The organism is Pseudomonas petrae, assembly GCF_021728295.1.
In the GTDB taxonomy this organism is placed as follows: domain Bacteria; phylum Pseudomonadota; class Gammaproteobacteria; order Pseudomonadales; family Pseudomonadaceae; genus Aquipseudomonas; species Aquipseudomonas petrae.
Genome location: NZ_JAKJXE010000004.1, coordinates 344,974 through 402,644, shown reverse-complemented (window position 1 = coordinate 402,644; position 57,671 = coordinate 344,974). Strand labels below are relative to the sequence as shown.

Below are 57,671 nucleotides of genomic sequence, written 5' to 3'. Positions count from 1 at the left end.
AATACCCAGCTGACCACGGCAGCAGGGCAGGTGAACGCCCTGGCGTCGTCCATTGCCGTCCTCAACAAGCAAATCACCGAGGCCCAGTCCTCCGGCGGTCAGCCCAACACGCTGCTCGATTCGCGGACCGAGGCGGTACGTCAGTTGAATGAACTGGTGGGCGCCAAGGTCGTTGAAACCAACGGCAGCTATGACGTCTATATCGGTACCGGCCAGCCGCTGGTCACCGGCACCACCGCCAACACCCTGAGCGCAGCGCCGAGCGACAGCGACCCCAGCGTTTACGCGCTGAAACTGAAATATCAGAACAACGAAGTCGATGTGTCCAGTGTGGTCACCGGCGGTTCCCTGGGCGGGCTGCTGCGTTATCGCAGCGACGTGCTGCAGCCCGCTGCCAGCGAGCTGGGCCGTCTGGCGCTGGTCGCTTCCGATCAGATCAACAGCCAGCTCAACCAGGGCGTCGACGCCAACGGCAAATTCGGCAGCAACCTGTTCACCAGCATCAACGACCCGAGCCTGACCAGCCAGCGCAGCCTTGCCAACACGACCAACGATCAGTCGTCGGGCAACTTCGCGGTGTCCATTGCCAACAGCGGCGCGCTGCAGACCAACGACTATCAGGTGACCTTCACCGATGCCAGCGGCCAGTACAGCGTCAAGCGGCTGCCGGACGGCAAGGACATGGGTTCGTATAACACCAGCGCCACCACCGCGCCGGTCATCGACGGGTTCTCGCTGAAATTCAACGGCACCTCTACCGAGGGTGACAGCTTCAAGATCAGCCCGACCAAGACCGGCGCTGACGGCATCAAGGTCGTGATGACCGACCCGAAAGCCATCGCCTCGGCCAGTCCGCTGACCGGCAGCGCTATCGTGAGTAAAGGCTCGGGGACGTTCACCCAGCCCGTGTTGTCGACCCAGGCCGACATCTACAATCCGACCGCCACCGCCGACCTGCGTAACGCACTCACGGCCTCGACGCCGATGCGCCTGCTCATGGGCGATGTGACCAATGGTGCTCAAAGCTATTCCCTGGTCAATGCGAAGGGCGATCCGGTGCTGGACAAATCCGGCAATGCGATCACCGGCTCGGTGGTGCAGAACCAGTCAAACGACATCAGTCTGGAGGTGGGTTACACCGACTCGTCGGGCGCGGCGCAGTCGTTCAAGTTCGGCATGACCCTCGCCGGCTCGGCCACAAGCGGCGACACCTACAGCATCGCCATGACCGGCGCCGGGTCTCTGGACAACCGCAACGCGGTGTCGGTGGGTACCCTGCAGACCAAACAGACCCTCGACACCGCCGCCGGCAATGGCACGGGCATGAGCCTGAGCGGTGCCAACGCCAACATGATCACCACGGTGGGCAGCAAGGCGGCCCAGGCCAAGGGCGACACGACGGCGACCACCGCGGTGCTGACCCAGGCCAAGACCGCGCGCGACAGCGTTTCTGGCGTATCGCTGGACGAAGAAGCCGCCAACCTGGTCAAGTATCAGCAGTACTACACCGCGTCTTCGCAGATCATCAAAGCCGCTCAAGCCATCTTCAGCACGCTGATCAACAGTCTTTAAGGAATCGTAATCCATGCGTATCTCAACGACCCAGTTTTACGAAACCAGCGCCTCGAACTACTCGCGCACTTACGCCAACGTCACCAAGACCGGCGATGAAGTGGCCAGTCAGGTCAAGCTCAACACCGCCGGCGACGACCCTGTCGGCGCGGGCCGCGTGCTGCAGTTGCAGCAGATGGGCACGATGCTCAATCAGTACAAGTCCAACATCGACACGGTCAACACCAGCGTCGTGCAGACCGAGACCGCCCTGACGGGCATCACCTCGGCGATTCAGCGCGCGCAGGAACTGGTACTGGGCGCCGCCAACACCTCGTTCACCGACAAGGACCGGCAGGCCAACGCCGCCGAGCTCAAAGAGTTGCAGGGGCAGATTCTCGGCCTGATGAACAGCCAGGACGCCGACGGCACCTATCTGTTCTCCGGGTCCAAGGGCACCACGGCGCCATACGCCGTCAGTTCCGACGGTACCTACAGCTATCAGGGCGACCAGACGCGTAACCTGCTGGCCGTCGGCAGCGGCATTTCCATGGCCAGCAACACCACCGGCTGGGATGCATTCGAACAGGCTATCAACACCACGCGCACCTCGACGACCCTGGTCGCGGGCGCTGATGACGGCGTGATTTCGTTGTCCGGCGGCAGCGTCAGCAATGCTGCCACCTACGACACCAGTTTCACCGCCGGCCAGCCGTACAAGATTTCCTTCACCAGCAGCACGGCGTACACGATCCTCGACAAGAACAACCAGGATGTGACGGGCGAGGCGACGGCTGCCGGCAAGTTTGCGTCCAGCAGTTCGGCGAACCAGGCCATCACCTTCCGTGGCCTGGAACTGAACCTGAACATCAACTTGACCAAGGATCAGTACACAAACACCACTGCCGCAGACGCGGCGGTGAAAAACCATACCTTCCAGCTGGGTGTTTCCCCCAGCGCGGTGAGCACCTCGCGGCTGCCGGCCAACACCTCGACCGACGTGATCACCAGCTCGGTGGTGACCGACCAGGCCGCGTTCGACAAAACCTTCCCGTCGGGCGGCGCTGTCGTGCGCTTTACCGACGCCACCACCTTCAACCTGTACGCGGCGCCTTATGACGCGGCGACCAGCAAACCGGTGTCCACCGGCACGCTGAGCGGCAACACGGCGACGGCCTCCGGTGTGACCTTCACCTTCAGCGGCACGCCGCCGACGCTGGCTGCAGGTGACCAGTTCACTGCGCAGTCGTCGACTCAGCAAAGCCAGAACGTGCTGAACACCTTGACCAAGGTCATCACCGCGCTCAACGGCAAGGTCGATGGCGACCCGGTTGCCCAGCAGAAACTGCAGGCCACCATGACGTCCACCATCGGTAACCTGAAAAGTGCGGCCGAGCAGATCATCAGTGCAACCAGCGAAGGCGGTGCCCGGGCCAAGACGGCGACCGAACAGGGCGTGACCAACCAGACGATGATCGACAACGGCACTACCGAATCGGGCACGATTACCGCGTCCGACCCGGTCGATGCCATCGCCCGTCTGACCCTGCAGAAAACCATGCTGCAGGCCTCGCAGCTGGTGTTCACCCAACTGTCTGCGCTGAACCTGTTCAGCAAGTTGTAATCGGCCCAGCGGAGGGCGGCCCCTGACCAGCAGGCGTCGCCACCGTTGAGCGTCAACCGTATTGTCAGCGGTTATGCCGATCCTTTCCCCGGGGAACGGCACCGCTCGTGAGTCCCGCCCGTGAATTCAGCTCCCCTCGTCAGCCTCGTCATTCCCGCCTACAACCCGCGCTTTCTCCAGCGAGCCCTGCTGGACGCCCTGGCCCAAACCTATCGGCCCCTGGAAGTGGTGGTCTGCGACGACAGCCAGACCGACGAAATCCAGCGCATTGTTGAAAAACACCTCGACTCAAGCCCGGTCACCCTGCGTTACGTGCGCAACCCCAAGCGTCAGGGTTTCGTCGGCAACCTGCTGGTGTGCCTGCACGAAGCGCAGGGCGAGTTCATCAAGTTTTTCTGTGATGACGATCGGCTGTTTCCGGCGGCCGTCGCACGTCAGGCGAGCGTTCTGGCGGAGCATGACGACGTCAGCCTGGTGCTGGCCCAGCGTTATTTCTGCGATCCCCAGGACATTCAGTTGCCGGTGCGCATCGAGAATGCCCCGCTGGCCGAATCCAGCTCGGTGTTCTACGGCGCGGACCTGCTCTCGGTGTTCGATATTTCGCCGACCAATTTTCTTGGCGGGCTCAGCAGCTCGTTGATGCGTCGCAGCGACGTTCAGGTGATTCTGCCGGCGCTCCGCGAAGTGGGCGACGGCTTCACCGCGCTGGTGGATTTCGTGCTCTACGTTTGCCTGCTCAAGCGCGGCAACATGGTCATGCTCAACGACGTGCTCAGCGCCGAACGTTTGCACCCGGACCGCTTGAGCCGCAAGCAGTGGGTCAGGGACCTCATCCCGGACGAGCGTCAGTGGCTGGGCAAGATGCTGAAGGCGCGGACCGGCGAAGACGCTCCCGAATACGGCTGGGTGCGCTTCGTGCCGCTGACTCAGGCGCTGGAGCAAACCCGCGTCTGGCAAGAGCTGCCGCTCAGCCGCATGCTCGGTGATCGTCAAGCCTCCTTGCCGTGGCGGGTCGGCACCGACAGCGAGAGTTTTGCGGAGCTGTACCAGCAGTGGTTGAGCTTCCGCACCCTGTTTGGCGCCGACCGCCTGCGCGTGGCGGATAACGTCGCCACGTGGCCGTCGCAGCCGAAGATGATCGCGGTGGTGCTCGACGAACATGCCAGCGCTGCCGGCGTGGCCTTGACCCTGGCCAGCCTTGACGCGCAGTTGTACGCCACCGAATTGACCCTGGTGCTGTCCAGCGCCTGTGAAGCGCCAGTGCTTGATGGCCGTGTGTTCACCTTGCCGCTGCAGTCCGACTGGCTGGCGCAACTCAATGACCTGCTGCCCCAGCTCGAGCGCGGCGACTGGTGTTACCTGCTGCGGGCGGGGGATCGGCTGACCGATTGTGCGCTGCTGATCCTCGCCGAACGCGTTGCCCACTCGCCGGACGTGCTGTGCCTGTACGGCGACGAAGGCGCATTGCATGAAGGCGAGTCGGCCGAGCCGGTCTTTCGGCCTGACTTCAACCTCGACCTGCTGCGCAGTTATCCCTACGTCGGCCGGGTTCTGGCGTTTCAGATGGACGCGCTGGTCAGGGTCGGTGGTTTCGACTCCGCTTACGGCGAACTCGCGCCCCACGACGCGATCTGGCGCCTGACCGAAACCCACGGCGTGGTGGTTCAGCACGTTTCGGAAATCCTCGTCGAGTCGCAGTTCCCGTTTCAGTCGTGGCTGGCGCTGCCAGAGGTCATGGCGCAAAACGCCCCGGTGCTCGGCGCGCATCTGCAGCGCATGGGCATCGCTCATCAGCTGCACGAGGTGGAAGGGCAATGGCTCAATCACATTGATTACCTGAGTGACGCGCGTCCGCTCGTGTCGATCATCGTCGTCCATCAGGACCAGTTGGCGGCGTTGCAGCGCTGTGTTGAGTCGCTGCTGTCGAAGACCACTTACGATCACTTCGAAGTGCTGATCGTCGACTGCGCCAGTCAAAGTGCGGAGGCGCGGTCCTGGCTGGCGGACATGCAGCAGATCGGTGGCGACACGCTGCGCGTGCTGCATTACGAAGGGCAGGGCAACGGCGCCGACGTGCGCAATTTCGCCGCCGGCCATGCCCGCGGCGAGCACCTGCTGATGCTCAGTGTCTATGCGGTGGTCGCCGATTCCGCGTGGCTGGGCGAACTGGTCAATCACGGTCGGCGGGAAGAAGTGGGCGTGGTCGGCGCCAAGCTGTTCACCCCCGAAGGCTACATTCTCCAGGCCGGGCTGATTCTGGGTTACCACGGCCCGGCCGGCCCTGCATTTTTTGGCGAGCCACTGCACGCGCCCGGTCATCTGCTGCGGTTGCAAGCGGCTCAGGATCTGAGCGCGGTGGGCGGCCACTGCCTGCTGGTGCGCCGCGCTTTGTTTGAGCAGCTCGGCGGTCTGAACAGCCACGAGTTCAGCGGTAGCCTGAGCGAAGTGGATTTCTGCCTGCGCGTGCGGGAGTCCGGCCATTTGGTGGTCTGGGCACCGCGTGCCGTGCTGGCGATCGGCGCTTCGACGCCGGCTGAACAGACGTGCGAGAAGCAGTCCCAGGTTGACGATCAGCACGCTTTCTACAAACGCTGGCTGCCGATCCTCGCCCGTGACCCGGCCTACAACACCAACCTGCGCCTGACCGGTTCGTTCTACAGCCTGGAGCCGGGCCTTAAAAAAGGCTGGAATCCTTATTCATCGCGGCGTTTGCCGAATGTGCTGGCGATCCCGGTCAACAGCACGGCGGTGGGTCACTACCGCGTGTCCCAGCCGTTTCTGGAGCTGGAGGCCGACGGCCGAATTGCCGGGCGGATGAGCTACGACCTGCCGTCGATCATCGAGCTGGAGCGTCAGTCACCGGATGTGATCATCGTGCAGTGCCGTTACAGTCAGAATTCGATCGATCAGGTTGCCAGCCTCAAGGCGTACTCCAACGCCCGGCGCATCTACGAGCTGGACGACTACGTGATCAGCGTGCCAAAAAAGAACGGCCATCTGCGCAGCATGCCGTCGAACATGGAAGCCATGGTGCGTCTGGGCACCAGCCTGTGTGATCGGGTGGTGGTGTCGACCGTGACGCTGGCCGATGCACTGTCGGGGATGCACCACGACATCCGGGTGGTCCCGAACATGCTGGCGTCACAGCTCTGGACCGGCCTGCGCAGCCAGCGCCGCACCTCGAAAAAACCTCGGGTCGGCTGGGGTGGCGGGACCAGCCATGCCGGTGATCTGGAGATCATCGCCGAGGTCGTGCGCGAGCTGGCCGATCAGGTCGAGTGGGTGTTCTTCGGCATGTGCCCCGAGTCGCTGCGCCCGTACGTGCACGAGTTTCATCCGTCAGTGGGCTTGCTGGCCTATCCGGCCAAACTCGCGGCTCTGAACCTCGACCTCGCGCTGGCGCCGCTGGAGCACCACATCTTCAACGACTGCAAAAGCAACCTGCGCCTGCTGGAATACGGGGCGTGCGGTTACCCGGTGATCTGCACCGACACCCGGGCTTACGACGGTTACCTGCCGTGCACCCGCGTGATGACCAACAGCACCGCCGAATGGCTGGAAGCGATCCGCATGCACCTGACCGACCCGGACGCCAGCTACCGCATGGGCGATGAGCTGAAAGAAGTGGTCATGCGTGACTACGTACTGCGCGGCGACAACCTTCAGCACTGGGTCAACGGCTGGCTGGCGGATTAAGCGCGGAGTGAGAGTACGACCGCGTGCGGTCCTACATCCGCGTCCACCCAATCTCACTGACTGCACACGCTGCTTATGTGGGACCGGCTTCAGCCGGGAAGGGGCGAGTGCGTGCGACGCAAGAATTCATGATGCGCCGCTGATCGGTGTAGGAGCGCGCTTGCCCGCGAAGAGGCCAGTACATCCGACGCATATTGATCGTCTGTGCTTACGCCTTCGCGGGCAAGCGCGCTCCTACACTGGGTTTGCAGCGTCTCACTACTCACGATTGTATGCACGACCCGTAGGAGCCGGCTTGCTGGCGAACGGGGTTGATCAGTCACTGCTGCGGTGTCTGGCCCAGCGCATTCGCCAGCAAGCCGGCTCCTGCAGACCTCATGCCGCCGTTAATTCCTGGTGGCTGCTTCCCGGCTGAAGCCGGTCCTACAGACCTCATGCCCGCCGTTAATTTCCGGTGGCTGCTTCCGGCTAAAGCCGGTCCTACCCGTTGTGCGCGGTCCGGCAATCGAGAGTTGGCGTGCTTCCTGCTTCGTCTCCCCGATATCGCCATTGATCATCTTTTTGACGCTTGGCCGCATCACAGGGAAAACGTAATGCACCGTCATCCATCTCCGGGAAACACCATGCCGCTCGATGCCCAACTGACTCTTGTGGTCCTCACCCATGACCGGCCCGCACTCCTTCGCCGGACATTGCAGTACTACAGTTCGTTGTCGGCCCATGTGCTGGTGCTGGATGCTTCGCTGCAGTCAGCCGCAGACATCGCCGCGCTGTTCCCGCAGGTGGATTACCGTCACGTGCCGCAGTTCGCCGAGACCGGGGTCCAGAGCAGGATTGCCCATGGCGTGACCCAAGTGGCCACGCCGTTCATGGCGTTCGTGGGCGACGAAGATTTTCTGATGCATGACGCGCTGGCCCGGTCGGTGGAATTCCTCGCCGTCAACTTGGACTACGGCCTGTGCCACGGCTATTGCCTGATGTACCAGGCCCATGGCGACAAGGTCGAATACTTCCGCCGCGACAAAAAGGGCCAGGAAGACTTCGCCGACGACAACAGCGGCGAGCGCGTCCTGAGCTTCATGGACCACTACATTCCGCCGTTCTACGCAGTTACCCGCACGGCGCTGCTGCAACAGTGGTTTACCGCATTGCCCCAGGGCATCAGCGGCGAACTGCAAGAGTTCGGTCACGCGTATTTCCTGCTCTCGGCCGCCAAGGCACGGACCCTGCCGATCCCCTACGTGGTCCGCGAGCTGAACCACCGGCTCTCCGACCGCCCGACCCACATGCTGAAAAAGCTGAGTGACAGCGATCCGTCAGCAGTCCTCGAACGCCACGAATTCGCCGGTTTTCTGGCAGCCCTGACCAGGGCCGACGGCGACCTGAATGCAGCCGACGGCACCGAGCAGGTCAAAAAGGCCTATGCCACCCTACAGGCCTGTCTCGAAGATCAGCGTTCGCTGGGCCTGACCAGCATCGTGCTGTCGCGCTGGAACGACGTGTTCAAACCTGCGGACCGCCAGTTCGGTCCCCGGCAGTTCGTTGAAATGCCGTTTTACAACCAGGCCTTCTTCGATGTGCTGACCGAGATCGAGTTTCTGATCCACGCGCTACCGGCCGGCAAGCTGCAAATGGAACAGCTCGAAGGCACCTGGGTTCAACACGAAGTGCTGCTGCGCGCCCACGGCAACGACAACTCCGAAACCATCGCCAACCGGATGTGGGAAGCGATGGCGCTGAACATCTTCAACCCGCACATCGTCGAGCCGCTCGCCGGTCTGCTGGCGCGCCAGGGTGACCCCGAAGAAGCCGTGGAAATGTCGCGCTGGTTGCAGCGCCTTAACTCGGTCCATCGGGAAGACCATCGCGTGACCCTGGCCGACATGCCATCGGGCCAGCTGTTGCAGTGGCTCGACGCACGCCAGCCGAGCCCGGTCGACGCACAGGCCATCCTCAGCCGCATCGACAGCCTGGGCGGCGGGCCGCAGTTCGGCATTCTGTTGCTGGACCTCAACGATGACATGCCCAAACTGCAGGTCACCCTGGACAGCCTGGTCGAAGGCCACTGCAAGACTTTCAAGGTCGTGGTGTTCACCAGCGGCGAGCCACCGGCGGCGACCAGCGCGCAAAACACCCTGCATTTCGTCAAGGTCAGCAAGAGCAACTGGGTCGACAAGGTCAATCAGATCGCTCGCCAATCGACCTGCAACTGGCTGATGCTGGCTGAAGTCGGTGATGCGTTCACCGCCGGCGGCCTGTTGCGCGCCTCGCTGGAACTGCAGGCCGCGCCGGACTGCCGCGCGGTGTTCGCCGATGAAGTTCAACGTGAGGCCAGTGGTGCGCTGACTCACATCATGCGCCCGGGCTTCAACCTCGACCTGCTGCTGAGCAACCCGACGCTGATGTCCCGTCACTGGCTGGTCCGCCGCGACGTGCTGGTCGAGGCCGGCGGTTACTCCGCCGACTTCGCCCAGGCCGCTGAATTCGAACTGCTGCTGCGCATCATCGAGCAGGGCGGCATGGGCTGGCTGGCCCATCTGGACGAGCCGCTGCTGGTCACCGACGCGCAACCGCTCGAAGAAAACCCCCAGCAACGTCTGGCCCTGACCCGGCACCTCAACAATCGGGGCTTTAAGGCCCAGATCAGTCCGGCGGCACCCGGCGCCTGGCGCATCGACTACCGTCACATCCAGCGCCCGCTGGTGTCGATCCTCGTGCATGGCGTTGACGACCTGCCGGTGCTGCAGCGTTGCCTGGCGAGTGTCCTGCTTCGCACGCGCTACGCGAATTACGAAGTGCTGATCGCGGACGATCACAGCGTGTCGGCGGAGCTCAGCGAATGGCTGGGCCGCCAGCAGAAAGGTCGCGTGCGCGTCATTTCCATGGATCAACCGTTGCGTCAGTCCGCGCTGATCAACGCGCTGCGCGAGCAGGCCACCGGCGAATACCTGGCGCTGCTCTCGGCCCATGGTGAAGTCATCAGCCCGAACTGGATCGACGCCTTGCTCAATCAGGCGATGCGCCCGGAAGTCGGCGTGGTCGGCGCCAAGTTGATCGAACGCAACGGCACGGTCAGCCAGGCGGGTTTGATTCTCGGCATGAACGGCGGCGTGGGTTCAGCGTTCGTCGGCGAAGCAAAAGACGCCGCCGGTTACATGAGCCGTTTGCTGCTGGACCAGAATTATTCGGCGGTGTCCAACGCCTGCCTGATGGTCCGCTCGGCGCTGTTCGACGACGTCGGCGGTCTGGATCAAGGTCATTTTGCCGACGCCTTTGCCGACGTGGACCTGTGCCTGAAAGTGGCCCAGGCCGGGTACCTGACGGTGTGGACGCCTCACGTGCAGTTCGTGCATTCGGGTGCATTGCCCGACGCGCCACAGACGCTGGCCGCGCTGCAGGACAAGTGGTCCGGAGCGTTTGCCCACGACCTGGCGTACAACAAAAATCTGCAACTGACCGGCAAGGGCTTCACCCTCGCTCAGGCCGACGGTTCCAGTTGGGCCGAGCTGCTCGCTTAAGGCCTCTGGGTCAAAGGACTTCGTCATGTTCAACGGCAAATCAGTGTTCATCTCAGGCGCGACCGGCTCGTTCGGTCGCATGTTCATCCGCTCGCTGCTGGCGCGTTATCAGCCCCGGCGCGTGGTGGTGTTCTCCCGCGATGAACTCAAGCAATACGAAATGCAGCAGGAATTCAACGCCCCGTGCATGCGCTATTTCCTCGGTGACGTGCGCGATGCCGATCGCTTGCAGCAGGGCATGCGCGGCATCGATTACGTGGTCCACGCGGCGGCGCTCAAGCATGTGCCGGCGGCGGAATACAACCCGACCGAGTTCATCCGCACCAACGTCAATGGTGCGGAAAACATCATCTCCGCGGCCATCGCCAACGGGGTGAAGAAGGTCGTTGCGCTGTCGACCGACAAGGCCGCCAGCCCGATCAACCTGTACGGCGCCACCAAGCTGCTGTCGGACAAACTGTTCGTCGCCGCCAACAACATCGGTGGCGAAGAGCAGACGCGGTTTTCCGTGGTGCGCTACGGCAACGTCGCCGGCTCACGCGGCTCTATCGTGCCGTTCTTCAACAAGCTGCTGGCCGGCGGCGCTGCCGAATTGCCGATCACCGATCCGCGCATGACGCGGTTCTGGATCACCCTCGACCACGGCGTGGATTTCGTCATGCAGAGCTTCGAGCGCATGCACGGCGGCGAAGTGTTCGTGCCGAAGATTCCGTCGGTGCGCATCGTCGATCTGGCCCAGGCCATGGCCCCCGACCTGCCGCACAAGATCGTCGGCATTCGTCCCGGCGAGAAACTGCACGAACTGATGGTGCCCCAGGACGACGCGCGCATGACCCTGGAATTCGACGACCACTACACCATCGTGCCGTCGATCCGCTTCAACAACGTCGACACCGATTTTGCCGTCGACGCCACCGGCGCACAGGGCAGGGCGGTTCACGATGAGTTCGAATACCGCTCCGACACCAACCCGGACTTTCTGTCGATCCGCCAGATCGGCGAACTGCACGCTGACGTCCAGCCATGATTCCGTACGGCAGGCAGAGCGTTGATCAGGCTGATATCGATGCCGTCGTCGAGGTGCTCACGTCGGACTGGCTGACCCAGGGCCCGACCCTCGAACGCTTCGAAGCCGCCCTGGCCGAGCGCTGTGAAGCGGGTTTCGCGGTGGCGGTGTGCAACGCCACGGCGGCGCTGCACATTGCCTGTCTCGCGGCCGGACTGGGGCAGAACGATTGGCTGTGGACCAGCCCGAATACCTTTCTGGCCTCGGCCAACTGCGGGCGCTATTGCGGCGCCGATGTGGATTTTGTCGACATCGATCCGCTGACCTGGAACCTCGACACCGATGCCTTGGCGCGAAAACTTGAAGCTGCCGAATCAACCGGCACGCTGCCCAAGGTGCTGGTGGCGGTGGCGTTTTCTGGCCAGAGCTGCGATATGCGCGCCATCGGCGAGCTGGCCCGGCGTTACGGTTTTGTGGTGATCGAAGACGCCTCCCATGCGGTCGGTGCGCACTACGCCGGGCGCCCGGTGGGGTGTGGCGAATTCGCCGACATGACGGTGTTCAGCTTTCACCCGGTGAAGATCGTGACCACCGGCGAAGGCGGCATGGTGCTGACCAATCGGCCCGAGCTGGCCGAACATCTGCGCCGCCTGCGCAGCCATGGCATGACCCGTGACCCGGCGCAGATGGACGAGCCGAGCCACGGTCCCTGGTATTACCAGCAAGTTGAACTGGGCTTCAATTACCGCATGACCGACATGCAGGCCGCGCTCGGGCTTTCGCAGTTGAACAAGCTCGACGGTTTTCTGGCCCGGCGGCGAGAGTTGGTGGCGCGCTATCAGACGCTGCTGGCGGACTTGCCGCTCGTGTTGCCGACGGCTCAGGCCGAGGCCGAGTCGGCGTGGCACCTGTATGTCGTTCGCTTACACACTGACGTGCTGCCGGTGAGCCATCGTCAGGTCTTCGAAGGTTTGCGCGCGGCGGGCATCGGCGTGAACGTGCATTACATTCCGGTTCATCTGCAGCCCTATTACCGCGACCTGGGCTTCAAACCGGGTGATTTTCCCGAGTCCGAAGCCTACTACGCCCAGGCCATCAGCCTGCCGCTGTACCCGGCGATGACCGACGCGCAACAGGATTACGTCGTTGATCAGCTTGGCCGTCTGCTCTGCAAAACGAGCCCGGCGGTCTCTTGATGCGAACGAACCCATGACAGGCCCACGAGCATGAACGCCGTCGCCATCATTCCCGCGCGGGGTGGCAGCCAGCGCATCCCGCGCAAGAACATCAAACTGTTCAACGGCGAGCCGATGATCGCCCATTCCATTCGTGCTGCGTTGGCGAGCGGGGTGTTCGATCAGGTCGTTGTCAGCACCGACGACGAAGAGATCGCCGACGTCGCTCGCAGCTATGGCGCTGACGTGCCGTTCATGCGCCCGGCGGAACTGGCCGATGCCTTCACCGGCACGGCGGCGGTGATCCAGCATGCGCTTGGAGCTTTAGACGCGCTCAATCGGCCTTTTGATTACGCCTGCTGCATTTACGCCACCGCGCCGCTTTTGCAGGCGCGTTATCTGCGTCAGGGGCTGGAAGCGCTCGACGCGGCGCCTGAAAAATCCTATGGGTTTTCAGTGTGCAGCTTCGGCTTCCCGGTACAACGTGCGCTGTTGATCGACAGCGACGGTAGCCTGAGCGCGATGCACCCGGAATTTCGCAGCGTGCGTTCCCAGGATCTGCCCGTCGCGTATCAGGACGCCGGCCAGTTCTACTGGGGCCGCAGCGATGCGTGGAGGCGCGGCGACACAGTGTTTTCCGAACTGAGCCTGCCGGTGATCCTGCCCCGGCATCTGGTGCAGGACATCGACAGCCCGGAAGACTGGCTGCGCGCGGAATACTTGTACGCCGCGCTCAAGGCCGGTGGGGAACTGGAGTGATGCGCGTGCTGATCCGCGCCGACGCCTCGGTCACCATTGGCAGCGGCCACATTGCCCGATGCCTGACGCTGGCCAACACGCTGCGTGCAGATGGCGCGGATGTGCGCTTTGCCTGCCGCGAATTGCCGGGGCATTTGCTGCAGCGGCTGGCGGATCAGGGCTATGTCACCTATGCGCTGCCCGCACGCTATGACGCTGAAGAAGACCAGGACATCGAAGCCGCGTTGCCGTGGCAGGCGGACCTGTCTGCCTTGGCCGAACAGATTGAGGATGAGCCGCCCTTTGACTGGCTGATCGTCGACCATTACGGCCTGGATGCGCGCTGGGAAAAGGCTGCGCGCGGTCTCGCCGTTCGGGTGATGGCGATCGACGATCTGGCCAACCGGCCCCATTCGGTCGAAGTGTTGCTCGACCAGAATTACAGCGCGCAGGCGCTGGATCAGCCCTATGCCGCTTGGGTCGGGCCTGAGTGTCGGACGTTTCTGGGCCCGAGATTTGCCCTTCTGCGCGACGAGTTTCAGTGCGAGCCCATCGTGATCAAACCTCGGGTGGAGCGGGTGCTGGTCAATTTTGGCGGCTTCGATGCGGCCGGGCAGGTCTACGCCACGATGCAGGCGCTTCAGGGCTTCGCTGATCTGCAGGTGGATTTCGTCGCCGGTTTGCATAACCCGAACGGGCAGGCGATGAATGACCTCGTCGCTTCTAGACCTGAGTGGCGTTTGCACGCGCTGACCGGAGATTTCTTCGCGCTCATGCAGGCGGCCGATCTGTTTATCGGCGCCGGCGGCGGCACCACCTGGGAGCGCGCAGCGCTGGGCTTGCCGACGATCTGTATTACGGTGGCGAACAATCAGCAGCTCAATGCGCAGTTGCTGGCCGAGGCCGGTGTGCATCTGTATCTCGGGGCGCATGTGCAGCTTGAACCGGGACGTTTGCGCGAGGCTATCGAGCGGGTTTGCCATGACGCGGTGTTACGCCAGTCTTATGCCGATCAATCCAGGGTGTTGGTGGATGGCCGAGGTGCACGGCGCATCGCTGATGCATTGGCAGCGCGTGCCGATAACGCGGCAACAGGGCAGGGCGCATGAGCCGCTGCCCGTTCATATTTCTTCCGTCCGGCCCGGTGCCGGCCGATGTCAGTGCAGCGAGTGAGCAACGATGAATGCTTTCAAGATCGGTTCGCGAACCATCGGCCCCGACGCGCCGCCGTTCATCATTGCCGAGATGAGCGGCAACCATAATCAGTCGCTGGAGCAGGCGTTGCGCATCGTCGAGGCTGCCGCCAAGGCGGGCGCCCATGCGCTCAAGTTGCAGACCTACACCGCTGACACCATGACCCTGGACATCGCCGAGGGCGAGTTCTTCATCAAAGACCCCAACAGCTTGTGGGCCGGGACCTCGCTGTATGCGCTGTATGAACAGGCGCATACGCCGTGGGAGTGGCACGCGCCGATCTTCGCCCGGGCCAAGGAACTGGGACTGCTGGCGTTTTCCACGCCCTTTGATGAGACCGCCGTGGACTTTCTCGAAAGCCTCGACGTGCCGGCCTACAAGATCGCCAGCTTTGAGAACACCGACATCCCGCTGATCCGCAAAGTGGCGGCCACCGGCAAACCGATGATCATTTCCACCGGCATGGCCAGCATCGCCGAGCTGGACGAAAGCGTCCGTGCGGCGCGGGCCGCAGGATGTAAGGATCTGGTGCTGCTCAAATGCACCAGCACCTATCCGGCGACACCGGCCAACAGCCACGTCCGCACGATTCCGCACCTCGCCGGGTTGTTCGGCTGCCAGGTGGGCTTGTCGGATCACACCATGGGCGTTGGCGTGTCGGTGGCGGCGGTGGCCATGGGCGCGACGGTCATCGAAAAGCACTTCACCCTGGACCGCGCCGATGGCGGGGTCGACGCCAGTTTTTCCCTGGAACCGGGGGAAATGGCCAGCCTGGTCATCGAAACCGAACGCGCCTGGCAAGGCATGGGCCGCGTGCAATACGGCGCTACCGAAGCCGAACAGAAATCGCTGCAATACCGCCGCTCGTTGTACGTGGTGCGGGACATCGCCGAGGGCGAGGCCTTCAGCACAGACAACGTCCGCGCCATTCGCCCCGGTCTCGGCCTTGCCCCCAAACATATCGATGCCGTGCTGGGGCGCAAAGCCCGGCACGCGCTGAAACGCGGCACCGCGTTGAATTGGGATGTGGTGGGTTAGGCAAATACAGGACCGGCCTTAGCCGCGAATTGGCTGTGAACGCGAATGTAGGACTGGCTTCAGCCGGGAAGACGGCATTCGTCACACCGCAAAATTGTCGGCGCACACAAGGGCCTCTTCCCGGCTGAAGCCGGTCCTACTAAAGCACGCGTGCAGCCAGTGAGATTGGCTGTGAACGCGAATGTAGGACCGGCTTTAGCCGGGAATACGGCATACGCTACACCGCGAAATTGACGGCGCATATTAGGGCCTCTTCCCGGCTGAAGCCGGTCCTACTAAAGCACGCGTGCAGTCAGTGAGATTGGCTGTGAACGCAAATGTGGGGCCGGCTTCAGCCGGGAAGACGGCATTCGTCACACCGCGAAATTGTCGGCGCACACAAGGGCCTCTTCCCGGCTGAAGCCGGTCCCACCAAAACAATGCGTGCAGTCAGTGAGATTGGGTGTGAACGCAGATGTGGGACCGGCTTTAGCCGGGAAGGCGGCATTCGTCACACCGCGAAATTGAGAGTGCATATCAGGGCCTCTTCCCGGCTGAAGCCGGTCCTACTAAAGCACGCGTGCAGTCAGTGAGATTGGCTGTGAACGCAGATGTGGGACCGGCTTCAGCCGGGAAGACGGCATTCGTCACACCGCAAAATTGTCGGCGCACACAAGGGCCTCTTCCCGGCTGAAGCCGGTCCTACTAAAGCACGCGTGCAGTCAGTGAGATTGGCTGTGAACGCCAATGTAGGACCGGCTTTAGCCGGGAAGGCGGCATTCGTCACACCGCGAAATTGACGGCGCATATCAGGGCCTCTTCCCGGCTGAAGCCGGTCCCACTAAAGCACGCGTGCAGTCAGTGAGATTGGCTGTGAACGCCAATGTAGGACCGGCTTTAGCCGGGAAGACGGCATTCGTCACACCGCGAAATTGACGGCGCATATCAGGGCCTCTTCCCGGCTGAAGCCGGTCCTACTAAAGCACGCGTGCAGTCAGTGAGATTGGCTGTGAACGCCAATGTAGGACCGGCTTTAGCCGGGAAGGCGGCATTCGTCAAACCGCGAAATTGACGGCGCATATCAGGGCCTCTTCCCGGCTGAAGCCCGTCCCACCAAAGCCGCGCGGGCGCTCAACTACCCGCCACAATCCCGTGACATCTTCATGTCAATTACCTGTCTGAGCAGCGATCTCCTGTTGCGCAGCACCCGTCGGTCAGCTAAAAGCTTGTAAAACTTTTGGTGACCTGTGGGTCATAACGGGCATCTTCACTGTATCGTGTTGGCGGGCCGTGACGTCGTCGGGCTGATTCCAGAGCGATTCTGGTGTCGCCCTGATGTGTACGTCGCCTTTTTTTCAGGCCGCAAGCCCCGGATTTATAACGCCCCGCCTAACCGCGCCGGGTGATGTTCAGCAGTTTTTTATTGGGAAGCCATGATGATTGGCATCAAGAGCATAGCGAGTTATGTGCCCACAGCCGGCGTCGACAATTACGCCCAGGGTGCCAAATTCGGAAAGGATGAAGACTTCATCCTTGGCAAGATCGGTTCTGCTTTTCTGCCGCGCAAAGACGACACCCAGGAAACCTCGGACCTGTGCGTCGAAGCGGTCAACCAGCTGTTCGCCAACAACCCCGGGCTGTCGCGGGACGCCATCGACGCACTGATCGTTGTCACCCAGAACGGCGACGAAGAAGGCCTGCCGCACACGGCCGCCATCGTTCAACACAAACTCGGCCTGCCGACCCACGTCGCCGCGTTCGACATCTCCCTCGGCTGCTCGGGCTACGTCTACGGCATCTATGCGCTGAAAGGCTTCATGGAAGCGACCGGGTTGAAAAACGGCCTGCTGGTCACCGCCGATCCGTATTCCAAGATCGTCAACCCGGAAGACCGCAACACCACCATGCTCTTCGGCGATGCCGCGACGGCGACCTGGATGAGCGACGACGCACCATGGCAGCTGGGTAAATCCAAGTTCGGCACGGATGGCTCGGGCGCAGAGTTCCTCAAGACCACCGACGGCGCGTTCTACATGAACGGGCGTCAGGTGTTCAACTTCGCGCTGGTCAAAGTGCCTGCGCACCTCAACGAATTGCTCGAAGACTCCGGCCTGCAATCCTCCGACGTCGATGCGTTCTGCATCCACCAGGGCAGCGCGGCCATCGTCGATGCGGTCGCCCGTCGGTTCGAAGACGGCAAGTCGCCGGAGAAATTCGTCAAGGACATGCTCGAGACCGGTAACACGGTGTCTTCCAGCATTCCGCTGCTGCTGGAAAAACACGTCATGAACGCCACGTGGAAACGCATCGCGGTCAGCGGTTTCGGCGTGGGCTTGTCGTGGGGCTCGGCGATCCTTTATCGTCCCTGACATCGCGTCACCGGGCTGCCTCCAGCCTGCACAACGGCGACGCTGATTTTTCAGGTCGCCGTTGTGCGTTCTGCACCTCTCACGGAACGCCGTGCCAAACCGACAGGACTGCCGTCATGAGCGAGTTTCTCCAGGGCAACCTCGCCGTGATCGAACAGCGCTGGCCCGACGTGGCGCAGCGGTTGCGCGCCGAAGATGCCGACGCCATTCCCGCGCAGTTGATCGAAGGCCGACAATCGACCCTTATCATTGGCGGCGTTCAGCTCACCAGCCGCCATGATCGCCTCGCCGAAGCGCAAACCCAGGCGCAAAGCCTTTCAGCTAGCAGCCCCGTCGTGCATCTTTACGGTACCGCCCTCGGCGATCTGCAGCGCGTGGTGCTGGCCGGACATTCTCTGCAAACGCTGCACGTCCACATCCTCAATGGCGCGTTGTTCGCCCTGGTGCTGCAACTGCTGGAGCAGGATGACTGGCTGTCCGACCCGAGGGTGAACCTCGCGTATGCCGACGCCCGCAGCGAGATTCAGCTGCCATTCTTCGCGCTGCCCGCCGAACTGGTGCTGGCCGACGACAGCAGCGCGCGGATCCGCGATCGGCTGGTCAGCGAAGTGCACGTCGGCTTCAACAATCAGGCGTTCGCCGCTGACACCCCCGACAACGCGCGCCTGCTGGAACAGGGCAGGGCCCTGCTGCAACAGGACACCGACGTCGCCGCGTTGTTTGCCACGCAGTCTGGGTGCGACGTGTTCGTCATCGCCACGGGGCCGAGTCTGCAACAGCATTTGCCGCGCCTCTTGAGCACGTCAAACAGCGCGAACCGGCCGCTGATCATGTGCGTCGACACGGCCTACGTGCCGCTGCGCAACCAGGGCATCAGGCCGGATGTAGTCGTGAGCATCGACCACCGCATCACCCCGCGGCATCTCCCCGCCGAGGATTCGGCGCACATCGCGCTGGTCTATGTGCCGGGCCAGGACGCCGGAATGCTGCAGGCATGGCAAGGCCCGCGCTACGTCGGCTATTCCACCAGCCCGCTGTATGCCCGGCTGCGTGAGCAGATTCCCAAGGCCACCCTGCACGTGGGCGGCAGCGTCATTCATCCCGCCGTCGACCTCGCCGTCAAAATGGGCGCCGCGCGGATCACCCTGTTCGGCGCCGACTTCGCCTTCCCCGGCGGCAAGACCCACACCGGCTGGCAGGACGGCGATCTGGGGCCTGCGCTGGGCATCGCCAAACACTGGGTCCGCGACGGCCGTGGCAACAAGGTCAAGACGCAGCTCAATTTCCGCAGCTACCTCATCGAACTCGAACGCTTCATAGCCCGCCACCCAGAGGTCACGTTCCTCAACACCAGCCGCGACGGTGCACTCATCACCGGCGCCGACTTCGACCCGGACTGGACCGCGCCATGACTCTGCCTGAACACGTTGTAGAAGAAGCCCGCGAATGCGCGAAGCTGTTTCGCCTGGGCCGCGATATCGAAGGGGCGCTGAAGATGGTCGAACTGATTGATCGGTCGCTGCCTTTGATGGACGGGGTTCCTGCGGAGAGACAGGCCGAATGGGAGAGGGTGTTGAGTGCGATTCTGGCGTGTCAGGAGCGGCAGGACTGGTTGGGGGTGGCGGATTGGCTTGAAGTTGAGTTTCTCGACATCTGACACTTTCCTGTTGTGGGGAAGTTAGAGAAAATTCCTACGTTAGTTTCAGTTTGATCTGAATTGAGCGGCCCCGATGGGTCTTTTTTTTTAGTTTTTTTATATCCAGCCCATTTAAAGGCTTAGCTGTTTTATTACCCTTCATGTGTCGTGATGGCGCAGCTTGCGCGACGTGTGTGTTGTTAAAGTCAATGTGCAGATCGTCGATACCGGGACTGTAGGTTCTCCGGGAGAAATGGACTTCCCCGATGTTAGAGAACCCTCCGTTTCTATCAACGAGGAATTCAAAATGGCTTTAACCGTAAATACCAATATTGCGTCGCTGTCTGTTCAGCGAAACTTGAACAGGTCTTCCGATTCGCTGAGCACCGCCATGACCCGGCTGTCTTCTGGGCTGCGGATCAATACTGCCAAGGACGATGCTGCTGGATTACAGCTTGCCACTCGGTTGACGACCCAAATACGTGGCATGACTGTCGCGACGCGGAATGCGGGGGCGGCTATATCCATTATTCAAACTGCTGAAGGAGCGTTGGATCAGTCTTTGAATAACTTGCAGCGGATGCGCGACCTCGCGGTGCAGGCTGCCAACGGTGATAAAGGGCCGAAAGAAAGGGATGCACTGAACGCCGAGTTCCTGAAACTGACAGCCGAAGTGTCCAGGACTGCCAAAGGCACAACGTTCGGCGCTGAGTTAAATTTGCTGGATGGAAGTGCGGGGGAACTGAGTTTTCAGATTGGTGCGAATGTTGGCGCTACTGAGAAGATCAGCCTTACATTGAGTGACGACTTCTCATCCGAATCAATATTTGTGGCGACCGAAGGTCGGGCGGCTGTGCTTGGAACCACCACTCATTCGGGCTCGCGAGAGATCGTCAAAGGTGATTACACGCCGCTATCAATTGACGGCAGCGGGTCGAGAAACATAGTCAATACCGTTACGCCGCAGATGGCGGCCGACATTGAGACAGCGAAGACTGGGCTCATTGCAGCCGAGGCGACATTTGCAGGCATCCAGACGCCTGCGCAAACCGATGTCGACACCCTTAATCTCGCAAAAAAGGCGGTGACTGACGCTGAGAAAATCCTTGGCGATGCGAAGTCAGCGGATGAGGCTCTCAACAAACCTGCTCGTACCGAGAACATCGAATACACCATCAAGGCCATTGACGCAGCGATCGGCAAGATCAACTCCGCCCGAGCTGATCTGGGCGCCAATCAGAACCGCATGATGAGCGCCATGGAAAACCTTCAGAACATGACGAAGAACGCCACTGCATCCCGAGGCCAGATCGAAGACGTCGACTTCGCTGCAGAAACCGCGGAGATGACTAAACAACAAACCCTCCAGCAAGCCTCCACAGCAGTCCTGGCCCAAGCCAACCAATTACCGGCAGCCGTCCTCAAGCTCCTCCAATAACCCACACGCCTCTATAGATAGGGGCAACCGCAACCGGGCGCGCCGTAGGGGGCGCCCGTCTTTTTGAGAACTGGTTAACAAATCGCTGTGTCAGGTTAAAGCTTGCAGGGGTTGCGCCGAAACGCTGTGTATCCCCGGACAACAAAATGCGGGGGTGGCGCTCTGGTGGCAAATAAATTTGAAAAAGCCCTCAAGCTCCTGACAACCGCGACGATAAACATTACGTAGGTTCTCTAGGCCACACCCGGCGCTTGCCAGGGCCGGATAGCCGCAGCACCCAACCAACGAGGAATTCATCATGGCTTTAGGCGTAAACACCAACGTAGCTTCCCTGGCAGTTCAGAAGAACCTGGCCAAAGCTTCCGATGCACTGTCGACTTCGATGACTCGTTTGTCTTCCGGTCTGAAAATCAACAGCGCTAAAGACGACGCAGCCGGCCTGCAGATCGCAACTCGCGAAACTTCGCAAATCCGCGGCCAGACTGTTGCCATCAAGAACGCCAACGACGGCATCTCGATCGCTCAGACCGCTGAAGGCGCGCTGCAAGAATCGACCAACATCCTGCAACGTATGCGTGAACTGGCTGTTCAGTCCCGAAACGACACGAACGGTACTGCTGATCGTGGTGCTCTGGACTCCGAATACGCTCAAATGTCGGACGAACTGACCCGTATCGCCGGTTCGACCAACCTGAACGGCAAGAACCTGCTGGACGGTTCGGCTAGCACCGTAACCCTGCAAGTCGGTTCCAACACCGGTACTTCGAACCACATCGACCTGGTTCTGACTGGCAGCTTCACTGCTTCGGCACTGGGCGTTGCAAGCGGCGCCACTTCGATCAGCGGCTCGGACAACACCACTGCTCACACCAACGTCGACGCCGCTATCTCGGCAATCGACGCGGCTCTGGCAACGATCAACAGCACTCGTTCGAGCCTGGGTGCTGCACAAAACCGTCTGACCAGCACCATCTCCAACCTGCAAAACGTTAACGAAAACGCCACCGCAGCACTGGGCCGCGTTCAAGACACCGACTTCGCCGCTGAAACCGCTAACCTGACCAAACAACAGACTCTGCAACAAGCTTCCACCTCTGTTCTGGCCCAGGCTAACCAGCTGCCATCCGCTGTTCTGAAACTGCTTCAGTAATAACGGCTAGAGTTTTGGCGGGGGAGTATGCTTGCGTGCTCTCCCGCTTTTTACTTTCAAGAGGTGAGTGGACATGGACATAAGTAACAGGCTGAATGTGTCTTATCCAATGATCCAGTCGTTGCCCGCGGTGCCTGTGGTTGCTGACAAGCCAGCCGTGGCGCCTCAAGTCGTTTCTGCTCCGGCCGCTTCATCGCCGTCAGGCACATCGACACGTAAAGACTCAGATCCGGAAAAGAAAACCGAAGAACTGGAAGCGGCCGTCAAGCAAATGGAAAAGTTCTTTCAGTCGGTTCATCGCAATCTGGAATTCTCCATCGACGACAAGTCGGGCAAAGTGGTAGTGAAAGTGATCGCCACGGAAACCGGTGAAGTGGTGCGGCAATTGCCGTCTGCTGAGGCGTTGAAACTCGCCGACAGTCTGAAGAACGCAAACAGCCTGTTGTTCGAAGCGAAAGTTTAAATGGCATGAAACGTGAACGCAGCACTTTGGTGTGGCGTGCTCGTCAAATTGCCGACTACAACTGAAAGGAGACTCACATGGCTAGTCCAATTACCCCCTCCACCGGCCTCGGCTCGGGCCTGGCAATCGGTGACATCGTCACTGCGCTGGTCAACTCCGACAAGCTGGCCAAGCAAACCCAGATCACCACCCAGACCAAGCTGGTCACCACCAAGATCTCCGGTATCGGTACGCTGCAGAGTGCGATGACCGCATTCCAGACCGCCCTGACCAACCTCGGTAAAACCGACACTCCTGCATTCGCCGGTTATGCGGCCAAAGCGTCCGACGCCACCAAGCTGACCGTAACGTCCGATAACTCGGCCGTGCCCGGCACCTACAGCATCAACGTCAAAAACCTTGCAACTGCCTCGAGTGTCGCCAGTGCTTCCTTTGCCGGCGGGACCACCAGTGCTATTCCGAGTGGCGATTTGACCCTCACTCAAAATGGCATTGACACCAAAATCACCATCCCGACCGGTGCCACGCTGGCGTCGGTCGCCAAGCAGATTAACGCGCAAAGTGCGACGTCGAACATCAGCGCCAACATCATCACCGATGACAATGGCTCACGGCTGGTGTTCAGCTCCACGGTGACGGGCAAGGGCACGGACATCACGGCCTCCAGCACGACGTCCAGCGAATTCAATATCGTCGCTGGCGCCAAGCTTGATCCGGCCAGCAAAACCAGCGCGGGCTATATCAATGCGCAAGCGGTCGACGCCAGTCTGACGGTCAACGGCCTGACCATTACCAGCGCCAGCAACACCATCGACAAGAGCCTCGGCGGTGTGTCCATGACACTGTTGGGGACGGATACGTCCACTGTGACGGTGTCGGGGAACAACGATGGCCTGAAAACCTCGCTGCAAACCTTCGTCGATGCGTACAACGCCGTCGTCAAAGCCGTGGCCAGTGTCACCAAGGCGACCGTAAGCGACACCCCGGACAAAACTACCGGCGCAACCGTGACGGCTGCGGCGTTGACGGGCGATGCGATGCCGCGGTCGATCCTTTCAGCGATCCGCGATCAGTTGGTAACGGCAGGAGCGCCCGGCGGTATTTCCGTGCTCTCTCAGCTGGGCATCACCACCGGTCAGTCCGACGGTACGCTCAGCCTCGATGCCAAAAAGTTTGCCACCGCGATGGATCAGGGGCTCGCGGGCGACGTGCAGCAGCTCTTCAGCGGCACCGACAGCACCAACGGCTTGCTGTCACGCATGAAGGCCGCCATCACGCCTTACACCCAGACCGGCGGTATCTTCGACACGCGCAAAACCAGCCTCAACAAGCAGCAGACCGATTTAACGACCCAACAGGCCGCCCTCGACCTGCGGGTGACGACGATGACCGCCACCCTGACCGCCAAATACAACGCGATGGACTTGTTGGTGGGGCAGTTGAAAGCCTCGGCAACCAGCATCACCTCGTTCTTCGATTCGCTCAACGCCCAGCAAAGTGGCTGACCGTTGGCGCGTTAACCAGGACCCGGCCCCAGTGCCGGGTTTTTGGCATCTGGCCTTAAAGTTTTTTCAGGCCGTGTCGATACCCTCACTATAGAAACTTCGTTGCGCGAGGTAAGACAATGAACCGTATGGCAGCCCTTCGGCAGTATCAGAAGGTCAATTCACATGCCCAGACTGCAGTGGCCACGCCACACCGTCTGGTGCAGATGCTGATGGAAGCCGGCCTGGACCGTATTGCCCAGGCCAAGGGCGCCATCGAGCGTAAAGACATCCCCGCCAAAGGGCTGTTGATCGGCAAGGCGATTGAAATCATCGGCGGCCTGCGTGAAGGTCTGGACATGGAAAAACAGGCTGCAGCCCTGGCCCATGTCGACAACCTGTACGTCTACCTGATGAAGCGTCTGGCGGAAGCGAACATCAAATCCGATCCGAAGATCCTCGACGAAGTCAGCGGCCTGCTGACCACGGTCAAGGAAGGCTGGGACGGGATCAGCGACCAGCAACCCGTGCTCTGAAGGAGAAACCCCATGAGCGTTGCACTCAAGCGAATCGAAGAAACCCGTGAAGCCTTGGTCGATGCCCTCGAGCAGCGTGACTGGGAGGCAATCGGGCAGCTCGATATGGCCTGCCGGGCCTGCGTCGATGAAGTCATCAGCCAGGCGAGCAACGATGAGCCTGAGCTGCGAACCAATCTGGAAGAGCTGCTAGGCGTCTATCGCAAGCTTATTGACGTAGCTGTGGGCGAACGTCAAGCGATCGTCGACGAAATGTCTCAGATCCAGCGAGCGAAAAGCGCGGCAAAGGTTTACCATCTGTTCGGTTGACACTTGGTCCATAGCCAAAATATGTACGCCATAAATTTGACTGTGTACGGTTTTTTGACTTAACTAGTGAAGTTCACTAATTTCGGTGATTGACACGTCTCAACGGACGAAACGAAAGCCAAGCTTGCCCGTGATCGGGCATCGAGTTGACTAGGGAAGTTGCTATTGCATGTGGCGTGAAATCAAAATCCTGCTGATCGATGACGATAGCCAGCGCCGCCGTGACATGGCGGTGATCCTGAATTTTCTGGGTGATGAGAACCTGTCTTGCTCCAGCACAGACTGGCAGCAAGTCGTGGGTTCGTTGACATCCACTCGAGAAGTGCTTTGCGTGCTGGTCGGCAGCGTGAACGCCCCGGGCAGCCTTCAAGGCCTGCTCAAAACCGTGGCCGCGTGGGACGAGTTTCTCCCGGTCCTGCTGATGGGCGAGAACTCCTCGGCCGAACTGGCGGACGATCTGCGCCGCCGGGTCCTCTCCACCGTCGAGATGCCGCCCAGCTACAGCAAACTGCTGGACTCCCTGCACCGTGCCCAGGTCTACCGCGAGATGTACGACCAGGCCCGTGAACGTGGGCGTCAGCGTGAACCCAATCTTTTCCGCAGCCTCGTCGGCACCAGCCGTGCGATTCAGCACGTGCGCCAGATGATGCAGCAGGTCGCCGACACCGACGCCAGCGTGCTGATCCTCGGTGAATCCGGGACCGGCAAGGAAGTCGTCGCACGTAACCTGCATTACCATTCCAAGCGCCGCGATGCGCCGTTCGTGCCGGTCAACTGCGGCGCGATTCCGGCCGAGCTGCTCGAAAGCGAATTGTTTGGCCACGAGAAGGGCGCTTTCACCGGCGCCATCACCAGCCGAGCAGGGCGCTTCGAACTGGCCAACGGCGGCACGCTGTTTCTTGATGAAATCGGCGACATGCCGCTGCCGATGCAGGTCAAGCTGCTGCGCGTCCTGCAGGAACGCACCTTCGAGCGCGTGGGCAGCAACAAGACCCAGAGCGTCGACGTGCGCATCATTGCCGCAACGCATAAAAATCTCGAAGACATGATTGTGATCGGCAGTTTCCGCGAGGATCTCTACTACCGTCTCAATGTGTTCCCGATCGAAATGGCGCCGCTGCGTGAGCGTGTGGAAGACATTCCGCTGCTGATGAACGAGCTGATTTCGCGCATGGAACACGAGAAGCGCGGTTCGATCCGCTTCAACTCCGCCGCCATCATGTCCCTGTGCCGTCACGGCTGGCCGGGCAACGTTCGTGAACTCGCCAACCTCGTCGAGCGCATGGCGATCATGCACCCGTACGGTGTCATCGGCGTCTCCGAGCTGCCGAAGAAATTCCGCTACGTCGACGACGAAGACGAGCAACTGGTCGACAGCCTGCGCAGCGATCTCGAAGAGCGCGTTGCCATCAACGGCCATGCGCCGAACTTCGCCAACAGCGCTTTGCTGCCGCCTGAAGGTCTGGACTTGAAGGACTACCTTGGCGGGCTGGAGCAAGGGTTGATTCAGCAGGCGCTGGACGATGCGAACGGGATCGTGGCACGCGCCGCAGAACGTCTGCGCATCCGCCGCACCACGCTGGTAGAGAAAATGCGCAAGTACGGCATGAGCCGTCGCGAAGGCGACGAACAGGTCGAAGACTGACTGTCGATTGACGCGTCAAAAATAAACCGCTGATTCTTCAGCGGTTTTTTTTCGGCACGAGGATTGCTATGTCTCTTGGAACATACCGTTTACTGACGGTTCGCTACCCGAGAGATCAACTATGCCCCAGGCCGCTCAGATGTCTTCCGAACCCGGTTTAGCCATTGGTTCGTTAGTGCAGCAGTCCCCGGAAGTGGCGAGCAGGCAAGGGCTTGAACAGGCCTTCGCGCTGTTCAGCCAGATGTCGACTCAGCTGACCGATTCCTACGGCCTGCTGGAAGCACGGGTCACCGAGCTCAAAGGCGAGCTGGCCGTGGTCAGCGCCCAGCGCATGCAGGAGCTGGCGGAAAAAGAACGTCTGGCGAACCGTTTGCAGCATCTGCTCGATCTGCTGCCCGGCGGCGTCATCGTTATCGACGGCACCGGCATGGTCCGCGAGGCCAATCCTGCCGCGCTCGATCTGCTGGGCGAGCCGTTGATCGGCATGCTCTGGCGCAACGTCATCGCCCGCTGCTTTGCGCCCCGTGAGGACGACGGCCACGAAATCTCCCTGAAGGACGGGCGCCGGTTGTCCATTGCCACCCGTTCTCTGGACGCCGAGCCAGGTCAACTGGTGCTGCTCAACGACCTGACCGAAACCCGTCATCTGCAAAGTCAGCTGGCGCGTCATGAGCGCTTGTCGTCGCTGGGCCGCATGGTCGCCTCGCTTGCCCATCAGATACGTACACCGCTGTCCGCCGCCATGATTTACGCCAGCCATCTGGCCGAACAGGCGTTGAACGTCGAGACGCAGCAGCGCTTCGCCGGACGGCTCAAGGAGCGCCTGCACGAGCTCGAGCATCAGGTGCGCGACATGCTGGTGTTTGCCCGTGGCGAGCTGCCGCTGACTGATCGGGTGACGCCGGCCGCGCTGGTCGCCGCCCTCGAATCCGCCGCCCAGACCCATGTGCGTGACGTGGCCGTGCGCTGGCAGTGCGACAGCGCGACGGGTGAATTGCTGTGCAACCGCGACACGCTGGTCGGCGCGCTGCTCAACCTCATTGAAAACGCCGTCCAGGCCAGTGCCGGCCATACTGACGGGCGGCGCCGCATCAAGATTCATGCGTACAACCGCGAAAACACGTTGCGCCTGTGTGTCAGCGACAGTGGCAGCGGCATTGAACCTGCTGCCCTGGCCCGCATCGGCGAGCCATTCTTCACCACCAAAACCACCGGCACCGGCCTCGGGCTGGCCGTTGTCACAGCCGTGGCGCGGGCGCATCAGGGCCGTGTCGAATTCCGCTCGCGTCCGGGCCGTGGCACCTGCGCCATCGTGTCGTTGCCCTTGGTTCCCGGGAATGGGCCTGGGGTTGGCGCATTGGCGATCCTGTCAGGTGAGCGTTCATGACAATTAAGGTGCTGCTGGTCGAGGACGACCCTTCTCTGCGTGAAGCACTCGGCGAAACCCTGGCGCTGGCCGGCCATGCCTATCAGGCGGTCGGATCGGCGGAAGAGGCGTTGATTGCCGCTGCCGATTCGTCGTTCAGCCTGGTGGTCAGCGACGTCAATATGCCCGGCATGGACGGTCACCAATTGCTCGGCCAGTTGCGCAGCCGCTACCCGCAGTTGCCGGTGCTGTTGATGACCGCCCACGGCACGGTCGACCGCGCCGTGGATGCGATGCGTCAGGGCGCGGCCGATTATCTGGTCAAACCTTTCGAGCCCAGGGCGTTGGTGGCTTTGGTGGCTCGCCATGCATTGGGCCGCCTCGGGCCGGCCGATGGCGAGGGTCCGATTGCGGTCGAGCCTGCCAGCGTGCAGCTGCTCAGCCTGGCCAGCCGCGTGGCCAAGAGCGATTCGACGGTATTGATTTCAGGCGAGTCCGGCACGGGTAAGGAAGTGTTGGCGCGTTTCATCCATGAGCAATCACCCCGGGCCGGCAAGCCGTTCATCGCGATCAACTGCGCGGCCATTCCGGACAACATGCTCGAAGCCACGCTGTTCGGCCACGAGAAGGGTTCGTTTACCGGTGCCATCGCTTCCCAGGCTGGCAAATTCGAGCAGGCCGAAGGCGGCACGATTCTGCTCGACGAGATTTCCGAAATGCCCATGGGCCTGCAAGCCAAGCTGTTGCGTGTGCTGCAGGAGCGGGAAGTGGAGCGGGTCGGTGCGCGCAAGCCTATCGAACTGGACATCCGCGTGCTGGCGACCACTAACCGCGATCTGGCCGGCGAAGTGGCGGCCGGGCGCTTCCGCGAAGACCTGTTTTATCGACTGTCGGTGTTCCCGCTCGCGTGGCAATCCTTGCGCCAGCGTCCCGCCGACATTTTGCCGCTGGCCGAGCGTCTGCTGGCCAAGCACGTCAATAAAATGAAGCATGCCCCGGTGCGGCTGTCGGCCGAGGCGCAGAAGTGTCTGGTCAGCTACGCCTGGCCGGGCAATGTCCGCGAGCTGGACAACGCAGTGCAGCGGGCGCTGATTCTGCAGCAGGGCGGCGTGATCCAGGCCGAGGACTTCTGTCTCGCCGGGCCGGTCACGTTCGCCGCCGCGCCGATGCCTCAGGTGTTGGCACCCGCTGTCGGCGCCATGGAAGCGTCGCCCGATAACAGCAGTGGGGAAGGGGCCGGCGCCCTGGGTGAGGACCTGCGTCGCCGGGAGTTCCAGATGATCATCGACACCCTTCGTGCCGAGCGCGGCCGTCGCAAAGAGGCCGCCGAACGCCTCGGTATCAGCCCGCGTACGTTGCGCTACAAGCTGGCGCAGATGCGGGATGCAGGGATGGATGTCGAAGGGTTTTTGTTTGCCTCCTGAACGTTCGTAAAAGGATCCGTAGGAGCTGGCTTGCTGGCGAACCTGGGGCGTCAGACGACGTATCTGTCTGACCTGCCACGGTTCGCCAGCAAGCCGGCTCCTACGTTTATGTGTCTGTCTAAATACCCATCCGAACACTTTCATCAAACGTGGCACATGGCCGCTATTGGTCTGGCACCCTTGTTGCTAATGCTTAGGTAACCGCTGAATCCGTGTCAAAAATTTGCGGCCCTTTTGAGAGAAACGTCATGACCCAAGGTGTTGAATTTAATCGCTTGATGTTGGACATGCGCTCCATGCAAATGGACGCCATGGCGCAGCCCAAGGCAATCGCAGCGCCAGAACAGGCCGGTGCGAGCAGTTTCGCCGACATGCTCGGCATGGCGGTGAACAAGGTCAACGACACCCAGCAGGCGTCGAATCAGCTGTCGACCGCGTTCGAGATGGGCAAGAGCGGCGTGGACCTCACCGACGTGATGATCTCTTCGCAGAAAGCCAGCGTGTCGTTTCAAGCGCTGACCCAGGTACGCAACAAGCTGGTTCAGGCGTACCAAGACATCATGCAAATGCCGGTTTGAGGACGATTTAAGTCATGGCCGAAGCCGTCGTCGATAACGTACCCGCCAAAACGGGTGCGCCAGGAAGCAAGCCGCCGATGTTCGGGCTGGCCTTCCTGCAAAATCTCTCCGAGATGACCATGCTGCGTCAGGTCGGCCTCATGGTCGGTCTGGCTGCCAGCGTGGCGATTGGTTTCGCCGTCGTGCTTTGGTCGCAGCAGCCTGATTACAAGCCGCTTTATGGCAGCCTGTCGGGCGTCGACACCAAGCAGGTGATGGACACGTTGGCGCAGGCCGACATTCCCTACACCGTCGAGCCCAATTCGGGCGCGCTGCTGGTGAAGTCCGATGACCTGTCTCGCGCCCGCATCAAGCTGGCCGGTGCCGGTATCGCCCAGAGCGACGGCAATGTCGGCTTCGAAATCCTCGACAAGGATCAAGGCCTGGGCACCAGCCAGTTCATGGAGGCCACTCGTTACCGTCGTGGCCTGGAAGGCGAACTGGCGCGGACCATTTCCAGCCTCAATAACGTCAAGGGCGCTCGCGTTCACCTTGCGATTCCGAAGAGTTCGGTGTTCGTGCGTGACGATCGCAAGCCCAGCGCTTCCATTCTGGTTGAGCTGTATGCCGGTCGTTCGCTGGAGCCGGGTCAGGTGCTGGCGATCATGAACCTGGTCGCCACCAGCGTTCCGGAACTGAACAAGTCGCAGATCTCCGTCGTCGATCAGAAGGGCAATCTGCTGTCCGATCAGGCCGAGAACTCCGAGCTGTCCATGGCTGGCAAGCAATTCGATTACACCCGCCGCATGGAAAGCATGCTGACCCAGCGTGTGCAGAACATTCTGCAGCCGGTGCTGGGCAATGACCGCTACAAGGCAGAAGTGTCGGCGGACGTTGATTTCAGCGCCGTAGAGTCCACCGCCGAAAGCTTCAACCCGGACCAGCCTGCTCTGCGCAGCGAGCAGACGGTCAACGAACAACGCTCCAGCAGCAGCGGTCCGCAAGGCGTACCGGGTGCACTGAGCAACCAGCCGCCAGGTCCGGCGACTGCGCCACAGAACGCCGCTGCCGGTGCTGCCGGTGCCGCAGGCGCCATCGCCCCGGGCCAACCGCTGCTGGACGCCAACGGTCAACAGATCATGGACCCGGCCACCGGTCAGCCGATGCTGGCGCCGTACCCGGCCGACAAGCGTAACCAGTCGACCAAGAACTTCGAGCTTGACCGCTCCATCAGCCACACCAAGCAGCAGCAGGGCAAGGTCAATCGCCTGTCGGTTGCGGTGGTGGTGGATGATCAGGTCAAGGTCAACCCGGCCAACGGCGAGACCACAATGATCCCGTGGACCGCCGATCAACTGGCGCGCTTCACCCGCCTGGTGCAGGACGCCGTCGGCTTCGATGCCAGCCGTGGCGACAGCGTCAGCGTGATCAATGTGCCGTTCTCCACCGATCGCGGCGAAGTGATCCCGGACATTGCGTTCTACTCGCAGCCGTGGTTCTGGGACATCATTAAACAGGCCATGGGCGTGCTTTTCATCCTGGTGCTGGTGTTCGGTGTACTGCGTCCGGTGCTGAAGGGCATCACCAATCCGCAAGGCAAGCGCCTGGACGGCGACTCCGAGCTGGGCGGCATGATCGGGATGGACAGTGAATTGGCAAACGACCGCGTCAGTCTGGGCGGTCCGCAAAGTATTCTGTTGCCGAGCCCCACCGAGGGCTATGACGCACAGCTCAACGCAATCAAGAGCCTTGTGGCCGAGGACCCGGCGCGTGTAGCGCAGGTCGTCAAAGAGTGGATCAACGCTGATGAGTGATAGAGCTGCCGCGCTTAAATTGACCCGGGTGGATAAGGCCGCGATTTTGCTCCTTACCCTGGGTGAGACCGATGCCGCGCAGGTCTTGCGCCACATGGGCCCGAAAGAGGTTCAACGTGTAGGCGTGGCCATGGCGCAGATGCGCAATGTGCACCGCGAGCAGGTCGAGCAGGTGATGACCGAGTTCGTCGACGTGGTCGGCGATCAGACTGGCGTCGGCATTGGTTCGGACGGCTATATCCGTAAAATGCTCACCCAGGCGCTGGGCGAGGACAAGGCCAACGGCCTGATCGACCGGATTCTGCTGGGCGGCAACACCAGCGGTCTCGACAGCCTGAAGTGGATGGAACCGCGCGCCGTGGCCGACGTCATCCGTTTCGAGCACCCGCAGATTCAAGCGATCGTCGTCGCCTACCTGGACGCCGATCAGGCCGGTGAAGTGCTGAGCCATTTCGACCACAAGGTGCGCCTGGACATCATTCTGCGCGTGTCGTCGTTGAACACCGTGCAGCCGGCGGCGCTGAAAGAACTGAACCAGATCCTCGAGAAGCAGTTCTCGGGCAACGCCAACACGTCGCGTACTACCCTGGGTGGTATCAAGCGTGCGGCGGATATCATGAACTTCCTCGACAGCTCGATCGAAGGCCAGCTCATGGATTCGATCCGCGAAGTGGACGAAGATCTGTCGACACAGATCGAAGACCTCATGTTTGTCTTCAACAACCTGTCCGACGTCGACGACCGTGGTATTCAGGCCTTGTTGCGCGAAGTCTCCTCCGATGTGCTGGTACTGGCACTGAAGGGCTCGGACGACGCCATCAAAGAAAAGATTTTCAAGAACATGTCCAAACGTGCCGCCGAACTGCTGCGCGACGACCTGGAAGCCAAAGGCCCGGTTCGCGTCAGCGATGTGGAAGGCGCCCAGAAAGAAATTCTCACCATTGCCCGTCGTATGGCGGAGGCCGGGGAGATCGTTCTTGGCGGCAAAGGTGGCGAGGAAATGATTTAAGCGTAGGTGTCGTTGATGTCCAGCTCCGATAAAGCAGCACCCAGTGAGCTCATCCGCGCCCAGGATTTGCGCGGCATCGACGTCTGGGCCTTGCCCAGCTTCGACCCGCACGTGGAAACGCCCGAGCCGGAACCGGTGGTCGAGGAAGCCGAGCTCGCCGAAAGCGAAGAAGTGCCGCTGGAAGAAGTCCAGCCGATGACCCTGGAAGAGTTGGAGAGCATCCGTCAGGACGCCTACAACGAGGGGTTTGCCATTGGCGAAAAAGAGGGCTTCCACAGCACCCAGCTCAAGGTGCGTCAGGAAGCGGAAGCGGCACTGGCGACCAAGCTTGAAAGCATGGAGACCCTGATGGGTCACCTGTTTGAACCGATCGCCGACCAGGATGCGCAGATCGAGAAATCGATGGTGTCACTGGTCGAACATGTGGTCCGCCAAGTCATCCAGCGCGAGCTGAAAACCGACTCCAGCCAGATTGGCACGGTGCTGCGCGAAGCGTTGCGGCTGTTGCCGATGGGCGCGGCCAATGTGCGCATTCTGATCAATCCGCAGGACTTCGCGCTGGTCAAAGCCATGCGTGAGCGTCACGAAGAAACCTGGCGCATTCTCGAGGATGAGACGCTGCAGCCGGGCGGTTGCCGGGTCGAGAGCGAGCACAGCCGCATCGACGCCACGGTCGAGGCGCGGATCAGTCAGGCCCTCGGCAAAATGTTCGATCAGTTGCACGAGCAGGCCCTGCACCCGGCGCCGCCCGATGTGACCATCGAGCTGGAAGAGGCGATCCAGAGCGCCGAAAAAACCACTTACCCGCTGGGTGCTGTCGATGCGCCTTGAACGCACCAGTTTCGCCAAACGCCTGAGCACGTATCCCGACGCTATCTCGTTGCCTGCGCAGCCGATCGTCGAAGGACGGCTGCTGCGCATGGTCGGCCTGACCCTCGAAGCCGAGGGCCTGCGCGCCGCCATGGGCAGCCGTTGCATGGTGATCAACGACGGCAGTCATCATGCGGTTGAGGTGGAGGCCGAAGTCATGGGCTTCTCCGGCGGCAAGGTATTCCTGATGCCGGTCGGCAGCGTCTCCGGCATTGCGCCGGGCGCCCGCGTCGTGCCGCTGCCGGACACCGGCCGTTTGCCCATGGGCATGACCATGCTCGGCCGCGTCCTCGACGGCGCCGGTCGCCCCCTCGACGGCAAGGGCGGCATGAAAGCCGAGGACTGGGTGCCGATGGACGGCCCGACCATCAACCCGCTTAACCGCAACCCCATCAGCCAGCCGCTGGACGTGGGCATTCGTTGCATCAACGGTTTGTTGACGGTGGGACGCGGTCAGCGTCTGGGCCTGTTCGCCGGTACCGGCGTGGGCAAGAGCGTGCTGCTGGGGATGATGACCCGCTTCACCGAGGCCGACATCATCGTCGTCGGGCTGATCGGCGAACGGGGTCGCGAGGTGAAGGAATTCATCGAGCACAGCCTGGGCGAGGAGGGCCTCAAGCGTTCGGTCGTCGTGGCCTCTCCGGCGGACGACGCGCCGTTGATGCGTCTGCGTGCGGCGATGTATTGCACGCGCATCGCCGAATATTTTCGCGACAAGGGCAAGAACGTCCTGTTGCTGATGGACTCGCTGACACGTTTCGCCCAGGCCCAGCGGGAAATCGCCCTGGCCATCGGCGAGCCGCCTGCGACCAAAGGTTACCCGCCGTCAGTGTTCGCCAAGCTGCCCAAGCTGGTAGAGCGCGCCGGTAACGCCGAGGCGGGCGGTGGCTCGATCACCGCGTTCTACACCGTATTGTCCGAAGGCGACGACCAGCAGGACCCGATCGCCGACTCGGCTCGGGGTGTGCTCGACGGCCACATCGTGCTGTCGCGGCGACTGGCCGAAGAAGGTCATTACCCGGCCATCGATATCGAGGCGTCGATCAGCCGGGTGATGCCGTCCGTGGTTGATCCGCAGCACATGGTTCAGGCGCAGTATTTCAAGCAGCTGTGGTCGCGCTATCAGCAGAGCCGCGATTTGATCAGCGTCGGCGCGTACGTGGCCGGCGGCGATCGCGAGACTGATCTGGCGATTTCGCTGCAGCCGCAACTGGTGAAGTATTTGCGCCAGGGCTTGCAGGAGAACGAGAGCATGCAGAGCAGTGAGGAGCAATTGGCGAAGATTTTCAATCCTCAGGCCGGCGGTTAACCGGTCATGGCACTCAGTCGCGCAGCCCGTCTGGGGCCGGTGGTCGATATGGCCGAGAAGGTCGAGAAGGCCGCCGTGCAGCGCCTGGGGCATTTTCAGGGGCAGGTGCGGCTTGCCGAGACCAAGCTGGGTGAGCTGGATAAGTTTCGCTCTGATTATCAGCAACAGTGGATCGATAAGGGCGCCCATGGGGTGTCGGGTCAGTGGCTGATGAATTATCAGCGCTTCCTCAATCAGTTGGAGACGGCGGTGGCGCAGCAGCGTCAGAGTCTGGCGTGGCATCAGAATAATTTGAACAAGGCGCGCGGCGAGTGGCAGAAGGCGTATGCGCGGGTGGAGGGGCTGCGCAAGCTGGTGCAGCGGTATATCGATGAGGCGCGCGCGCTGGAAGATAAACGCGAGCAGAAGTTGCTGGATGAGTTGGTACAGCGGTTGCCGAGGACGGAGCAGTTTTAAGAGCTTGAGATCAAGATCAAGATCAAGGGCATCTGCCTGGGGGCAGATTGTTTCGCCTTCGGCGAGTTACTTTTAAAAAGCACTAAAAGTAACCAAAAGTGCCTGCTCCCGGTTTGGCCCTCCTGCGTCGGGTTCCCTCGCTCCGGTCTTGCTCCGTGGGCCCGCGCCGAACGGACATCCATGTCCTGACGGCGCTCTCGCCGCATCCATGCGGCTCGGCCCACTGCGCAAAACCTGCGCTCGGCCTGCACCCAAGTCGCGTTTTGTGGTGTTTGGACTTTTTGCGTAGGAAGAGCAAAAGCAATGGCAATGGCAACGGCAACGGCAACGGCGAGGACGAGGACGAGGACGACGACACAGTGGGACCGGCTTTAGCCGGGAAGCTCTTGATCTGTTTCGCTGATCATTCCCACGCTCTGCGTGGGAATGCCGCCCAGAACGCTCCGCGTTCCGCAGTCGCCGTAAATTTCGACCCCTGCGCCAGGTGACGCAGAGCGTCCGGGGATGCATTCCCACGCGGAGCGTGGGAACGATCACGGACCAAAGGCTTCCCGGCTAAAGCCGGTCCTACAAAGCACCGCGTACACCCTGTAGGACCGGCTTTAGCCGGGAAGCTGTTGATCTGTTTTTGATCTTCATACGCCAAAAGCCCAAACACCGCCAATCGCGACTTGGGTGCAGGCTGAACGCAGACGACGCGCAGTGGGCCGAGCGGCATGGATGCCGCGAGAGCCCCGTCAGGACATGGATGTCCGTTCGGCGCGGGCCCACGGAGTGTCGTCGGAGTGAGGGTATTCCGACGAAGGAGGAACCCAACCAGGAGCAAGCACCCTTGGTTACTTGGGGTGCTTTTCCAAGTAACTCGCCGAAGGCGAAACGTCTGCCGTTAGGCGGACGCTCTTGATCTACACACCGACCCCGAATCGAACCATTTGCCACGCCTCACAAGGGCTGCTAAAACTCAAGCGTCTGGCGCTGTTTCATACAAGGAATTTGCCAATGTCAGTAACCTCCGACCGCTCCGCCGATGGCCAAGAACTGACCATCATCATCAAAGGGCGCTTCGATTTTTCGACCCACCAGGAATTCCGGAGCGCCTACGAGCCCAAGGAAAAACATGCCAGCCGCTACAAGGTTGACCTGAAAGACACCCACTACCTCGACAGCTCCGCGCTGGGCATGCTCCTGCTGCTGCGTGACCACGCCGGCGGCGACAGAGCCGATATCCAGCTGGTCAACTGCAACAACGACGTCAAGAAAATCCTCGATATCTCCAACTTCTCCAAACTCTTCAACATCGTCAAAACCGCCTGATGATCTCGTCTGCCTCCGATCGCCTGACGGTCCTCATCGCCGATGACAACGTCAGCGACCGGATGCTCTTGTCCGCCATCGTCAGCCGCCAGGGCCATGACGTCCTGACCGCCAGCGACGGCGCCGAAGCCGTCGGGCTATTCGAGCGTCGGCGGCCGCAACTGGTGCTGATGGACGCCATGATGCCGGTCATGGACGGTTTCGAAGCGGCCCGCCAGATCAAGACACTCGCGGGTGACGCGCTGGTGCCGATCATCTTCCTGACGTCGCTGACTGAAGGCGAAGACCTCGCCCGTTGCCTCGACGCCGGGGGCGACGACTTCATTGCCAAGCCCTACAACCAAGTGGTGCTGGCCGCAAAGATCAACGCCATGAACCGCCTGCGCGTGTTGCAGGAAACCGTCCTGCACCAGCGCGACCTGATCACCCGTCACCATAAATACCTGCTCAACGAACAGCGCGTAGCCAAGGCGGTGTTCGACCAGATCGCCCACTCCGGGTGCCTGAGATCGCGCAACATCCGTTACCTGCAATCGCCTTACGCGCTGTTCAACGGCGACCTGCTGCTGGCCGCGTGGTCGCCGTCCGGCAACATGCACCTGCTGCTGGGGGATTTCACCGGCCATGGTTTGCCCGCAGCGGTAGGGGCGATGCCCTTGGCCGAAGTGTTCTATGGCATGACCGCCAAGGGGTACGGCTTGCCCGAAACCCTGCGGGAGATGAACGCCAAGCTCAAACGCATCCTGCCGGTCGACATGTTCTGCTGCGCCGCGCTGCTGTGCCTGAACTTCAAACAGCAACTGGTCGAGGTCTGGAACGGCGGCCTGCCGGATGGTTACCTGCTGCATGGCGACGGCCGGCCGCATACGCCGTTGATTTCGTCGAACGTGCCCCTCGGTGTGCTGAGCGCCGGCAGCTTTGACGACAACACCCAGGTCTACCCCTTCGGGCCGGGGGACCGGGTGTTTCTGCTGTCAGACGGCGTTGTCGACAGCACCGGTCAGGACGGCGAACTGTTCGGCGCCCGGCGTCTGCAGAACGTGCTGGTGAGCAACCGCAACCCGGCGCTGCTGATCGAGGAAGTGCAGTGGGCCCTGGCGCGGTTTCGCGGGCAGGCGCGGGACGATGTGAGCATGGTCGAAGTGGCATTCGCCGAGCCTGACTTGCTCGGCCCGCCCTCGGTCATCTACACCGACAGCGGCGATTCCAGCCCGCTGGATTGGTCCGCTTCGTTCGAGTACCGCACGGAAACACTCAAGCGCTTCAACCCGTTGCCGTATCTGCTGCAGTTGTTGCAGGAGGTACACGGCTTGCGCATGCAGAGCAGCGAGCTGTATATCGTGCTGTCGGAGCTGTACAGCAACGCGCTGGAACATGGCGTGCTCGGGCTCGACTCGGCGCTGAAGCGCGACGCCGAAGGTTTTGGGCTTTACTACCAGCAACGCGCCGAACGCCTTGATCGTCTGGAAGACGGTTTTATCCGCATCGATTTTCAGATCGTCCCGGACGGCGAGGGCGGTCGCCTGACCGTGCGGGTGCAGGACAGTGGTGCGGGTTTCGATTCCGATCGCGTGCTGGCGCTGCCGCCTGCGGTCACCCAATTGTCCGGGCGCGGCCTTGCGCTGGTCCGGCAACTCAGCGACCGCTGTCAGTGGACCGATGATGGCCGGACGGCCAGCGTGGAATTTGCCTGGGAGGGTCTGGCATAATCCGCGCGTCTTGATCAAGGAGTGAACAAGTGTCGAATAATCCTGTGGACTTCAACGTGCTCAGCACGCTGCGTGACGTGATGGAAGCTGAATACCCGGCGCTGCTGAAGGTGTTCATTTCCGATTCCACCCTTCGCGTCAACGACATGACCCTGCTGCTTCGCGACCCTGCTTTCGCGGCGACCTCGACGGCGTCGCTGCAACGCCTTGGCCTGATGGCGCATAGCTTCAAAGGCAGCACCGGCAATATGGGCGCCACGCATTTGTCAGAACTCTGCCTGCAACTCGAAGAGCAGGGGCGCGGCGTGGTGACAGCGGATGACGCGCGGATCCGCTCGCTGGTGTCCCAGATCAGGGACGAGTTCTTCCTGGTGCGGGAGGTTTTCGAACGTGAGCTTGAACTTTGCCATGCCAGCCACTGAGTCTGCTTCCTGCATTGACTTTCAGCCCGGCTGTTAGCCCGGTCTCTCAGCCCCCCCGCTGGGCTGAAGCGCACCCTCATTCCAGCCGCTTTGCTTACTTGGCCCGCCGTTTGCTTTGTCTCTGTGTAATTGTGCTCTTGCGGAGATTCACATGGCCCTCGCCACCAACCCCTTACTGACGGCTTTGACAGCGGCCAAAGCCCAGAAAGCCGGGAATACCCCCTCGGCCAAGGCGCCGGACCCCGTCAAGCACAACAGTTCCAGCTTTTCTGACGTGTTTGCCAAGCAGGCGCAGGTCAAGTCTCAGAGTGCGGATAACCCGGCGCCGAAGCCGGCAAGCGCCAAGAGTTCGGCAGCCGACGACAAGCCCGCCGCCAGCCATACGTCTGCCGCCGCCGACAAGACCGTTGCCGATAACGGCAATGGCTTGCCTGCCAAACCGGTGAACGGCAAGGCCGATGACGAGGCGGGCGCGGGCAAAGGTAAGGATGACGACAAGGATGACGCCTCCGACACTGGGCAGGATCCGACGGTGGCGGATGCGCTTGCAGTCGATCCCACGCTGGACCCGACATTGGCCGTCACGCCGCCGGTTCAAGAGCCCGTGGCCGTCGCGCCTCCCGTTGAACCGGTGATGGATCCGGCGCTGCTCGCGGGCACCATGCCGTTGCCGGTGATGCCGCCGCCAGCCGTGCAAGCGCCTACCGATGCAGCCGACGCCACCGACGCAGCCGGCGACGGTTTCGATCCGTCCGCCGATCCGCTCGAAGGCTTGACCGCCGTGCAAGTCGCTCTGGAAAACAAGGCGCAGCAGACGGCGCAAAATAATGGTGTGCATGGCGACGGCAAGGGCGAGGGCAAGCAAGACCCTAACGCCGATCCTTCACAGCTGCTGGCCACTAACCTGGCGGCGCTGGGCGACCAACCTGTGGACAAGAGCACCACCGAAGGCGGCGGCGACAAAGCGTTCAGCGGCTTATTGGCTGATGGGCTGAAAGACGTGAAGGGCGCCACCAGCGATACGCGCATGGACAACTTTGCCGATCGTCTGGCGGCCTTGTCACAGGCCGCTCAGGTAAAAAACACCTCGGCGTCGGCCCCGGCCACGCCACTGCTCAACCAGCCACTGGCGATGAATCTGGGGGGATGGACCGAAGGCGTGGTCAACCGCGTGATGTACCTGTCGAGCCAGAACCTCAAGCAGGCGGACATCCAGCTGGAGCCCGCTGAACTGGGCCGTCTGGACATCCGCGTCAATATGGCGGCGGACCAGCAGACCCAGGTCACGTTCATGAGCGCCCACGTCGGCGTGCGTGAAGCGCTGGAAAGCCAGATGTCGCGGCTGCGTGATTCCTTCGTTCAGCAGGGCATGGGCCAGGTCGACGTCAACGTCTCCGACCAGTCCCGCGGCTGGCAGCAACAGGCTCAACAGCAGTCTGGTGGGGATGGCCAACGCAGCGGTGGCAGTGACCGCAGCAACGGTGTCGGCGGCAGCGACCTCATCGCCGACGGCGCTCCGGTGGACGCCGCCTCGGCCGCCGCCAACGCACCGCTGACCGTCGTGGGTTCCAGCGCGGTCGATTATTACGCCTGATCTAATGACAAGCGCGTTTCGCGGGACGCAAACACTGGTTCCGCTTCTGCCGCAGGCGTAGGAGCGCGCTTGCCCGCGATCTGCCGCGAAGCGGCAGTAAACCGGTGAGTGCGGTGTGTCAGCCTTAACCGCATTGGCAGGTTTTGCGACTGCTGCGCAGCCGATCGCGGGCAAGCGCGCTCCTACGCCCTTCGGGCAGAATCCAAAGCCGATATCGCGGTTTCGACGCTAGGGCAAATCCAAAGCCGACATCGCGGTTTGGCCTTCGGGCAGACTCAGGCGCCGGCATCGCGGTTCCAGCCGCAAGGCACAATCAGCCAACCCGTCGCGCCAACTCTGGCACAACCCTTGCTCTTCCTCTGTCACGCAACACCGAACCCCTTGGATAGTGACGGATTATTGGCATGGCGAAGAGCGACGACGCAGCAGTGGCGGACCCCGCAAAAAAGGGCAAGTTGAAAGTCATCATCCTGATTGTGGTGGGGCTGCTGCTGGCCATCGGTGTGTCGGTAGGCGCGACCTGGTTCATCATGCACAAGGCCGAGAGCAAGCCGGATGCAGCCGCCGTGGCCGAAGCGGCGAATGCCAAAAAAGAGGCGATCTTCGAACCCCTGACGCCGCCCTTCGTCGTCAACTACAACGTCAACGGCCGTCAGCGCTACATGCAGGTCAGCATCACCTTGCTGGCCCGTGACCACGCCGACCTCGAAGCGTTGAAAGCGCACATGCCGGTCATCCGTAATAACCTGGTGATGATGTTCTCCGGTCAGCCATTCGATACCATCGCAACGCCGGTGGGTATGGAAATGCTGCGCCAGAAGGCGGCAGCCGTGGTCCAGGAAGTGGGCCAGAAAGAGCTGAGCAAGAGCGTGATCGAACAGGTACTTTTCACTAACTACGTACTGCAGTAGGACCACGACATGGCCGTGCAAGACCTGCTGTCCCAGGATGAGATCGACGCGCTGCTGCATGGCGTCGACGACGGACTGGTACAGACCGATAGTGTTGCCGAGCCTGGCAGCGTAAAAAGTTATGACCTGACCAGCCAGGATCGCATCGTCCGCGGACGCATGCCGACCCTGGAAATGATCAACGAGCGTTTCGCCCGTTACACCCGCATCAGCATGTTCAACCTGCTGCGCCGCTCGGCCGACGTGGCCGTGGGTGGTGTGCAGGTGATGAAGTTCGGCGAATACGTGCACTCGCTGTACGTGCCGACCAGTCTCAACCTGGTCAAGATCAAACCCCTGCGCGGCACCGCGCTGTTCATCCTCGATGCCAAGCTGGTGTTCAAGCTGGTGGACAACTTCTTTGGCGGCGACGGCCGTCACGCCAAGATCGAAGGGCGTGAATTCACCCCGACCGAACTGCGCGTGGTGCGCATCGTGCTGGATCAGGCCTTCATTGATTTGAAGGAAGCCTGGCAGGCAATCATGGAAGTCAACTTCGAGTACATCAACTCGGAAGTGAACCCGGCCATGGCCAACATCGTTGGCCCGAGCGAAGCAATCGTGGTGTCCACCTTCCATATAGAACTGGACGGCGGTGGCGGCGATCTTCACGTGACCATGCCGTATTCAATGATCGAGCCGGTGCGCGAAATGCTCGACGCCGGATTCCAGTCGGATGTCGACGATCAGGACGAACGCTGGGTCAACGCGCTCAAGCAGGATGTGCTCGACGTGTCGGTGCCGTTGCGCGTCGCGGTCGCCACGCGTCAGCTCAAGCTGCGCGACATCCTGCACATGCAGCCGGGCGATGTGATCCCTGTCGAGCTGCCGGAACACCTGGTCATGCGCGCCAACGGCGTGCCGTCCTTCAAGGTCAAACTGGGTTCGCACAAGGGCAACCTGGCCCTGCAAGTGGTCGAACCGATAGAACGCCGCTGACGCTCCGTCGCCGGCAAAACGAATGTGCTGCGTAAACGAATCAATGTTCCCCGAGGACAACCATGGCTAATGACAACGAAATGAATTCCGCCGACGACCAGGCTTTGGCCGATGAGTGGGCGGCTGCACTGGGTGAATCCGGGGACGGTCAAGCGGACATCGACGCGCTGCTGGCGGCCGACGCGGGCAACTCCGCCAACCGCATGTCGATGGAAGAGTTTGGCGGCCTGCCGAAAAGCAACGGCGCGGTCACTCTGGATGGCCCGAACCTGGACGTGATCCTTGATATCCCGGTGTCGATTTCCATGGAAGTGGGCAGCACCGATATCAACATTCGCAACCTGCTGCAGCTCAACCAGGGCTCGGTGATCGAGCTGGACCGTCTGGCCGGCGAGCCGCTGGACGTGCTGGTCAACGGCACCCTGATCGCCCACGGCGAAGTGGTTGTGGTGAATGAGAAGTTCGGCATCCGTCTGACCGACGTGATCAGCCCGAGCGAACGTATCAAGAAGCTGCGTTAAGTGCGCGGCGTGATCAGAACCCTGTCGAGCCTGCCGCTGCTGGCGTTGTCCTGGGCGGTGATGGCGGCCGATCCGGCGACGCCTGCCGCGCCTGCAGCCACGACGACGACTGCGACTGCAACGCCTGCGGTCGCCGCGCCGGTGGCCGGTACGTTGAACGGCGGGATCGGCGGCCAGTTGCTGCAACTGGTGCTCGGTCTGCTGCTGGTGATCGGGTTGATCTTCGTGCTGGCCTGGCTGATGCGCCGTGTGCAGCGCGCGGGGCCGGCCGGCAATCAGGTGATCAAGCTGGTCGGCTCCCGCGCCCTGGGGACTCGCGATCGGCTGGTGCTGGTGCAGGTCGGCAACGAACAGGTTCTGCTTGGCGTCTCGCCCGGCAGTATCACCGCGTTGCACGTGATGAACGAGCCGGTCGAGGTCCCTGACGCGCAAGGCGTGCAGCCGGAATTCGCCAGGCGTTTGCTGGAAGCGCTGGGCAACAAAGGCGCGGCCGGGCCACGCACGGGTAAAAACGTGTTCGGTGGTGCCGGTAAAAACGCAGGTACGCCAGGCACAACGGGCGCGACACGTACTACGGATCAGAAGGACACGAACTGATGCGCATTGTTTTGACGCTGCTGCTGTTGCTTGCAGCGCCGCTGGCGTTCGGCGCCGATCCGTTGTCGATCCCGGCCATCACGCTAGGCACCGGCGCCAACGGCCAGCAGGAATATTCGGTCAGCCTGCAGATCCTGCTGATCATGACCGCGCTGAGCTTCATCCCGGCGTTTGTCATGCTGATGACCAGCTTCACGCGGATCATCATCGTCTTCTCGATCCTGCGTCAGGCCCTCGGCCTGCAACAGACGCCGTCCAACCAGATCCTCACCGGCATGGCGTTGTTCCTGACCCTGTTCATCATGGCCCCCGTGTTTGATCGAGTGAACACCGACGCCTTGCAGCCGTACCTGGCGGAAAAACTCACCGCCCAGGACGCCGTGGCCAAGGCCGAAGTGCCGATCAAGGATTTCATGCTGGCGCAGACCCGCTCCAGCGACCTTGAGCTGTTCATGCGCTTGTCCAAACGCACCGACATTCCGACCCCTGACGCGGCGCCGCTGACGATTCTGGTGCCGGCGTTCGTGACCTCCGAACTGAAAACGGCGTTCCAGATCGGCTTCATGATTTTCATCCCCTTCCTGATTATCGACCTGGTGGTGGCAAGCATCCTGATGGCCATGGGCATGATGATGCTGTCGCCGCTGATCATTTCCCTGCCGTTCAAAATCATGCTGTTCGTGCTGGTGGATGGCTGGGCGCTGATCATAGGCACCCTGGCCGGCAGTTTTGGTGGCGTATGAATCAATCTGACGTGGAGTGCGCAGCATGACCCCGGAAGTAGCAGTCGACCTGTTTCGCGAAGCGCTTTGGCTGACCACGACCATGGTCGCCATTCTGGTGGTGCCGAGCCTGATCGTCGGCCTGATCGTCTCAATGTTCCAGGCCGCGACGCAGATCAACGAACAGACCTTGAGCTTCCTGCCACGCCTGCTGGTCATGCTGGTCACGCTGATCGTGGTCGGCCCGTGGATGGTGCGCACCTTCATGGAGTACATCACCAATCTGTACACCAGCATTCCCCAAGTGATCGGCTGACCCCTCGATGGAACCTGTGCTGGCGTTGACCGACACCCAGATCAGCACGTGGGTGGCGGCGTTCATGCTGCCGCTGTTTCGCATCGGCGCCCTGCTGATGACCATGCCGATCATCGGAACCACGCTGGTGCCCAAGCGGGTGCGGCTGTATTTCGCGCTGGCGATCACGGTCGTGGTCGCGCCAAGCCTGCCGCCCATGCCCGCCGTGCACGCCCTCGATCTCAGCGGACTGCTGCTGATCGCGCAGCAGATCCTCATCGGCGCCGGGATGGGCCTGTCGTTGCAGCTGTTTTTCCAGGCCTTCGTGATCGCCGGGCAGATCATCGGGATCCAGATGGGCATGGGCTTCGCGTCCATGGTCGACCCGGTCAACGGGGTGTCGGTGGCGACCATCGGACAGTTCCTCACTATGCTCGTGACCCTGCTGTTCCTGGCCATGAACGCGCACCTGGTGGTGTTCGAGATCCTCATCGAGAGCTTCACCACCTTGCCGGTGGGGCAGGGCATCAGTACGGCGGACATCTGGCTGCTGGTGATGCGTCTGGGTTGGGTGCTCGGCGCGGCCCTGGTGTTGGTGCTGCCGGCCATCGCTGCGCTGCTGGTGGTGAACATCGCCATGGGCGTGATGACCCGCTCGGCGCCGCAGCTGAATATCTTTTCGATCGGTTTTCCGCTGACGCTGGTGCTGGGCATGGTGATTCTGTGGATCACCCTCGGCGACATTCTCAATCAATACCAACCGCTGGCGGTCGACGCCCTGCAGTTGCTCAGAGACCTGGTCAAGGCGCGCTGACATGGCCGAAAGCGAGAGTGGTCAGGACAAGACAGAAGACCCCACGGACAAACGCAAACGCGATGCCCGGGAGAAGGGCGAGATCGCCCGCTCCAAGGAGCTCAATACCGTTGTCGTGATGATCGTGGGCGCTGCGGGGCTGCTGGCGTTTGGCGGGTCCATGGCGGAAATGATGATGCAATTGATGCGCGACAATTTCACCATCACCCGCGAGGCGATTCTCGACGAGCGCAGCATGGCGATCATGCTGATGGCCTCGGGCAAGGCGGCGTTATTGTCGGTGCAGCCGATTCTGCTGGCGTTGACCGTGGCGGCGTTCGTCGGTCCCATTTCCCTCGGTGGCTGGCTGTTTGCCGCAGGCTCGCTGGCGCCCAAGTTCAGCCGCATGAACCCGGCCGCCGGCATCAAGCGGATGTTCTCGCCCAAGGCGCTGATCGAGCTGCTGAAGTCGCTGGCCAAGTTTTTGATTGTGCTGGCGGTGGCGCTGGTGGTGCTGATGAAGGACAAGGGCGATCTGATTTCCATCGCCCACGAGCCGCTGGAGATGGCGGTGGTGCACAGTTTGCAGTTGGTGGGTTGGAGCACGCTGTGGATGGCGCTGGGCCTTCTGATCATCGCGGCGATCGATGTGCCGGTGCAGTTGTGGGAGGCCCACAAGAAGCTGCTGATGACCAAGCAGGAGGTGCGCGATGAGCACAAGGACAGTGAGGGGCGGCCGGAGGTCAAGCAGCGGATTCGTCAGTTGCAGCGGGAGATGTCGCAGCGGCGGATGATGGCGGCGATTCCCGAGGCGGATGTGATTATCACGAACCCGACGCATTATGCGGTGGCGCTCAAATATGACGCGGAGCGGGGCGGCGCGCCGATTCTGTTGGCCAAGGGCAGTGATTTCATGGCGCTGAAGATTCGGGAGATTGCGGCGCAGCATCAGATTTTGTTGTTGCAGTCGCCGGCGCTGGCGCGGTCGATTTATTACAGTACGGAGTTGGATCAGGAGATTCCGGCGGGGTTGTATCTGGCGGTGGCGCAGGTGTTGGCGTATGTGTATCAGATTCGGCAGTATCGGGCGGGACGTGGCAAGCGGCCTGATCCGCTTAGGGATAATCTGCCGATTCCGCCGGATTTGAGGCGGGATTCGTAAGTCTTCTTCAGGATCTTCAAGATCAAGAGCGTCTGCCTGGGGGCAGACTGTTTCGCCTTCGGCGAGTTACTTGATAAAGCCCCAAGTAACCAAGGGCTTGTGCTCCTGGTTGGGCTCCTCCTGCGTCGGAGTACCCTCACTCCGGTCTCGCTCCGTGGGCCCGCGCCGAACGGACATCCATGTCCTGACGGCGCTCTCGCCGCATCCATGCGGCTCGGCCCACTGCGCGAGACCTGCGTTCAGCCTGCACCCAAGTCGCGATTGGCGGTGACTGAACCTTTGTGTATGAAGATCAAGAGCGCTGCGCAGATCAAGAGCTTCCCGGCTGAAGCCGGTCCTACAGGTGCGCGCGGTCTGTTAGTGGGACCGGCTTCAGCCGGGAAGAGGCCGGTGTGTTCACCATCAATTTCGCAGCGTGCCTGCTGACGTCTTCCCGGCTAAAGCCGGTCCTACTAACCGCGTATACCTGTAGGACCGGCTTCAGCCGGGAAGCTTTTGATCTGCTTTTGATCTTCTACGCGGTAGTCCAAACACCACAAAACGCGACTTGGGTGCAGGCTGAACGCAGGTCTCGTGGAGTGGGCCGAGCGGCATGGATGCCGCGAGAGCCGCCCCCCGCCATGGATGGCGGATGGCGGCGGGCCCACGGAGCGAGACCGGAGTGAAGGAAGGGCCCAACCAGGAGCAGGCACTTTTGCTTACTTTTGGTGCTTTTCAAAAGTAACTCGCCGAAGGCGAAACAGTCTGCCCCCAGGCAGACGCCCTTGATCTTCGTGCTTAGGGCCGCCCCAAGCCTGATGACAGCGCGAACAAAAACCGTCTAGAGTAGCCGCAGTCCCCTTCAAGGCCTCGCCACTTGACCATTCGATCGAATGCAGCGCAATCCACTGATGCTCAATCCAGCGCCGAGGCATTGAATGTGCTGATGCAGGCCTGCGGGAAAGGTAATCGGTTGGCGTTCGAAGCGATGTATCACGCCACGTCGGCAAGGCTGTTTGGTATCTGCCTGCACTATTCCGGCAATCGGGCCGAGGCTGAAGAGGTGCTCCAAGAGGTGTACATCATGGCGTGGCTGAAGGCATCTCGATTCGATCCGCAATTGGCCAGCGCCATGACCTGGCTGGCGACGATGGCGCGCAACAAGGCGATTGACCGGCGCAGGGCCCATCGCCGTCATGACCCTCTTGAAACGATCCCCGAATTATCCACGCAGGACTCCATCCCGGACTCCCTCGAGCGCGAGCAGCAGGGCAGTCAGCTGGACCGCTGCCTTGAAACCCTGGAAGAAGCGCAGCAGCGCTATATCCGCGTCGCGTTCTTTGAGGGCTGTTCCTATGCCGAGCTGGCCGAGCGCCACGGTATTGCGCTGGGGACGATGAAAAGCTGGATTCGTCGCGGGTTGCTTCGACTGCGTTTGTGCCTTGGCCTATGAACGAGAACTCAGTGCCTCCCGACGAGACCCCGGACCTGCTGATCGCGGAGTACGTGCTTGGCGTGCTCAGCCGCGAAGAGCGTGATCGGGTGGAGGCGATGATTGCGCTGGAGCCTCGCCATCAACGCGCGATGGCGCAATGGCAGGAGCAGTTCGCCGAGTGGCTCGGTCAATTGCCCGCGTCCAGTCCTCCGGTGGGTACCTGGGGCAGGATTGAGCAGCGGTTGTTTGCGGGTGCCAGCCATCCGCCGTCACGTGCGTCAGGCTGGTGGAACAACCTCGGGCTCTGGCGTTGGACGACAGCCGCGCTGGCTGCCGGGTTGCTGGCATCAGTGCTGACACTTCAGCAACCTGCTTCGGGGCCGGGGCCTGCGCTGCTGGCGCGTCTCGATCAGAGCGACGGCAATACGCTGTTTGCCGCCACGATCAGCCCCGACCGGCGAGGCGTGCTGTTCGTCAACACGCACCACGCCGACTGGCCGGGCAAGAGTGCCGAAGCGTGGGTGATCGCCGCCGATGGCAAACCCCGGTCGCTGGGCCTGCTGCCGGCCAATGCCTCCGCAACGTTAAACGTAACGCCGCAACTGGCTGACCTGCTCGCCAGCGGCGCAGTGCTCGCCGTCACCCTTGAGCCGCTGAACGGGTCACCGAATGGGCAGCCAACCGGACCGGTCGTCGCCCAGGGAAAAATATCTTCACTTTGATGCATCCGTTCCGGCACCTGCTTCGTATATCTCTCACCTTCATCCGAAGGACCTAAGAATCTGGGAGAAGTACCATGTTGACCATTGCTAAACGCATTGCCGCTGCCTCCTTCGCCGCCCTTTGCCTTGCTGCATCGCCAGGCTTTGCCGCCGACACGGTCATGGTCGGTGGCGCCGCCATGTACCCGAGCAAGACTATTGTCGAGAACGCCGTCAACTCCAAGGACCACACGACTCTGGTGGCGGCGGTCAAAGCTGCCGGTCTGGTGGACACGCTGAACAGTAAGGGCCCGTTCACCGTCTTCGCCCCCACCAATGAAGCCTTTGCCAAACTGCCGGCCGGCACCGTCGACACGCTGGTCAAGCCTGAGAACAAAGCGGACTTGACCAAAATTCTGACGTACCACGTCGTCGCCGGTACCCACACCGCCAAACAATTGATGGCGGACGCCAAAATGAACGGCGGCAAGGTGATGCTGAAAACCGTACAAGGCGAATCCCTCACCGTGATGCCCCATGACGGCAAGCTGCAGGTGATGGACGCCAAAGGCGGTAAAAGCACGGTCAGCATCGCGGACGTGATGCAGTCGAACGGCGTCATCCACGTGGTCGACACGGTGCTGATGCCGTAACCACTGGCGTAATCGCTGCTACACCCGGTGGACATCAGCCCTGTCCACCGGGGTCCAGGGCCTGACTTGGCGACTGACGCCATGTCGAGCAACGGACTCCCTCTGCTCATCCCCTCGTACCGCCGCTGTTCCCCGCGCACATTTATTTTCAAATCCCTGCATCCAGTTCGTTCTCTCCCGGGTAGTACAAGAAGTAGCGATGGCTGCTGACCTGTTTATCTAATGGAGAGATGGCATGAACGCTAAAAAATTGCTGGGCACGTTCGGTGTTTCATTGGCAGCCACTTGCCTGTTGGCCGCGGCGCCGGCGGCGTACGCGCAGATGGCGTTGCCTGACGCGGTCAAGGTTCCGGACGGTCACAAGATCGCGATGGAGGCCGTGGGGGTGGGCGAGATTACCTATGAGTGCCGCGACAAGCCCAATGCGGCCGGTCAGACCGAATGGACGTTCGTCGGCCCGAACGCGGTGTTGAATGATCGCAGTGGCAAGCAGGTCGGCACGTACTTCGGCCCGCCCGCCACCTGGCAGGCCGCTGACGGTTCGAAGATCACCGGCACGCAGCTCGCCGTGGCCCCCGCCGGGACGGGCGATATTCCGTATCAGCTGGTGAAAGCCAATCCTGCGGAAGGCAAGGGCGCGATGAGCAACGTCAGTTACATCCAGCGGGTGGCGACCAAAGGCGGTGTGGCGCCGAAGATGGAGTGCTCGATGGCCACCAAAGGCAAGCGTGAAATCGTGAAATATCAGGCGGACTATATTTTCTGGGCCGCCAAGTAGACCAACGTCCCACGTCATGCCGTGTCGCTGACGCACAAAGTCATCTACGCTGCACCGACGCAACCCCGACCTTTGGGTCGGGGTATTTCTTTTCGTTGGTGGTTGAACATTTTGTCCCTACCTGAAGACTGTTTTGACTACGAAGCCTGTCTGGCTGCCTGCGCTCAGGGCGAGCGGCGGGCCTTGCACGACCTCTACACCCAGGAAAGCGCACGTCTGCTCGGCGTCGCCAAGCGGATCGCCCGCAGCGACGCGCTGGCCGAGGACATCGTGCACGACGCCTTTATCAAAATCTGGACCCGCGCCGGCAGTTTCGACCCGGCACGAGGCACTGCCCGTGGCTGGATCTTCAGCGTCACGCGGCATCTGGCGCTGAACTTCATGCGTGATAACGCGCACATCATTCAGGTCAGCGAGCAAAGCGAAAGCGCGGTGCTGGCCGAGGCTGCACTGGACGTCGCAACCGAAGTCGACACCTTCGAATACCGCGCCCGCTCGGGGCGTATCTACGGGTGCCTCGAGCAACTGGAACCGGCGCGTCGCAACTGCATTCTTCATGCGTACGTAGACGGTTACTCGCACTCGGAGATCTCGCAGAAAGTGGGCGCGCCGCTGGGCACGGTGAAAGCCTGGATCAAACGCAGTCTGGTGGCATTGCGGGAGTGCATGGGATGACAGGCTATCCGTCAAAAGACAGCGCCGACGAACTGGACGCACTGGCCAGCGAGTACGTATTGGGCACGTTGCCGGCCGCGCAACGACTCGACGTCAAAAACCGCCTCGTCACGGACGCCGACTTGCGTGCGGCGGTGGACGCATGGGAAGGGCGCCTGCTGGCCTTGACCGAACTCGCCGAACCAATGACCCCAAGCCCGCGGCTGTGGGGACGGATCGAGCGCAGCTTGACCCGCCACGACCGCCGGGCTCCGGTACAGACGCCCGCCGTGAAGCCGCATGCGTGGTGGGATCTTTTACCCCTGTGGCGCGGACTTGCCGGCGCAGGACTCGTTGCGACCCTGTTGCTGGGCTCGATGCTCCTGACCAGAACCGCCCCGGTGAACCCCACGACTTATCTGGTGGTGCTGGTTGCCCCACAGAACCAGGCCCCCGGCTGGGTCATCCAGGCCAACAACCCGGAAGAAATCCAGCTGATACCGCTAGGCGCCACCCAAGTCCCCACCGACAAGGCCCTCCAATTTTGGACCAAAGCCGACGGCTGGCAGGGCCCTGTGTCCCTGGGCCTGGTCAAACCCGGCCAGAGCCTCTCCATCCCCGTAAACAAACTGCCGCCGCTGCAACCCAACCAACTTTTCGAACTCACCCTCGAAAACCCCAACGGCTCCCCGACCGGTAAGCCTACCGGGCCGATTCAATTCATCGGGCGCGCTGTGAAAGTGATCTGAACCCACTGGCCTCAACCAGAAGACGCGGAGTGTCGTGGGCGGCATTCCCACGCGGAGCGTGGGAACGATCAAGCGCGGGCTTGCTGGCGAACCCAGGGTGTCAGGGATTGAAATGCAGCCGAACCACCGCGTTCGCGGGCAAGCGCGCTCCTACAGTGGAATGCATTCAGCCATCAAATGTCAGCGCCTGAACGGGCCTCTTCCCGGCTAAAGCCGGTCCTACAAGGGCACCGCGTGCAGTCAGTGGGACCGGCTTTAGCCGGGAAGCTCTTGACCTGCTTTGCCTTTGATCTTCCTACGCAAAAAGTCCGGACACCACAAAACGCGACTTGGGTGCAGGCCGAACGCAGACGACGCGGAGTGGGCCGAGCCGCATGGATGCGGCGAGAGCGCCGTCAGGACATGGATGTCCGTTCGGCGCGGGCCCACGGAGCGTCGTCGAAGTGAGGGAACCCGACGAAGTCGGGCCAAGCCAGGAGCAGGCACCTTTGGTTACTTGGGGTGCTTTTCCAAGTAACTCGCCGAAGGCGAAACAGTTCTGCCTCCGGCAGAACCCAGTCAGCCGGAACAGCGCGACCTGTCGCCGACCCCAAATCTAAATACTGGCACTCTGATATTTTCACCCAATCCCAAATGTTGGACCCCTTCTTGCAATAACCCCGATACAACGCTTCGGCGTCAAAAGATTGATTTAACGCGCAGGTGCCCATCGGTGGAACGCTCTCAGATAATCTCCCACGCCAGAACCGGATTGATCGGCCTGGGCCGTGGACAACTTGGCGTACCGCTGCTGCTCCTCGTCATGCTCGCCATGATGATGCTGCCCATGCCGCCGTTCCTTCTGGACGTCTTCTTCACCTTCAACATCGCCCTGTCCATCGTTGTCCTGCTCGTCTGTATCTACGCCCTGCGGCCCCTCGACTTCTCCGTATTCCCGACCATCCTCCTCGTCGCCACCCTGTTGCGACTGGCACTCAACGTCGCCTCCACCCGCGTCGTCATGCTCCACGGCCAGGACGGCCATGCCGCCGCCGGTAAAGTCATCCAGGCGTTCGGTGAAGTCGTCATCGGTGGCAACTACGTCGTCGGTGTCGTCGTCTTCGCCATCCTCATGATCATCAACTTCGTCGTCGTCACCAAAGGTGCCGGCCGGATCTCCGAAGTGAGCGCACGCTTCACCCTCGACGCCATGCCCGGCAAACAGATGGCCATCGACGCCGACCTCAACGCCGGCCTTATCGACCAGCCTGAAGCCAAACGCCGTCGCCTCGAAGTCGCCCAGGAAGCCGAGTTCTACGGCTCCATGGACGGTGCCAGCAAGTTCGTGCGCGGTGACGCCATCGCCGGCCTGCTGATCCTCTTCATCAACCTCATCGGTGGCGTACTGGTGGGTGTCCTGCAGCACAACATGAGCTTTGGCGACGCCGCCAAGGTGTACGCGCTGTTGACCATCGGTGACGGTTTGGTGGCGCAATTGCCCTCCCTGCTGCTGTCCACCGCTGCCGCGATCATGGTGACCCGAGCCTCGGGTTCCGAAGAAATGGGCAAACTGGTCGGCCGTCAGATGTTCGCTTCCCACAAGGCGCTCGCGGTGTCCGCCGGGATCATGATCGTCATGGGTCTGGTCCCGGGCATGCCGCACTTTTCCTTCCTCAGCCTCGGTCTGGTGGCTGCCGGCGGCGCCTACCTGCTGTGGAAGAAACAGAGCCAGGTCAAGCTGGCCGCCGTGCAAGAGGTCAAGCGTCAGCAAGAGCTGCTGCCATCGCCGACCCGCGCGCAGGAATCCAAGGAACTGGGCTGGGACGACGTCACCCCGATCGACATGATCGGCCTGGAAGTCGGCTACCGGCTGATTCCGCTGGTGGACCGCAACCAGGGTGGTCAGTTGCTGGCGCGGATCAAGGGCGTGCGCAAGAAGCTCTCCCAGGAGCTGGGCTTCCTCATGCCGACCGTACACATTCGCGACAACCTCGATCTGGCGCCCAGCGCCTATCGCCTGACGCTGATGGGCGTGACCCTGGCCGAAGCCGAGATCTACCCCGACCGCGAACTGGCCATCAACCCCGGCCAGGTGTTTGGCAGCCTCAACGGCATCACTGCCAAAGACCCGGCGTTTGGTCTGGAGGCTGTCTGGATCGAAATCAGCCAGCGCGCCCAGGCGCAATCCCTCGGCTACACCGTGGTGGACGCCAGTACCGTGGTGGCGACCCACTTGAACCAGATTCTCTACAAGCACTCTCATGAACTGATCGGCCACGAGGAAGTCCAGCAATTGATGACCCTGCTGGCCAAGGGATCGCCAAAACTGGCGGAAGAACTGGTGCCGGGCGTGCTGTCGCTGTCGGCCCTGCTGAAGGTGCTGCAGGCGCTGCTCGCCGAACAGGTGCCGGTTCGCGACATCCGCTCCATCGCCGAAGCCATCGCCAACAACGCTGCGCGTAGTCAAGATACCGCCGCGCTGGTGGCTGCCGTACGGGTCGGATTGTCCCGCGCAATCGTCCAAAGCATTGTCGGCATTGAGCCGGAGCTGCCTGTGATCACCCTTGAGCCAAGGTTGGAACAGATATTGCTAAATAGTCTGCAGAAGGCAGGTCAGGGTCAGGAAGAAGGCGTTCTCCTCGAACCGAGCATGGCTGAGAAACTTCAGCGCTCGTTGATCGAAGCGGCGCAGCGTCAGGAGATGCAGGGGCAGCCGGTTATTTTGTTGGTCGCAGGTCCGGTTCGCGCCATGTTGTCCCGCTTTGGACGGTTGGCTGTACCGAATATGCATGTTTTGGCTTATCAGGAAATTCCTGACAATAAGCAAGTCACCATCGTAGCGACTGTCGGGCCTAACGGCTGAGGTAGTGAGTCATGCAAGTTAAGCGTTTTTTCGCCGCCGATATGCGACAAGCCATGAAACTGGTTCGCGATGAGCTGGGCGCTGAAGCCGCCATCATCGGGAACCGGCGGATCGCCGGCGGCGTGGAACTGACCGCCGCCCTGGATTACAAGTTGTCTGCGCTGGCCCCGCGTGTGCCGAACATCGAACTCGAAGAAGAGCTGCGCAAGACCCAGTCGCGCATCGTTACCGCTCAGGCTGAGCTGACCCACCGCAGCGAGCTGGACACTGTCGCCAATCGCCAGTTGTTCGTGGGCCTGGCGATGGATGACAGCAAGCAGATTGAGCCGACTCTGGAAGAACCGTTTCGCCCGTCGATCCACGCCGCTGTGGCCGCCGAACGCGCCGAGCGCAAGGCCGAGCCGGCGGTGGGCGATCGTGCCTACGAAGCGATGCGCTCCGAATTGAACGGCCTGCGCGAACTGCTGGAAGTCCAGCTGGGCTCGCTGGCCTGGAACCAGCTGCAAGGCAGCCGTCCGCAGCAGGCCAATCTGTGGCGCCGTCTGCAACGTGTCGGCCTCTCCGGTCCGCTGTCCCGCGATCTGCTGGCGATGGTCCCGGAATCCAACGATCAGGCCCACACCTGGCGCATGCTGCTGGCCCATCTGGCCCGCATGATTGCCACGCCGGACGTCGAGCCACTGGAAGAGGGCGGTGTGATTGCCATGGTCGGCCCTGCCGGCATGGGCAAAACCACCACGCTGGCTAAACTGGCGGCCCGATATGTGTTGAAATACGGCGCGCAAAATATCGCGCTGGTGAGCATGGACAGTTTCCGCATTGGCGCTCAGGAACAGCTGAAAACCCTGGGTCGGATCCTCAATGTACCGGTCACCCACGTCGACCCGGGCCAGTCCCTGGCACAGGCGCTGGAACCGTTATTGCGCAAGCGCGTGGTGTTGATCGACACCGCTGGCCTGCAAGCCAGCGATCCGGCACTGCGTCTGCAACTGGAAACCCTCGCCGGGCGTGGCATCAAGGCGCGCAACTACCTGGTGCTGGCGACAACCAGCCAGAAGCAGGTGCTGTCAGCGGCTTATCACAGTTACAAACGTTGCGGCCTGGCCGGGTGCATCCTGACCAAGCTCGACGAAACGGCCAGCCTGGGCGAAGTGCTCAGCCTGGCCGTGACACACGAACTGCCTGTGGCCTATCTCACCGATGGCCCACGGATACCGGATGATCTGCATTTGCCGCGTCGGCACCAATTGGTGAGCCGGGCTGTCAGCGTGCAGATGCAGGAGGAGCCAAGCGAGGAAGCGATGGCGGATATGTTTGCGGATCTTTATCACAGCACCGGCAAGCGCGCGGGCTAGGTAGAGAAAATGACAGTGGAATTTTCCTGCATCGATGGTCTGCCAGGCATTGTTCAGACACTGAACGTGCAGCCCGACATGTGGCTTAGGTCTAAGCAAGACAAGGTAAACAATTAACATGGGCAGCATGCATCCCGTACAGGTTATCGCGGTGACCGGTGGCAAAGGTGGCGTAGGCAAGACCAACGTTTCAGTGAATCTTTCACTGGCGCTGGCCGAGCTGGGACGTCGCGTCATGTTGCTGGACGCCGATCTGGGTCTGGCCAACGTCGACGTATTGTTGGGTCTGACCCCCAAACGCACCCTGGCTGACGTCATCGAAGGGCGGTGCGAGCTGCGCGATGTCCTGCTGCAAGGCCCGGGCGGCGTGCGCATCGTGCCGGCGGCATCGGGCACCCAGAGCATGGTCCACCTGACCCCGGCGCAGCATGCCGGGCTGATTCAGGCGTTCAGTGACATCGGCGACAACCTTGACGTGCTGGTCATCGATACCGCTGCCGGCATCGGCGAGTCGGTGGTGAGCTTTGTCCGCGCCGCTCAGGAAGTGCTGTTGGTGGTGTGCGACGAGCCCACGTCGATCACCGACGCCTACGCCCTGATCAAACTGCTCAACCGCGATTACGGCATGAACCGCTTCCGCGTCCTGGCCAACATGGCTCAGAGCCCGCAGGAAGGGCGCAACCTCTTCGCCAAGCTGACCAAAGTCACCGACCGTTTTCTCGACGTGGCCCTGCAGTATGTAGGCGCCGTGCCGTACGACGAATGCGTACGCAAGGCCGTGCAGAAACAGCGCGCCGTGTACGAAGCATTTCCGCGTTCTAAATGTGCGCTGGCGTTCAAGGCCATCGCGCAGAAAGTTGACACCTGGCCGCTACCGGCGAACCCGCGCGGCCACCTGGAATTTTTCGTAGAACGCCTCGTGCATCAAACCAGCGCAGGGCCCGTCTCATGACAGCAAGTGGCTATCGCATGTACAGCAAATCATCCAAAGACTCCCAGTATGAGCTGATCGAGCGTTATGCCCCGCTGGTCAAACGAATCGCCTACCACTTGCTGGCGCGTCTGCCGGCCAGCGTGCAGGTCGAGGACTTGATCCAGGCGGGCATGATTGGCTTGCTCGAAGTCTCGACCAAATACGACTCCACCAAAGGGGCCAGCTTCGAGACGTACGCGGGTATTCGTATCCGTGGCGCGATGCTCGACGAAGTGCGCAAGGGGGACTGGGCACCGCGCTCGGTCCACCGCAACACGCGCATGGTCAGTGACGCGATTCGTGCAATCGAAGCAAAAACCGGCCGTGACGCTAAAGATCACGAGGTTGCTGCCGAACTTGAATTGAGTCTCGACGATTACTACGGGATTTTGAACGATACCCTGGGCAGCCGTCTGTTCAGTTTCGACGACCTGTTGCAGGACGGCGAACATGAAGGGCTGCACGAGGAAGGCGCGAGCCAGTCCCTCGAACCGTCGCGGGATCTGGAAGACGAGCGCTTCCAGGCTGCGTTGGCCGAGGCCATTGCCAACTTGCCCGAACGTGAGCGCCTGGTGTTGTCGCTGTACTACGACGAAGAGCTGAACCTCAAGGAAATCGGTGAGGTCCTGGGGGTCAGCGAGTCGAGGGTCAGCCAGCTGCACAGCCAATGCGCGGCGCGGTTGCGCGGTCGTCTTGGCGAGTGGCGCGCACGTTCATGAATAGGCGCAGGCCGCGAGGCCTGCGTGTTGCGTGTAAGACCGGCTGTGCAAGACGTGAGCGGGAAACAAAAGAGACACGGCAGGAGTCGGTCGAACCGGGTCGTAGATGATCCGGTTTCGCTGCGCTCGTCCCGGTCAATTCCAACCCCCCTTGATATTCGGCACAGCCGGTATTGATTGAACGCGCGTTCAGGTGCTGAACGCGTTAAAGACTGCTTGGAGGTCGAATTGGACAAGAACATGAAAATCCTCATCGTTGATGACTTCTCAACGATGCGGCGGATCATTAAAAACCTGTTGCGTGACCTTGGGTTCACCAACACGGCCGAAGCAGATGACGGACTCACCGCATTGCCGATGCTGCAAAGCGGCGCCTTTGACTTCCTCGTCACTGACTGGAACATGCCGGGCATGTCCGGCATCGACCTGTTGCGTCAGGTGCGTGCCGACGAGCGTCTGCG

The 57,671-nt window shown here is 61.5% G+C and carries 49 protein-coding genes and 1 pseudogene (2 of these 50 only partly in view); all 50 read left to right on the top strand.

Going from position 1 to position 57,671, the window contains the following annotated elements:
- Window positions 1-1,572 carry the 3' portion of a flagellar hook-associated protein FlgK gene (flgK, locus tag L4G42_RS09490; RefSeq protein ID WP_237251472.1) on the top strand. Its footprint begins 471 nt before the window's first position, so the window shows 1,572 of its 2,043 coding nt (coding positions 472-2,043); its start codon lies beyond the left edge, outside the window; the stop codon is at window positions 1,570-1,572.
- A gap of 13 nt (window positions 1,573-1,585) precedes the next feature.
- Complete coding sequence (locus L4G42_RS09485; protein ID WP_237251471.1) at window positions 1,586-3,175, top strand: flagellar hook-associated protein 3; 1,590 nt, start codon at window positions 1,586-1,588, stop codon at window positions 3,173-3,175.
- Window positions 3,176-3,295: 120 nt separating this feature from the next.
- Window positions 3,296-6,871, top strand: coding sequence for a glycosyltransferase (locus L4G42_RS09480; protein ID WP_237260774.1), 3,576 nt, complete (start codon window positions 3,296-3,298; stop codon window positions 6,869-6,871).
- A gap of 623 nt (window positions 6,872-7,494) precedes the next feature.
- A complete protein-coding gene (locus tag L4G42_RS09475; RefSeq protein WP_237251469.1) occupies window positions 7,495-10,389 on the top strand; it encodes a glycosyltransferase family 2 protein in 2,895 nt (964 codons plus the stop codon).
- 25 nt (window positions 10,390-10,414) lie between these two features.
- Complete coding sequence (pseB, locus tag L4G42_RS09470) at window positions 10,415-11,416, top strand: UDP-N-acetylglucosamine 4,6-dehydratase (inverting) (RefSeq protein WP_237251468.1); 1,002 nt, start codon at window positions 10,415-10,417, stop codon at window positions 11,414-11,416.
- Window positions 11,413-12,591 carry a UDP-4-amino-4,6-dideoxy-N-acetyl-beta-L-altrosamine transaminase gene (gene pseC, locus L4G42_RS09465; RefSeq protein ID WP_237251467.1) on the top strand — a complete coding sequence of 393 codons (1,179 nt, stop codon included), beginning with the start codon at window positions 11,413-11,415 and terminating at the stop codon, window positions 12,589-12,591. The genes pseB and pseC overlap by 4 nt, the downstream gene beginning before the upstream one ends.
- 30 nt (window positions 12,592-12,621) lie before the next feature.
- A complete protein-coding gene (gene pseF, locus L4G42_RS09460) occupies window positions 12,622-13,329 on the top strand; it encodes a pseudaminic acid cytidylyltransferase (RefSeq protein WP_237251466.1) in 708 nt (235 codons plus the stop codon).
- Window positions 13,329-14,417, top strand: a complete 1,089-nt coding sequence (pseG, locus tag L4G42_RS09455) for a UDP-2,4-diacetamido-2,4,6-trideoxy-beta-L-altropyranose hydrolase (protein ID WP_237251465.1) — start codon at window positions 13,329-13,331, stop codon at window positions 14,415-14,417. Before pseF ends, pseG begins: the two co-directional genes overlap by 1 nt.
- A gap of 70 nt (window positions 14,418-14,487) precedes the next feature.
- A complete protein-coding gene (gene pseI, locus L4G42_RS09450; protein WP_237251464.1) occupies window positions 14,488-15,540 on the top strand; it encodes a pseudaminic acid synthase in 1,053 nt (350 codons plus the stop codon).
- Window positions 15,541-16,955: 1,415 nt separating this feature from the next.
- Window positions 16,956-17,888 (top strand): ketoacyl-ACP synthase III, encoded by a 933-nt coding sequence (locus tag L4G42_RS09445; protein WP_237251494.1) that lies wholly within the window; start codon window positions 16,956-16,958, stop codon window positions 17,886-17,888.
- Window positions 17,889-18,004: 116 nt separating this feature from the next.
- A complete protein-coding gene (locus L4G42_RS09440; RefSeq protein WP_237251463.1) occupies window positions 18,005-19,300 on the top strand; it encodes a motility associated factor glycosyltransferase family protein in 1,296 nt (431 codons plus the stop codon).
- Window positions 19,297-19,545: a hypothetical protein gene (locus L4G42_RS09435; protein WP_237259707.1), complete on the top strand. Its 249-nt coding sequence runs from the start codon at window positions 19,297-19,299 to the stop codon at window positions 19,543-19,545. The genes L4G42_RS09440 and L4G42_RS09435 overlap by 4 nt, the downstream gene beginning before the upstream one ends.
- Before the next feature lie 169 nt (window positions 19,546-19,714).
- On the top strand, window positions 19,715-20,962 hold the full coding sequence (locus L4G42_RS09430; protein WP_237251493.1) for a flagellin N-terminal helical domain-containing protein: 1,248 nt from the start codon (window positions 19,715-19,717) through the stop codon (window positions 20,960-20,962).
- Between the two features lie 298 nt (window positions 20,963-21,260).
- Complete coding sequence (locus tag L4G42_RS09425) at window positions 21,261-22,112, top strand: flagellin domain-containing protein (RefSeq protein WP_237251461.1); 852 nt, start codon at window positions 21,261-21,263, stop codon at window positions 22,110-22,112.
- A 73-nt stretch (window positions 22,113-22,185) separates the two neighbouring features.
- Window positions 22,186-22,575 carry a flagellar protein FlaG gene (locus L4G42_RS09420; RefSeq protein ID WP_237251492.1) on the top strand — a complete coding sequence of 130 codons (390 nt, stop codon included), beginning with the start codon at window positions 22,186-22,188 and terminating at the stop codon, window positions 22,573-22,575.
- 77 nt (window positions 22,576-22,652) lie between these two features.
- Window positions 22,653-24,080: a flagellar filament capping protein FliD gene (gene fliD / locus L4G42_RS09415; protein WP_237251460.1), complete on the top strand. Its 1,428-nt coding sequence runs from the start codon at window positions 22,653-22,655 to the stop codon at window positions 24,078-24,080.
- A 119-nt stretch (window positions 24,081-24,199) separates the two neighbouring features.
- Window positions 24,200-24,595 (top strand): flagellar export chaperone FliS, encoded by a 396-nt coding sequence (gene fliS, locus L4G42_RS09410; protein WP_237251459.1) that lies wholly within the window; start codon window positions 24,200-24,202, stop codon window positions 24,593-24,595.
- A 12-nt stretch (window positions 24,596-24,607) separates the two neighbouring features.
- Window positions 24,608-24,904, top strand: coding sequence for a flagellar protein FliT (gene fliT, locus L4G42_RS09405; RefSeq protein WP_065987286.1), 297 nt, complete (start codon window positions 24,608-24,610; stop codon window positions 24,902-24,904).
- A gap of 169 nt (window positions 24,905-25,073) precedes the next feature.
- A complete protein-coding gene (locus L4G42_RS09400) occupies window positions 25,074-26,549 on the top strand; it encodes a sigma-54 dependent transcriptional regulator (protein ID WP_133775901.1) in 1,476 nt (491 codons plus the stop codon).
- 139 nt (window positions 26,550-26,688) lie between these two features.
- Window positions 26,689-27,936: a sensor histidine kinase gene (locus tag L4G42_RS09395; RefSeq protein ID WP_237251458.1), complete on the top strand. Its 1,248-nt coding sequence runs from the start codon at window positions 26,689-26,691 to the stop codon at window positions 27,934-27,936.
- A complete protein-coding gene (locus L4G42_RS09390; RefSeq protein WP_237251457.1) occupies window positions 27,933-29,339 on the top strand; it encodes a sigma-54-dependent transcriptional regulator in 1,407 nt (468 codons plus the stop codon). The genes L4G42_RS09395 and L4G42_RS09390 overlap by 4 nt, the downstream gene beginning before the upstream one ends.
- 248 nt (window positions 29,340-29,587) lie before the next feature.
- Window positions 29,588-29,917, top strand: a complete 330-nt coding sequence (fliE, locus tag L4G42_RS09385; RefSeq protein ID WP_065987290.1) for a flagellar hook-basal body complex protein FliE — start codon at window positions 29,588-29,590, stop codon at window positions 29,915-29,917.
- Window positions 29,918-29,931: 14 nt separating this feature from the next.
- Complete coding sequence (gene fliF, locus L4G42_RS09380; protein WP_237251456.1) at window positions 29,932-31,710, top strand: flagellar basal-body MS-ring/collar protein FliF; 1,779 nt, start codon at window positions 29,932-29,934, stop codon at window positions 31,708-31,710.
- Window positions 31,703-32,719: a flagellar motor switch protein FliG gene (gene fliG / locus L4G42_RS09375; RefSeq protein WP_237251455.1), complete on the top strand. Its 1,017-nt coding sequence runs from the start codon at window positions 31,703-31,705 to the stop codon at window positions 32,717-32,719. The genes fliF and fliG overlap by 8 nt, the downstream gene beginning before the upstream one ends.
- A 15-nt stretch (window positions 32,720-32,734) precedes the next feature.
- A complete protein-coding gene (fliH, locus tag L4G42_RS09370; protein ID WP_237251454.1) occupies window positions 32,735-33,550 on the top strand; it encodes a flagellar assembly protein FliH in 816 nt (271 codons plus the stop codon).
- Window positions 33,540-34,898, top strand: a complete 1,359-nt coding sequence (gene fliI, locus L4G42_RS09365; protein ID WP_237259706.1) for a flagellar protein export ATPase FliI — start codon at window positions 33,540-33,542, stop codon at window positions 34,896-34,898. The genes fliH and fliI overlap by 11 nt, the downstream gene beginning before the upstream one ends.
- 6 nt (window positions 34,899-34,904) lie before the next feature.
- Window positions 34,905-35,354: a flagellar export protein FliJ gene (fliJ, locus tag L4G42_RS09360; protein ID WP_237251452.1), complete on the top strand. Its 450-nt coding sequence runs from the start codon at window positions 34,905-34,907 to the stop codon at window positions 35,352-35,354.
- Between the two features lie 999 nt (window positions 35,355-36,353).
- Window positions 36,354-36,668: an STAS domain-containing protein gene (locus tag L4G42_RS09355; RefSeq protein WP_237251451.1), complete on the top strand. Its 315-nt coding sequence runs from the start codon at window positions 36,354-36,356 to the stop codon at window positions 36,666-36,668.
- A complete protein-coding gene (locus L4G42_RS09350) occupies window positions 36,668-38,377 on the top strand; it encodes an ATP-binding SpoIIE family protein phosphatase (protein WP_237251450.1) in 1,710 nt (569 codons plus the stop codon). Before L4G42_RS09355 ends, L4G42_RS09350 begins: the two co-directional genes overlap by 1 nt.
- Window positions 38,378-38,406: 29 nt before the next feature.
- Window positions 38,407-38,799, top strand: coding sequence for an Hpt domain-containing protein (locus L4G42_RS09345; RefSeq protein ID WP_237251449.1), 393 nt, complete (start codon window positions 38,407-38,409; stop codon window positions 38,797-38,799).
- A gap of 151 nt (window positions 38,800-38,950) precedes the next feature.
- Window positions 38,951-40,393, top strand: coding sequence for a flagellar hook-length control protein FliK (locus L4G42_RS09340; protein ID WP_237260772.1), 1,443 nt, complete (start codon window positions 38,951-38,953; stop codon window positions 40,391-40,393).
- Between the two features lie 404 nt (window positions 40,394-40,797).
- Window positions 40,798-41,304: a flagellar basal body-associated protein FliL gene (gene fliL, locus L4G42_RS09335; RefSeq protein ID WP_237251447.1), complete on the top strand. Its 507-nt coding sequence runs from the start codon at window positions 40,798-40,800 to the stop codon at window positions 41,302-41,304.
- 9 nt (window positions 41,305-41,313) lie between these two features.
- Window positions 41,314-42,282, top strand: a complete 969-nt coding sequence (gene fliM / locus L4G42_RS09330; RefSeq protein ID WP_237251446.1) for a flagellar motor switch protein FliM — start codon at window positions 41,314-41,316, stop codon at window positions 42,280-42,282.
- Between the two features lie 62 nt (window positions 42,283-42,344).
- Complete coding sequence (fliN, locus tag L4G42_RS09325) at window positions 42,345-42,803, top strand: flagellar motor switch protein FliN (RefSeq protein ID WP_237251445.1); 459 nt, start codon at window positions 42,345-42,347, stop codon at window positions 42,801-42,803.
- A pseudogene (fliO, locus tag L4G42_RS09320) lies at window positions 42,804-43,280 on the top strand (flagellar biosynthetic protein FliO); the annotation flags it as partial.
- Between the two features lie 119 nt (window positions 43,281-43,399).
- Window positions 43,400-44,143 (top strand): flagellar type III secretion system pore protein FliP, encoded by a 744-nt coding sequence (fliP, locus tag L4G42_RS09315; RefSeq protein ID WP_237251444.1) that lies wholly within the window; start codon window positions 43,400-43,402, stop codon window positions 44,141-44,143.
- A gap of 25 nt (window positions 44,144-44,168) precedes the next feature.
- Window positions 44,169-44,438, top strand: coding sequence for a flagellar biosynthesis protein FliQ (gene fliQ / locus L4G42_RS09310; RefSeq protein ID WP_065987304.1), 270 nt, complete (start codon window positions 44,169-44,171; stop codon window positions 44,436-44,438).
- A 7-nt stretch (window positions 44,439-44,445) separates the two neighbouring features.
- Window positions 44,446-45,231, top strand: coding sequence for a flagellar biosynthetic protein FliR (gene fliR, locus L4G42_RS09305; RefSeq protein WP_237251443.1), 786 nt, complete (start codon window positions 44,446-44,448; stop codon window positions 45,229-45,231).
- A gap of 1 nt (window position 45,232) precedes the next feature.
- Window positions 45,233-46,372: a flagellar biosynthesis protein FlhB gene (gene flhB / locus L4G42_RS09300; RefSeq protein WP_237251442.1), complete on the top strand. Its 1,140-nt coding sequence runs from the start codon at window positions 45,233-45,235 to the stop codon at window positions 46,370-46,372.
- 925 nt (window positions 46,373-47,297) lie between these two features.
- Window positions 47,298-47,804, top strand: a complete 507-nt coding sequence (locus L4G42_RS09295; protein WP_237254380.1) for a sigma-70 family RNA polymerase sigma factor — start codon at window positions 47,298-47,300, stop codon at window positions 47,802-47,804.
- Window positions 47,805-47,815: 11 nt separating this feature from the next.
- Entirely contained in the window at window positions 47,816-48,508 is a 693-nt protein-coding gene (locus L4G42_RS09290) for an anti-sigma factor (RefSeq protein ID WP_237259704.1), read from the top strand.
- A 74-nt stretch (window positions 48,509-48,582) separates the two neighbouring features.
- Entirely contained in the window at window positions 48,583-49,140 is a 558-nt protein-coding gene (locus L4G42_RS09285) for a fasciclin domain-containing protein (RefSeq protein ID WP_237254377.1), read from the top strand.
- A 235-nt stretch (window positions 49,141-49,375) separates the two neighbouring features.
- The gene (locus L4G42_RS09280; protein ID WP_237254376.1) at window positions 49,376-49,918 is read left to right on the top strand and encodes a DUF3455 domain-containing protein; all 543 of its coding nucleotides are present in this window, start codon (window positions 49,376-49,378) and stop codon (window positions 49,916-49,918) included.
- A gap of 111 nt (window positions 49,919-50,029) precedes the next feature.
- Window positions 50,030-50,593 (top strand): sigma-70 family RNA polymerase sigma factor, encoded by a 564-nt coding sequence (locus L4G42_RS09275; RefSeq protein ID WP_237254375.1) that lies wholly within the window; start codon window positions 50,030-50,032, stop codon window positions 50,591-50,593.
- On the top strand, window positions 50,590-51,321 hold the full coding sequence (locus L4G42_RS09270) for an anti-sigma factor (RefSeq protein ID WP_237254374.1): 732 nt from the start codon (window positions 50,590-50,592) through the stop codon (window positions 51,319-51,321). Before L4G42_RS09275 ends, L4G42_RS09270 begins: the two co-directional genes overlap by 4 nt.
- Window positions 51,322-52,033: 712 nt before the next feature.
- Window positions 52,034-54,163 carry a flagellar biosynthesis protein FlhA gene (gene flhA, locus L4G42_RS09265; RefSeq protein ID WP_237254373.1) on the top strand — a complete coding sequence of 710 codons (2,130 nt, stop codon included), beginning with the start codon at window positions 52,034-52,036 and terminating at the stop codon, window positions 54,161-54,163.
- Between the two features lie 11 nt (window positions 54,164-54,174).
- Entirely contained in the window at window positions 54,175-55,518 is a 1,344-nt protein-coding gene (gene flhF, locus L4G42_RS09260) for a flagellar biosynthesis GTPase FlhF (protein WP_237254372.1), read from the top strand.
- Between the two features lie 118 nt (window positions 55,519-55,636).
- Window positions 55,637-56,470 carry a flagellar synthesis regulator FleN gene (gene fleN / locus L4G42_RS09255; RefSeq protein WP_062385964.1) on the top strand — a complete coding sequence of 278 codons (834 nt, stop codon included), beginning with the start codon at window positions 55,637-55,639 and terminating at the stop codon, window positions 56,468-56,470.
- The gene (gene fliA / locus L4G42_RS09250; protein WP_237254371.1) at window positions 56,467-57,210 is read left to right on the top strand and encodes an RNA polymerase sigma factor FliA; all 744 of its coding nucleotides are present in this window, start codon (window positions 56,467-56,469) and stop codon (window positions 57,208-57,210) included. Before fleN ends, fliA begins: the two co-directional genes overlap by 4 nt.
- A 240-nt stretch (window positions 57,211-57,450) precedes the next feature.
- Window positions 57,451-57,671, top strand: partial view of a chemotaxis response regulator CheY gene (locus tag L4G42_RS09245; protein WP_172612850.1) — the 5' portion only. Its footprint extends 154 nt past the window's final position; the window shows 221 of its 375 coding nt (coding positions 1-221); it begins with the start codon at window positions 57,451-57,453; its stop codon lies off the right edge, out of view.

Excerpts from the sequence above, each read along its gene's own strand:
- L4G42_RS09485 (WP_237251471.1), top strand. The coding sequence starts at position 1,586 with ATGCGTATCTCAACGACCCAGTTTTACGAAACCAGCGCCTCGAACTAC.
- L4G42_RS09475 (WP_237251469.1), top strand. The coding sequence starts at position 7,495 with ATGCCGCTCGATGCCCAACTGACTCTTGTGGTCCTCACCCATGACCGG.
- pseB (WP_237251468.1), top strand. The coding sequence starts at position 10,415 with ATGTTCAACGGCAAATCAGTGTTCATCTCAGGCGCGACCGGCTCGTTC.
- pseC (WP_237251467.1), top strand. The coding sequence starts at position 11,413 with ATGATTCCGTACGGCAGGCAGAGCGTTGATCAGGCTGATATCGATGCC.
- pseF (WP_237251466.1), top strand. The coding sequence starts at position 12,622 with ATGAACGCCGTCGCCATCATTCCCGCGCGGGGTGGCAGCCAGCGCATC.
- pseG (WP_237251465.1), top strand. The coding sequence starts at position 13,329 with ATGCGCGTGCTGATCCGCGCCGACGCCTCGGTCACCATTGGCAGCGGC.
- pseI (WP_237251464.1), top strand. The coding sequence starts at position 14,488 with ATGAATGCTTTCAAGATCGGTTCGCGAACCATCGGCCCCGACGCGCCG.
- L4G42_RS09445 (WP_237251494.1), top strand. The coding sequence starts at position 16,956 with ATGATTGGCATCAAGAGCATAGCGAGTTATGTGCCCACAGCCGGCGTC.
- L4G42_RS09440 (WP_237251463.1), top strand. The coding sequence starts at position 18,005 with ATGAGCGAGTTTCTCCAGGGCAACCTCGCCGTGATCGAACAGCGCTGG.
- L4G42_RS09435 (WP_237259707.1), top strand. The coding sequence starts at position 19,297 with ATGACTCTGCCTGAACACGTTGTAGAAGAAGCCCGCGAATGCGCGAAG.
- L4G42_RS09425 (WP_237251461.1), top strand. The coding sequence starts at position 21,261 with ATGGCTTTAGGCGTAAACACCAACGTAGCTTCCCTGGCAGTTCAGAAG.
- L4G42_RS09420 (WP_237251492.1), top strand. The coding sequence starts at position 22,186 with ATGGACATAAGTAACAGGCTGAATGTGTCTTATCCAATGATCCAGTCG.
- fliD (WP_237251460.1), top strand. The coding sequence starts at position 22,653 with ATGGCTAGTCCAATTACCCCCTCCACCGGCCTCGGCTCGGGCCTGGCA.
- fliS (WP_237251459.1), top strand. The coding sequence starts at position 24,200 with ATGAACCGTATGGCAGCCCTTCGGCAGTATCAGAAGGTCAATTCACAT.
- fliT (WP_065987286.1), top strand. The coding sequence starts at position 24,608 with ATGAGCGTTGCACTCAAGCGAATCGAAGAAACCCGTGAAGCCTTGGTC.
- L4G42_RS09400 (WP_133775901.1), top strand. The coding sequence starts at position 25,074 with ATGTGGCGTGAAATCAAAATCCTGCTGATCGATGACGATAGCCAGCGC.
- L4G42_RS09395 (WP_237251458.1), top strand. The coding sequence starts at position 26,689 with ATGTCTTCCGAACCCGGTTTAGCCATTGGTTCGTTAGTGCAGCAGTCC.
- L4G42_RS09390 (WP_237251457.1), top strand. The coding sequence starts at position 27,933 with ATGACAATTAAGGTGCTGCTGGTCGAGGACGACCCTTCTCTGCGTGAA.
- fliE (WP_065987290.1), top strand. The coding sequence starts at position 29,588 with ATGACCCAAGGTGTTGAATTTAATCGCTTGATGTTGGACATGCGCTCC.
- fliF (WP_237251456.1), top strand. The coding sequence starts at position 29,932 with ATGGCCGAAGCCGTCGTCGATAACGTACCCGCCAAAACGGGTGCGCCA.
- fliG (WP_237251455.1), top strand. The coding sequence starts at position 31,703 with ATGAGTGATAGAGCTGCCGCGCTTAAATTGACCCGGGTGGATAAGGCC.
- fliH (WP_237251454.1), top strand. The coding sequence starts at position 32,735 with ATGTCCAGCTCCGATAAAGCAGCACCCAGTGAGCTCATCCGCGCCCAG.
- fliI (WP_237259706.1), top strand. The coding sequence starts at position 33,540 with ATGCGCCTTGAACGCACCAGTTTCGCCAAACGCCTGAGCACGTATCCC.
- fliJ (WP_237251452.1), top strand. The coding sequence starts at position 34,905 with ATGGCACTCAGTCGCGCAGCCCGTCTGGGGCCGGTGGTCGATATGGCC.
- L4G42_RS09355 (WP_237251451.1), top strand. The coding sequence starts at position 36,354 with ATGTCAGTAACCTCCGACCGCTCCGCCGATGGCCAAGAACTGACCATC.
- L4G42_RS09350 (WP_237251450.1), top strand. The coding sequence starts at position 36,668 with ATGATCTCGTCTGCCTCCGATCGCCTGACGGTCCTCATCGCCGATGAC.
- L4G42_RS09340 (WP_237260772.1), top strand. The coding sequence starts at position 38,951 with ATGGCCCTCGCCACCAACCCCTTACTGACGGCTTTGACAGCGGCCAAA.
- fliL (WP_237251447.1), top strand. The coding sequence starts at position 40,798 with ATGGCGAAGAGCGACGACGCAGCAGTGGCGGACCCCGCAAAAAAGGGC.
- fliM (WP_237251446.1), top strand. The coding sequence starts at position 41,314 with ATGGCCGTGCAAGACCTGCTGTCCCAGGATGAGATCGACGCGCTGCTG.
- fliN (WP_237251445.1), top strand. The coding sequence starts at position 42,345 with ATGGCTAATGACAACGAAATGAATTCCGCCGACGACCAGGCTTTGGCC.
- fliP (WP_237251444.1), top strand. The coding sequence starts at position 43,400 with ATGCGCATTGTTTTGACGCTGCTGCTGTTGCTTGCAGCGCCGCTGGCG.
- fliQ (WP_065987304.1), top strand. The coding sequence starts at position 44,169 with ATGACCCCGGAAGTAGCAGTCGACCTGTTTCGCGAAGCGCTTTGGCTG.
- fliR (WP_237251443.1), top strand. The coding sequence starts at position 44,446 with ATGGAACCTGTGCTGGCGTTGACCGACACCCAGATCAGCACGTGGGTG.
- flhB (WP_237251442.1), top strand. The coding sequence starts at position 45,233 with ATGGCCGAAAGCGAGAGTGGTCAGGACAAGACAGAAGACCCCACGGAC.
- L4G42_RS09295 (WP_237254380.1), top strand. The coding sequence starts at position 47,298 with ATGCAGGCCTGCGGGAAAGGTAATCGGTTGGCGTTCGAAGCGATGTAT.
- L4G42_RS09285 (WP_237254377.1), top strand. The coding sequence starts at position 48,583 with ATGTTGACCATTGCTAAACGCATTGCCGCTGCCTCCTTCGCCGCCCTT.
- L4G42_RS09280 (WP_237254376.1), top strand. The coding sequence starts at position 49,376 with ATGAACGCTAAAAAATTGCTGGGCACGTTCGGTGTTTCATTGGCAGCC.
- L4G42_RS09270 (WP_237254374.1), top strand. The coding sequence starts at position 50,590 with ATGACAGGCTATCCGTCAAAAGACAGCGCCGACGAACTGGACGCACTG.
- flhF (WP_237254372.1), top strand. The coding sequence starts at position 54,175 with ATGCAAGTTAAGCGTTTTTTCGCCGCCGATATGCGACAAGCCATGAAA.
- fleN (WP_062385964.1), top strand. The coding sequence starts at position 55,637 with ATGGGCAGCATGCATCCCGTACAGGTTATCGCGGTGACCGGTGGCAAA.
- fliA (WP_237254371.1), top strand. The coding sequence starts at position 56,467 with ATGACAGCAAGTGGCTATCGCATGTACAGCAAATCATCCAAAGACTCC.